This window comes from Maribacter sp. Asnod2-G09, assembly GCF_045063795.1.
Lineage (GTDB): Bacteria > Bacteroidota > Bacteroidia > Flavobacteriales > Flavobacteriaceae > Maribacter.
This window is the reverse complement of the sequence record NZ_JBEFOA010000003.1, coordinates 346,028-403,698: the sequence shown is the minus strand read 5'-3', so window position 1 is coordinate 403,698 and position 57,671 is coordinate 346,028. Positions and strand designations below refer to the sequence as shown.

The window sequence follows — 57,671 nt, the reverse complement described above, 5'->3', positions numbered from 1 at the left end:
GGAAACCTTGGCTCTACTATTTATGACTTTAACATTTTTGAGAGTAAGGTTTATTTTTTTGGTAATTATCTAAGTGTTTCGACAATTGGTGGAAATTTGAAATATGATATCTCCCAAAATTTGGAGAATCGCTTTGTTAGCGGCATTGCCTTAATAGACAATGAATTAGTTTTTAGTACGCTAGGTTATGGATTTTGGAAAGGGCCGGTGCAAGAAGTTCCTGCAGATTCAGATAATGACGGTATTAGAGATAGTGTTGATATTTGTTCAAATACACCAGTTGGTGAAACTGCTAATGAAGTTGGGTGCTCATTTTCACAAAGAGATGATGATCAAGATGGTGTTTTGAATCCTAATGATGAATGCCTTACGACACCCTTGAACCTTGAAGTTAATGATAAGGGGTGTGCACTATCGGAATTAGATTCTGATTATGATGGTATTACTGATGACATTGATCAATGTTCGTCAAATATTCGGCATAATGGTGAAGTAAACGAGGTGGGTTGTGATAGTATACCAAATGATGCCGTTACCGTGTTTGTTCGGTCAGCATCCTGTCCGGGTTCAAGCAATGGTCGTATAGAAATACACTCAACTTATTTTCAAAATTTAGAAGTTAAGGTAGATATGCCCGATGGTACTATTGAAAGCTACGAAGTTCGTTCGGCAACCAGTCCTTTGCAACTTGAAAACCTTAATGCTGGCAACTACAGCATTCATGTATCAAGGTTTTCTGCCGAGTATAACAAAACCTATTTAACTACAGTTACCGAGTTTGAAGGAATTTCTGGTAAGAAAGGAAATTTCAATAGTAAATTAAACAACATCGTGTACACAGTTAGTGGTAGTAAATCATATAGCGTGAGGGTGAATAACGTCACAACCAAGTTTAATGTTCCAAGTACAAATTCAGAGATCATAACGGTTCCACTCTCCAACGGAGAAAACCATATTTCCATTACCGGCGAAAATGCTTGTCAAGGTAAAATAATTGAGACAATTGTTACGAATAATGACCTTACTTTTTATCCGACAATTACAAATGACAAGCTCACCTTTATAAACGTAGACCAAGATGTATCAGTTCAAATTTATACTATAGTCGGAAGAAAAATTTTGGAAGAAAAATTAGATAGTAACGGTGCGATTTCTGTAGGTCATTTAGATAATGGAATGTATGTTATACAGATTAATGCTATGAACTATACTTCAAAATTCGTTAAAAATTAAGACCCTATGAGAGAGTTCATATACCGTAACAAATTGGCCTTCATTGCATTAATTTTAATCTGTTCCTGTAAAAAGGACAATAATGGAGAACAACCTACAACACCAACTACACCTATCGAACAGGAAATTCTTCAGCCTACAACGGCAACTGCCAAACTGCCAGTAAACGGGGAGATATGTACTGATTATGAAGAAATTGAGAATGACCTTTTAAATATTAATGTATTTGTTGAATGGATAGCTTCTTCAAATACTGATAATTATACCCTAAAAATACAGGAAGGTACCACTGAGATTTACGAAGAAAGTTTTACAAATACAGAAACATTGGTTCTGTTGCAAAAAGCTAAAACGTATTCATGGTATATCATTTCAACTAATGAAAATGGTTCTGTACAAAGCGATACTTTTTCTTTTACTACTCCTGGAATTTCAGAAGACAATTACGTACCCTATGCAGCAGAAATAACTATTGAATTTGATTCCAATGCTAACACGATGACCACCAGTTGGGTTGGGAATGATGAAGATGGTGACGTCCTTACCTATGATATACGTATACTTGAAGCTGATATCGAAATTATAAGTGAAAAGGACTTAACTAATACCTTCCTTGAACCCATAACAATAACAAGAGGTGTTTTTTACACTGCAGAAGTTACCAGTACAGATAGTTTTGGCAACTCATCTATTTCTTCAAAAACACGAAAATTATAGTGCTATCCATTTTTATGAACTTAAGTTGTAATACATTATCGTATAGGAATAGTTGTTCGGTAAAATTTAGATGATATGACAGTAAATTCACTTCTCGGACCGTGTGATTTTTTTGTTAGATAGCGATTGTTTCAAAAACAATAGGTTTAGTATTCATTTTTTATTGAACCTATAAAAAACGATGTAACCAAAATGACACGCGAGAAAGCATGATGAAATCAATCACCTTGCCTTATTACCTATGGTATCAACCAGAACAGCAACTAATTTTACCAAATCATCAATAGCTACCCATTCATCTGGCATATAAAAATTACCAACCAATGAACCGATTCCGTAATCTGGAACACTTAACAAACTGACTTGCTTTCTGAAGTTATTTGCAAGCAAATTTTTGAATAAAATAATTTGATAATTATGAGCAAATGCATTTAGAAAAATATTCTTTTTTGTAAAAAAATAAGGTTTATAAATGATTCATTCCACACACACACACACACACACACACACATTTCACTCCCCTCCTATCGTCGGCTCGAATAATAAGTATTCCATTATATTTTTAGAAGAAAGTTTTTAAGAAAGAAAAAAATAAAAGAAGATTTTAGAAAATAACTTCGCTTTTACCCAAGCAAAGTTACATAACGCAGGAGGTTATAGAACAAAAAGTTATTATTGCTTTTTTATGAGAGAAGTCCATTAAAAAGCAATAATTCATATGTTTTATTTCTTTTTCATTGGTGGTAAATCGAAAGCTGTTGCTTCGTGCTCAAAATGATTTCTGTGTGAACCATCGCAAAAAGGTTTGTTATTAGAAAGTCCGCAACGACATATACCTAACGCTGTTCTACCTTGTAAGTTATATGAATTACCTTGGCTATCTACAATTTCAAAATCTCCTTCTACTTTTACAGACCCATTACTATTTATGGTTAGTTTTGTTTTGCTCATACTATTAAATTCTTTTATTTGATTTTGGTAAAAATAGGAATATAGATTTAATTTTTATCGTGAATAATTAGGAGTTATGAATTTTAAAACAAGATGTAATAATAAGTGTTTATTCAATACATCTCGTCGGTTGTCAACTATTATTTTATTACGATTTTAAATTCAACCTTTTCTTTTTCATCTTCTGATAATCTCAATATATAAACGCCTCTATTAATAATATCCGATACATTTATTCTAAGCGTTCCATTTTCAAGGTATTGTGTTGTTTGCTTAACTACTTTGCCTGATACGTCTACTATTAAAATGGTAACCATGCCCTCGGCTTCAAATCCTGATACCGATAACCAATCAGTAACTGGATTTGGAAATAAACGTAATTCATTAAACTGGAAGGTAACCATCTCAATTCCTTGACAATCTGAAGTTCCTTTTATTTCAAAAGTATTCTGCCCAGTCTTTAACGGCAGTTCAATACTATTTAAACCTGTATTTAAAAATTCAAATACTAAAATTTCAGTATCGGTCTTTACTTGGTATGACTTGCTTCCGGTAACATTTACGCGGCCTAAAGCAGAACCTTGGTCTATTTTCTTGTTTGTAATACCTATAGCCTCCAATTCTGGAATTGTTACATTGAATTCAGGAGCGTTAATTTCCGCATCTGAACCTTCAAAATTAACTACAAACTGTCCGGATGGTAAGTTTGGGAAAACATACGAGCTTTTTTGTGGCACATCAATAACTATTACATCATTACCAATACCTGAGAGTGTAGCAATTAAATCATATTCGCTATCATTGGTAATAGTTATGCTTCCGTTAGAAGAACTAGGACAAGAAGGCGAGTTTAAAAGTATACTAATATCATTAGGTGCTAGTTGAACCGGCGGACTAATCAATTCATTAATGACAATGGTTCTAACTACTTCAATTGCAGCATTTTCAGCACTATCTTTTACGTTGTACGTAATGCTATAGGTACCCGCAACATTCATATTTAAATCGGTCATATCTACCATTACGAGGTCGGTTATATCACCGTCCACATCATCGGTTGCCAAATAACCTTCTTCAACAAATAGTTCACCTACATAAAGTTCTAATGGATTATTGCCATTTAAAACAATGATGGGCTTAATGGTATCCATAGGTACATCAAGTACATTAATGGTTCTACTGACTTCATCTGCAGCGTTACCGGATTCATCTGTAACATTATACGTAATTTCATACGTGCCAGCTAGACCTAGGTTTACATCTTGCATACCTACTATAACATTATCCGTTAGACTTCCGTCAACCAAATCCGTTGCAGAATAACCAGGCTCGAAGTACGTGTCTCCTTCGTTTATTTCAATGGGATCGTCGCCTTTTAATACAATAATTGGTTTTTCGGTATCAGGTATAGAGATACATGAAAAGATCTGAGCGTTATCTTGGCTATCTGCACCACCAATGGCGGCACTCCCAGAAATGGCTACCGACGAACCGAACCAATCTTCGCCGGTATTACCCTCGGCCACAAGATTATAGGATTCTTTCCATGTTCCATCAGCTTCTTTTTGAAAAATATAGGCGGAATTTTTAGCCAAACCATATACATCGTTGGTTCCTACCATGGCCACATCTCCAAATACAGCTACGGAATATCCAAAATAGTCATATCTATTGCTATTGCTAGCGGTTAACTTCTGTATTTCGTTCCAGCTACCGTCAGAACTCTTTTCGAATATATAGGCTGACCCATTGCCATCGTTCAAATAAGAATTATTTGTCCCCACTATGGCAACATTATCGAAAATGGATACGGACCTGCCGAAGTAATCTACCCGAGCATTGTTGCTAGGCGTTAACTTTTTAGTATGTATCCAATTGCCATCCACTTCTTTTTCAAATATATAAGCGGCACCATTAGCGGCGTTATTCTCATTTTCGCTGTATTTGCCCACAATGGCCTTATTTCCAGAAACGGATACGGCGTAGCCAAACATATCTAAAGTTCCACCGTCGAAAGCGGTAAGCTTTGTCGTTTCTATCCAAGAGCCATTATATTCCATTTCGAAGATATAGGCAGCCCCACTAGATAAGCCCTTTTCATTATCTCCTGTGGCACCAATGATAGCAACTTCACCAGAAATGGAAACGGAAAAACCAAAACGATAATAAGATTCATTATTGTTAGGTAAAAGTTTCTGAATTTCGACCCAAAGGCCATTTGCATCTTTTTTAAATATATAGGCAGCACCACTACCGGTACCGTTATCATCCGTGTTAGAGGCACCTATAATAGCTATATTGCCAGAAATGGCCACTGAAATACCAAAGTCATTATATGAACTGGTTTCGCTGGCCTCAAGCTTTTGAATTTCCACCCAATTGTTATTAGCGTCTTTTTCAAATATATAGGCTGCGCTGTTTCCGTTGGCTCCCACAATGGCCGTATTACCCGATATGGCAACAGACCCACCAAAATAATCCCTTATCATGGCATCGCTGGGGCTAATGCTTTGATTGTTTGTACAAACCGTTATATCGATGACAGTAATAGTAACGTTTTGAATGGCAGATAATCCTTCACTATCCGTTACCGTTACTTGAGCATTGTAAACGTTATTGCCATCATTATCCAAAGGGTTATCGATATCCGGAATTGTAATAAATGAAAACTCACCGTTTTGGTCGTTTAAATTGAAAAAGGAATTATCCGCTCCTAAGTTGTCATCCATTGTAAAACTATAGACCAAACCATTACCTTCTGAATCGTTATCATCTGTAGCATTAACCTTAAAACCTGTATTGATACCATTTACATCAAAATCAAAAGAATCCGTAGAAGATAAGACCGGGGCACGATTAGACGGTGTAACGCTAATTTCAATTTCTTGCGTTGCTGTAAGACCCACATTGTCTGTTACCGTTACTTGAACGTTATACGTATTATTTGCACTATTGTCCAAGGGTTCGCTATAATCGGGAGGGTTGATGAAAGAAAGCTCACCCGTATCGCCTATTAGCGTAAAAAAATCATTGTCCAATCCACCATTATTTAAGGTGGTAAGGCTATAGACCAAACCATTGCCCTCTGTGTCTTTATAGTGTGATGCATCGATATCCAGTACGATAGATGTCGTATTTTCGACAACGGATGCACTTGCGTTTGCTTCTAATCTAGGAGCTTGATTTGAAAGTGTGCCACCAAAAAAATAAGCAGCACCGGTATGAGCGCCGTATTCATCGTCATTTCGTGCGCCTACTACGGCCACGTCGCCAGATATGGAAACCGAACCGCCAAAACTATCATAACCTGCATTAGGTCTAGAGTCGAGTATTTGTATTTCTAACCAAGTTCCATTAGTATCTTTTTCAAATAAATAAGCGGAACCTCTACCTACTCCATTCTCATCTGAGCCTACCACTACCCTATTACCGGAAATGGATACTGATTGACCAAACCAGTTATTTGAAGCTGCATCGCTAGCCGTCAGTTTTTCTTGTTCTTCCCAATTACCATCTGTATTTTTTTCAAATATATAGGCAGACCCACTACCGTCTCCGTCATCATTATTGCCAGGGGTACCTACTATAATGGTATTTGCAGAAATAGCTACCGAAGAACCAAATCTATCGCTGAAAGAAGCATCACTGGGAACTATTTTTTGTGTTTCCGAAAAATAACCATCTGTACCTTTTTCAAAAATATACGCTGCCCCGCTATTATTACCATTACTTCCATTATGTGCGGCACCAATTACAATTTGGTCTTCTGATATGGAGACCGAGCCTCCAAAATCATCACCTAAGGCTGCATCGCTAGCGGTAAAAACTTGGAGCTGAACCCAATTACCATCCACACTTTTTTCAAATACATATGCCTTATCTATTAAATTTGCGTCCGTATGGTGTGTACCTACGACTATATAATTTTGGGATATAGCGACCGAGGTTCCAAAATTACTATTTGTAGCACCATTATCAACCAGTAATTTTTGTGATTCTAACCAAATACCATTTGCGTTTCTCTCATAAACGTAGGCAGAACCACTGCTATCTCCATTATCATCATTACCAATAGCACCTACAACAGCGGTATTTCCAGAAATGGCAACAGCACTACCAAAATAATCGTACGTATTGCTGTCGCTTGCGGTTAGTTTTTGAGCTTCAAGCCAATTGCCATTGGTATCTTTTTCATATAAATACGCAGCGCCGCTTTCTATGCCAAAATCATCATGCCCATTAGCGCCAATTATGGCAAAATTATTTGAAATGGCAACGGAATTGCCAAACCAACTACCGGATAAATAATCATTTGCCGATACCCTTTGTATATTGCCCCAGATGGTTTCATTGACATCGGTTACCTGTATGGTATAATTTGTGTACGCATAAAATCCACCACTATCTGTTACCGTTACCTGAATGTTGTATATATTATCCTTATTATGGTCAAGAGGATTTTCAAAATCAGGGCGATATTTAAATGAGAATATGCCCGTATCTTCCGTTAACATAAACAAGGCATTATCTAAACCATAGCCGTATTTTGTGGTAAAGATGTAACGGAGTCCGTTACCTTCGGTATCGGTATCATCAGTGGCATTGATATCCCTTAGAATATCATCACTGTTTTCCGCTACATTTAAAGTTCCAAAGGCAGTTTGTTGCGGTTTCTGATTTGTTGTTGGTGTATAATTAAAAAAGTATGCCGCACCACTGTTTTGACCATTTGTACTTTTAAAAGCAGAACCTATTAACGCATCATCTCCAGAAATAGCAACTGCTCCGCCAAACTTATCGCCCAAAGCAGCATTACTGGCGTTGATTTTTTGAATATTATCCCACTGACCGTTCGCTGATTTACGTAGCATATAGGCAGAGCCACTTTCTGGGGCTTCTTCATCATCTAATAAAGCACCTACTATAGCTACATTGCCCGAAACAGCTACTGCATTTCCCAGTTGACCATTTCTATAGTCGTGTAGTTTATCAACTTCAATCCAATCCGTAGTTGCTTCTTTTTCGAATATATAAACATCGCTAACGGCACCAACTATAGCAACATTTGATGAAATGGCCACAGATTTTCCAAATCTATTATATCTACTACTATTACTTGCAAAGAGTTTTTGTGTTTGAATCCATGTATTTGCATTTTTTTCATAAATATAGGCAGAGCCACTGTCTCGACCTCTTTCATCATCTGATAATGCGCCTATTATAGCCTTATCATTTGACACTGATACCGAAATCCCAAAGCCATATCCATAAATAGCATCTTCCGGAATAATTTTAACTACTTCCACCCAAGTACCATCAGTACTTTTCTCAAATATATAAGCAGCTCCCGTTGAACCATTATCCCTGGAAGCCCCTACCAAAATTGTGTTATTCGATATTGCTATGGAGTTACCAAAAATGTTACCACGGGGTGCATCACTAGCAATGAGTTTTTGTAATTCTATCCAAGAGCCATCGACCGACTTTTCAAAGACATATACAGCTGTGTTTCCTGGTGACCCTATGATTGCAATATTCCCATTTATTGCGACAGATTCACCAAAACGGTGGAATTCATCAGCATCACTAGGTAAAAGTATTTGGCTTTCATTCCAAGTACCATCGATAGTCTTTTCATAGATATAAGCAGCTCCACTACCAATTCCGTTTTTATCACTGCTTTTTGCGCCTATTATAGCATAATCTCCAGATACCGCAACGGCATCTCCAAAGAAATCACCTTCTGCATTATCGCTGGCTATTTGTCGTTGCTCGTTGCTCCATTGGGCATTTAGATTGCCTACGCCCACTAGGAGTAGAGTTATAAAAAGTAGTTTTAACTTCATAGATTTTTGCTGTATGTTCTTGAAAACAAATAGTATCTGAAAATTTTTTTGTTAAAATTTTGCTATAGTTCAACGCAAAAGAGAGGAAGATATTTTGAAATAAATAGATAAGGCGTAGTTATTAGGTGATTTTCAACAAAACACACCATAAAACCTAAGCTAAATTATTTATTGAGCCTGAGAATAAAACATTAATACAGGGCAAGAAGCTTAAAAACTTTAATGGGAAATAGTAAATATGTTAAGGAATAAAAAAGAAGTAGAAAGATTATTAAGTAAAAGACCTAGTAGAAAATTCTAGAATAATCCATTTGAATACTAAACAATACAATTTAGCACTTATGGGTTGAACTCATCCTAATCTAGTTTGATATAAATTTTTCAAATCAGCCTTTAATTTTTTAAAAGTTGATTTGAAAAACTAATGATGTATACTTTTTACCAAAAGTTAGAAGTTATGTAAATACGATGTTCAATATGAACCGCAAACCATTAAAATTTATTACTTCTTAGAAGTTTGCTCCAGATAGGTGCTTTCAAATATTTTATCAGCATTAGCAGCTTCAAAACCTTCTCGTCTATGCTCCCTTTGAATTTCACTTTTATCTAAAGACTCAAATTCTGGTAGTACAGAGCGCTCAGCAAATTCTACATAACTACCTGAAATTTTCATTTTTTCGTAATGGGCAAAGGTCGCATCTACCATTTCAGCTACCGAACTACTTTGGCGTAACAAACCGTCATTACTGGTTTTGATCTTTCCGCCAGATGAATTTAGTACAATTCCCAATCCTTCTAAAAATTCATTAAATACCTCTAGAGAATTATATGGAGAAGGCAAATTATGAACGCTGATGGTATAATGATTTAAATAATAGCGGTTATAAATTACCCAAGCTGCATATTCACTTTCTTCTGACAGTTTTTGAAAATCGGCTAGCGTTGGCAACTTCCATAACGGTTGGTAGAAAAACTCTCCAACCGCCTTAGCATCGTCTAAATCAATAGCATCTATGGGGTCGGTGTTGATGGTATTCGTGTATTCTGAAATGATACGTTGCGATTGGCTAGAAAGGTCTTGCACTCTTAACTCACTAATAAAAATTCTAGGATACTCGGGACTTGGCGGTGCATACCAGTAGGCGTCTAGTTTTTTAGCAGGAAAATAGTAAGAATCCATTTGGGAATATCCGTAGTGTAGAAATATTTTTTCAAAAGAGGAAATTCCCAAATTAGGAACACCTAAGGTACGAAACGCTATATGATCGTTAACGATTTCATTTTCGTATTCAATCATATTGACATCGATCATAGCCTTGGTAATTTTTTCTACATCGGTTACACTTTTTTTATAGGGAAGAAACAAAGCAGTTAACACTTTATCTAAAGAAGTATTTTGTTCAAAATTCATAGCACGCAGGTATTAAGAATAGATTGTAAGATTTTTTAGTTGTAATTATTTTGCAAAGTTCTTGTCTATTTTAACAATAAACAATTAACATTGTAGGTTTATTGATAAGTATGACTAATCAATTAGAATTTAGACATCTCCACTACTTTTTGGTATTGGCAGATACGTTACACTACCGAGAGGCGGCAGAGAAACTATATATATCACAATCTGCCTTAAGCCAACAGATACAGCGCTTGGAATTTATTTTAGGCAAGAATCTCTTTATACGCAACAATAGAAAGGTGAGTTTGAGTCCTGAAGGAATAATTTTTAAACAAGAGGCTACGCTTATACAGAATCAGGCTGCTTTGTCTATGGAACGGTGGAAATCTGCAGTTTCTGGAAAACAGGGATTGCTTAAAATCGGATTTGTAGGTTCTGCAATGCAAAAATACTTGCCATCTGTTATCAAGAAATTTTCTGATACGCACCCTAATATTGAATTCTACTTAAACGATCTTAGTAATACAGCACAGCTTGCTGCTTTAGAAGCGGGACAAATTGATATTGGGTTCATACGCTCTAATGTAGTTGCTCCCACAATGGAAATTAAGTCAGTATTTAAAGAGAAGTTTGCTTTGGTATTACCAAAGGACCATGCGATTTCTAAAGCCAATTTTAAAAATGTATCGCAATTGTCAGAAGAGTCCTTTATACTGTTTCCGAACAAGAATAGTCAAATGTACTATGACCAAATCGTAGCCCTTTGCAATGATCATGGCTTTGCTCCTAAAATATCGCATCGTTCAATTCACGCCCCTACGATTTTTAAACTGGTAGAAGGCGGATTAGGAATTTCTATAGTTCCGAACTCCCTTCGAGATAAGAGCAATACTAAAATTAAATTTATTGAATTAAATAATGTACCACAAGAAACCGAGCTGTTCGCGGTATGGAACAAGAAAAAGGCAAATATGGCTTTGCCTTATTTTTTAGAGGTTTTATAACCCGGTTATTTAGTGGTAAAGATTTATAGGTTCAACCAATGAGAGCCTTGTGTTGATTTCTTTATGATTAGGCAGCCCGAAAATTTAAATAGTATTTGAGCTCTTTTCTAATAATATAGCCTAAAATCTAACATTTTACAGACATTGTAATGTCTTTGGTGCAGCTCTTCTACGACTTCAAACATATCGTCATCTTCTTTAAATAAATTAAAGAAAGCTTTATCTAGGTTTGCGCTGCTTACTCCGTTATATGCATTCCCGTAGCCCGAAACTGCTTTTGCGTTAGTGATATCTAAAAAGTACTGTGCTTCTTCTTCGTCAAGGTCTAGAATTTTGGCGTTTGAAAAATGCAGGATCTTCCCTTTTAACCGTCCCTCGAAAATTTCCGCAATCTCTTGCAGCGTATAATAGTAATCGTTTAAGCAGATGCTATTGGCTTCGCCATGCATGACCAAGTAAATAATTTCATAATCTTTAAAATTATGATCATCTAAGACCAATGCGTTAAGGCTATCTTCAAGTCCTTCAATGGTGTCACATGTCTTATAGATACTAGCGATACCATATTTCATGGCTAATTGCTCGAGGCTTTGTTGAGCTTCGGTAAGGTTTTCGTTTTCTACATCATCGACACCTTCTAAACAATAGATAAAGTTCTCTGTATCAGTTACGTGTTCTTGGGGTAATTGTCTTCTTTTCTCTAGCAAGCTTCTAAATTTTTGTAGCGTATGTGAAGTACAATATTACTGCAACTGTTTTATTTTTTTAGCGTTTTAAAGTTAAATATGAGTCGTAACAAATAGTGCTTCCCTCCTACTTTCGAGTAGTACAAATACAAAACGATACTAAACCGTTAGGGGATTATTGCAAAGCGTCTAAAAACGGAAATGTAAAATAGCCCATTACGCGTTGAGGATTTAGCTATATACTCTTTAAAAAGCTCTTTACAGCGCTCCAATAACCATCATTATCATCAAACTTTTCCCATAAAGCCCGTGAACCATGATTTCCTTTGGTTGCTGGTACATACGACACTTTTGTTGTGGTAGGTATCGCTTCGTTTATGGCAGCCCAATTATCTTGCTCGTTTTGCGCAGAAGTAATAAACGTGGGTACCTTAATGTTTGCGGCACTATTTTTTATAAAATCGTCTTTACCAAAATACTCTCCAGGTGAAAAAGCCATGGCGGCATCAATATTATCAGGATAGTCACCGGCATATTTAAGAACTAAAGAAGAAGAGTAAGAACTGCCCCAGATAATTATTCTCTTTGGGGCATATGTCTTTTTAACATAAGCTACGGTTGCCTCGATATCTTGAAAAGCATTTACATATTCGGTTTCCTTATCTGCGGCTACCGCTCTTTGGTTGGTCTGGTTGACAACGGAATTTACTTCACCACCAGAGCGTTGGTCAATGGCAAGGCAACTATAACCCAATGCGTTTAATTTAGGCGCTATTTCTTTGTATTCTCCGCGGCTCCACCCTGCTTGATGAAAAAGGAGTATAAAGGTTTCGCTCCCTTTGACCTCATAATAATCTGCGGTAATCAGCAGACCATCTTTAGAGGGAAAGTCTATAGTTTTTTGTGCGAACATATATAAGCAGCTTAAGCTTAAAACAAAGGAGAAAATCGTTTTCATAAATGGCGTTGTTAGTTATGTGTATTTGAGTCCGACTTTAGTGCATTTGCTTACATAAAGTGATGAATATATATTTTTGCAATGCCCAGTTTAAGCATATTTATTTGGGATGTTTAATATACGATACTTTTGCAACTGTTTTATTCTTTTGAGGTATAATATGAGTTGTAATACATAGTGCGTCCCTCCTTTTGATAGCTGTTGGGTTATTGTTATTGGTGAAAATTTTCGCTATTAGATTTCATCCTTCGGAGACCAAGTACAATCAAAACGACTATTAAGGTCAAAAAATAAATACTGGTAGCACTACTTTTAATAACAGAAAATATACTTGTAATATTTACAGAGCTTCCTGTAACATTTGGATAGGTATTTAGCATGGAGATAATGCCTATGTTTTCTAAATAATCTGCTAATCCTGCAATTACAGGCAATAGACACAGGTATAGGAATTTCGAGTTTAATTTAGGTAGTTTTAAAAGGAAATAAGCCAGTACTGCTGCATAAGAAATACCAAAGAGTAATGGGTACATCATATCTACAGGAATTTGTTTGGTGAGATACATTTGACGACCGGTATCCCCTAGTGTATGAAAAAGGGTGTTTACATACTCTAAATCATATCCTGCGGGCATCATATCTAATAATTGCAATCCGTTAGAGAATTCCATCGTTGCCGGTATGGTAACTAGCAGCATATTCGCATATACGCTGTTGGTGAGTAAGAAAAGCACTAGAACCTTCTTGCCAGAATGTTGTTTCTCTAACTGTTTTATGAAGTTTTCCATTTTACTGTAATGTTATTTAACTGGCTTGTGACGAACTGTAAATAACCGGCATTTGTCCTTTCCATTTATTCCAAAGGTTAGTGTCATTGATAAGGCTAGCCATAAAATGGGCAACATTAATACGGCTTACTTTACCGGCATTGAATATGGCACTACGTGTGGGCGAAGGGAAAATCTCGTATGCACTTACCTGGTCTTCGTTAATTAATCCGTCTGGTCTTACGGCAACCCATTCTATGGCGCTGTTTTTCTGACCAATTTGCGTACGCAAGTAATCCGCAGCCTTTTCATTATCTACATGAGGTGGCAATAGCACACGCAAAAGACCAATGACACATTTTTGGGCAAATGAAATAGGTTCATAAAGATCACGATTTCGATTACCGGTAGTGTTCATTAAAACAAACTTGGTAGGTGTATGCAGTCGGTTTTCTTTAACGGCATTGCAAAGACGTTTGGTAGCATCGGTAACCAATTTTCTAGGTTGCCCGTACATACCTTTAAAAGTTAAGTTGTGACCAAGGCAAGAAGCCACTGCTTGGCAATCGCTTACCAAATCTTGCATTTCGTCATCGGTAAGGTCTAAAATGCTTGCGGTTATAATTTGAAGATGCTTATTGTTTTTCCATAATTCAGGGAGTTTGTCTGGAGAACGTACCACCACTTTTACCGAATGTTGTTGCAAAAGGAGTTGTGTTACCAACTGACTACCTGTGGCGCCACTTGCGCCTACTACTAAAACTGTCATACTGATTTGATTGATTGATTGATTGATTGATTGATGATTTGTATTTAAGACGATTTAATACTAAAGTTGTTACATAATATAATTACAAATATTTAATTTATAGATAGTTATGTTCTTTTATGATTATTTTGCTTTACGTAGTATTTTAACCACTCTACTATGGGTAATTTGTAGCAAATTCCATTGGTAACCTTCAAAATCTGTGGTGTTCATAAATTGAACCACTACAGCGTCTATATCTTTATGGTATTCTGCCAAACATTGGTAGCCAGCAGCCAAGCCACCGTGATTAAACTCATAAAGTGCCGTGTAGATTTCCATTTCTTCTTCGCTAAGTAAAGAGCCATCGTTTAATGCCCTTACGAATTTGCCGACATCTTCTGCAGTAGCTAGCATCATACCATTATCCTCGTTTTTAAAATCTTTATCGATTCCTACATAATAGCCACTCATTACATCATCTAAGTTTACGTCATCAAGTGAACTATATGTATTGTTGAGGTTAAGCGGAATTAAAACTTCTTTTTTGAAATAGTCATAGCGACTAGCACCTGTAACTTGCTCTATAATTCTGGAAAGCAGTAGATAATTGGTGTTAGAATAGCCATAATCTTCATCCGGTTCAAAATCCGCAGGTAAATCCAATGCATATTTAAGCACATCTACATCGGTGTTCGGTTGGTTTTTCCAATAATCGGCATTGTCGGTGAAATTAGGAATGCCACTTCTATGCTTTACCATCATTCGCAATGTAATCTTATCTGCATTTTCAATTTTACCTAAAAGTTCTGGAAAATAATCGGTAAGTGGTTTATCTAAATCGATACGATTTTCATAGGCTAATCTTGTAATGGCAACCGCTACATATAACTTGCTTATACTCGCAATTTTGAACAAAGCATTTGGATTAACAGGTATTTTCTTTTCTGTGTTATGATATCCGGCACCATATAATGCTGGTGGTTTACCCGCTTGGTCGACGTAAACTATGACTCCGTCGAATCCGTAACCTGCCGTTTGATCCACTTGCTCTTGTACCGTACTTGGTAAAGGTAGCATCCATGCTTTTACAAGGATCCACGGTACAAACCATAACGAAATGAATGTGCTAACGAGTAATACGATTCTAAAAATCTGTTTTTTCGTACTGACTTTTGGTTTGACATTTTCCATTATGTGATCCTTTAGGTTTGATTGATGATACAAACATATATGGAATCGGTATAAAAATAAATTGTGAATGACCGAATTGTAATTTTTTGGGGATGAATTGGTTCTATGTGTTAAACGCTCCAACTTTGGATAGTAGTAGAGTTCTGCTCATTTTAAAGTTTATTAATAAATTTCTTTTAAAGCTATCAAAATATGTATTCAGAGCAACCATATTTAGGTCCGTTGTGTATTTTTGAAAAATTGGCAAGCGTAAAATTTACGTAGCATCAAAGGTTTAATAGATTCTTATAATTAGCTATTTATTAATATCTTAAAGAGGTATTAATTACAGCCTGCCCTTATAAAACCAACCACTAACTACCTTATGGAAAATAAAGAAATAGAACAGGAAGACCATCAGAAAGAACTGGAAAAGAAATCTGCAGAAATTAAAGATGGCAATGAATACAGTGTTATTCTAAGCAGGGTTATTCATGAAGGAGAAGAAATTTTCAAGATAAAAAATAAAGCCATGTTTTTAAGTGCGGTTATTGCCGGCTTAGAAATTGGGTTTAGTTATTTTATGATCTGTGCACTTTATTATCTATTGAACGGTACTGTAGATACTGCTATTATTTTTAAACTTTTTGCGGTCGTATACCCAGTAGGGTTTATACTTGTTATCCTTGGTAAATCTGCCCTATTTACTGAGCAAACCTCTGTATTGGCATTGCCCATGTTAAATGGTCAGCGTAGCATTTGGGAATTATTTCGGGTATGGGGCGTAGTTATATTAGGGAATATTATAGGAGGTAATATTTTTGCTGTTTTTATCGGGTTACTTGCTCCGCATCTTCATCTTTTTACAGAAGAGACCATGGTAGAAATTGGTACTCATGTAGTCAAAGAAGGCTCTTGGGTTCTATTAGCAAGTGCGATTGTAGCCGGATGGTTAATGGGTTTATTAACCTGGTTATTGAACAGTACTATGAATTCGCTTACTCGTGTTGTACTAATAATTATGATAACTGGTGTGATAGGTTTTGGAGGATTTCATCACAGTATTGTGGGCAATATAGAGGTGTTTGGTGCTTTTTTACATTCTAATGATATAAGCTTTCTAGATTACCTATGGTTTCTATTTTTGGCTTTATTGGGTAATAGTATTGGTGGCGCTGTAGTGGTGGGTCTTTTTAAATACAGAATTTTCGAATCTAACTATAAAGAGGAGGTTTAGCTATTTTATATTGTAACTATATGTAATTAAGCTGTTTTTTGTTTTTATTCGATATGTCTTTTTTATTTTTATTCTACCGTTATTACAATGGTATCCGTGAAGCCACCTTCCTCTGTAGTTACGGTAATCGTAGCTTCACCTGCGGTAACACCGGTTACGACACCTGTGGTAGGATCTACGGTTACGGCGTTGGTGTTGTTAGACGAAAAGGTTACGTTCGTATTCATTACGGCAGCCGGCTGTACATAAAATGGAAGTTCACGGGATTCATCTTCATCTATTGTTAATGTTTGATATCCGAAGCTAACACCAGTTACAGCAACATTGTTAGGTATCACGGTCATTAAAAATGTGTCGGTATATCCACCATCTTCCGTAGTTACAGTAATCGTAGTAGTACCGGGCCAAACACCGCCGACTATCACCCATTGTTCGTACCCAGATTCTATATATGTTTGCACCGTTGCAACACTAGGGTTACTGGAGGAATAGGTGACATTGGTATTGGTGGCATTGCTAGGAGCAATTATGCGTTCAAGGTCCCAAGCTTCGCCTACTTCTATCTCAAGATTGTCCAGCCCGGTTTTATCAAAGCTAACTCCGGTCACTGGTATAGTTGTACCTTCTACCGTTATTACAATGGTATCTGTAAATCCTCCTTCTTCGGTCGTTACGGTAATCGTAGCTTCACCTGCGGCAACACCGGTTACGACACCTGTGGTAGGATCTACGGTTACGGCGTTGGTGTTGTTAGACGAAAAGGTTACGTTCGTATTCATTACGGCAGCCGGCTGTACATAAAATGGAAGTTCACGGGATTCATCTTCATCTATTGTTAATGTTTGATATCCGAAGCTAACACCAGTTACAGCAACATTGTTAGGTATCACGGTCATTAAAAATGTGTCGGTATATCCACCATCTTCCGTAGTTACAGTAATCGTAGTAGTACCGGGCCAAACACCGCCGACTATCACCCATTGTTCGTACCCAGATTCTATATATGTTTGCACCGTTGCAACACTAGGGTTACTGGAGGAATAGGTGACATTGGTATTGGTGGCATTGCTAGGAGCAATTATGCGTTCAAGGTCCCAAGCTTCGCCTACTTCTATCTCAAGATTTTCCAGCCCGGTTTTATCAAAGCTAACTCCGGTCACTGGTATAGTTGTCCCTTCTACCGTTATTACAATGGTATCCGTAAAACCTCCTTCTTCGGTCGTTACGGTAATCGTAGCTTCACCTGCGGCAACACCGGTTACGACACCTGTAGTAGGTTCTACGGTTACGGCGTTGGTATTATTAGACGAAAAGGTTACGTTCGTATTCATTACGGCAGCCGGCTGTACATTAAATGGAAGATCAAACGTTTCGTTTTCATCAATTGTAAGTGTTTGAAACCCGATGTTGACACCAGTTACGGCAACATTGTTAGGTATCACGGTCATCAAAAATGTGTCGGTATATCCACCGTCTTCCGTAGTTACGGTAATCGTGGTAGTACCGGGTGAAACTCCACCGACTATCACCCATTGTTCGTACCCAGATTCTATATATGTTTGCACCGTTGCAACAGCCGGATTGCTAGAGGAATAGGTGACATTGGTATTTGTTGCATTGCTCGGAGCAATTATGCGTTCAAGGTCCCACGCTTCCCCTACCTCTATCTCAAGATTGTCTAGACCGGTTTTATCAAAGCTTACCCCTGTTACAGCAATCGCAACTGAATTGAATTGTACTGAAACATTATTATTTGCTGTTTCACCAGAATTAGATGTTACTGTAAAATTTAGAGTATGATCACCTGAAGCCGTACCATTATAGATACCTGTAGAATTACCTGTAGAAATCACGAAGCTTGTACCTGGTGCAATCGATACCCCATTGTATACGAATATTCCCGAATTATTATTGGTGTACACAGCTGTATAAGTTTCAGAACCTGATATATCGAATTGAACGTTCACATTATTGTTCACGTTGGCACTTGCAGATGCCACGCTTAACTCAAAATTTAAAGCGATATCTACTGGAGTTACGGTGACCAAAACAGTATCTGTAAATTCCCCATCTTGGGTGGTTATAGTTATGGTAGCTTCACCCTCAGAAACACCGGTTATCTCTCCTGATGAATTTACTGTCACTATCCCTTCATTACTTGATGAATAACTAACATTGGTATTTTCAGCATTACTAGGAGAAATACTATGGGTAAGATTAGAAGAACTGCTTTCCGCAATTGATACATTTGGTTGATTGAAATTAACCTCAGTTACAGCAACTGTAACTACATTGTCTGAATATTCTATAGAAGCATTATCAGTAGCGACTACACCAGTATTTGATGTAACAGTAAAGTTTAAACTATGCGTACCTTCTAATGTGCCTGTGTAAGTTGCGGAAGTTGAACCAATTAAAATATCGAAAATTTCTCCGGGTTCGTAAATATTTTCATTGTAGAAAAGACTTCCTTCGCTTGTATTACTATATGAGGCGCTATAGCTTTCATTTCCGTTTAAATTGAAATTAATACTTACACTCGCATTAGTTTCCGCAGATGAAGAAACAGGTACCGATGAAAAAGTCAAAGAGTTGTCTATTGAGCTTAGATAATTTAATGATACATCATCTGAAGCTGAAATATCTCTACTTGATGTAACCGTAAAAACCAAATCATGCACACCTACTGCTGCCCCATTATAAATACCATTTGAATTACCAATAGCAACTACAAAATTCTGACCTGGTACTATAGTAACTCCTTCATAAACAAATGATCCTGTGTTTGTATTTGAATAGGTTGCGGTGTATGTATCATTGCCTACAAGGGTGAAATTAATATTTGTGTTTTCACCTACTAATAAATCACTAATTTCTTCCATTACAGAAAAGGTCAAATTATCATCTTCTGGCTCGGCATTAAATGTTGCATTGACTGACCCTGTTCTTGTTTCTCCTAAATTGGAAGTAACAGTAATGTCTAAAATATGTTCACTTTCAGAAAAGCCCTGATAACTTGCTACTGTATTTCCAGTAGAAATATTGAATGTAGCACCAGGGGCATAGCTGTTACCATTGTAAGTTAGCACTCCTTCATTATTATTATCATAAGTTCCGGTATAATTACCGCTGCCTATTACGCTAAAATTAATTTGCGCATTTTCATCTAAGGTATAAGTGTTCTTTTCGAAAGAAGTACTAAAATCAAAACTACTTACTATTGAAAATGAGATTAATGTCACATTCTCTTGACCAAAATTGTCTGTTACCGTAAATGTTAATTGCTGTTCACCTAAGGTTGTGGGTGTGTAATTATAAGAGAAATCACCAGGAACTACATTTATACTTGTATTAGGTGCAATTATGTTTCCTGAAACATCAGAGAGATTTCCATTGCCATCTTCCCTATTATATGTAAAAGAATATTCGAGGTTATCTCCGCCAACAGAAGAAAGAACAAAATCTATGGGAACCGATTGATTGAGGTCGACAGAACTGTTTTGTGTTGAGCCAGTAAATGTAAAAGGTGTAGTCCTATAATTAAAACTAACACTATCTCTTTTAATTTGATTATTACTATCTGATATATCGAAATATATTTTCTTACTACCTGCTACATTACTATTAAATATATAATTATATGTGCCTGGTTCTATATTATTTGGAGTAGCAGAAATAATAATCTCTTTGTTTTCGTTTCTAAGTGTTCCTGCCCCTTCACTCTCTTCAGCATAATAATGAACTATTTCATAATCTATGGAATCTTCAAGATCGGTAGTTTCTAAAGTTATAAGTATTAATAAATCTTCACCTAATGTACCCTCATTATTTTCAAGATTTGCATCTATAGAAAATGCTATATTTTCTACTAAAATTTCAAGTGTAACAACTTTGACGAGACCATCTGGAGAAGTACTCGTTACCGTAATAGTATGTGTGCCTAGGGTAGTCGGAAAGTAAATAAGTTCAGAACTTCCTTTATTAAAAGAATATTCTTTATTTACCTCTAAATCTTCTCCATTAAAGCGAATTGTACCTGTACCACCATCTATACTATAAGTTACTTTATAATCTTTCTCTAATGCTAAAGCCGGATTTTCACTTAGCATGGTAAGTTCAATCGTATTTTCTCTATTAATAATGTATCGGTTTGACACATTATTGAGTAAAACAGTAAATGGTGCGTAATCTATTATATATTCAAGTTCTACTTCTTTTTGATTTTTTTTGTAATCTAAAGCCTTAAACAAAATACGATGTTTACCTATAATAGTAGGCACATATTTATATTCAAAGTTTAATTTTTCAAGTTCTATTTCTCCGCCATCATAACGATTCCCGTCAGTATCTTCAAAATACCCTTCTCCTTCTAATATTTCATAGTCAAAGAAAAATTTGGCTCCATCAATTTGTCTGCTAAAGATGATATCAAATGTGGTTGTTAGTTCTTGATATACAAACCCTGTGTTTTCATTCGTTCCTTCAAAAGTAAAATCGAACGTATCAATAATTATATCTCCAAAATCTTTCGTACAGCCTAAAAGTAGAATACCTAAACAGGCAAATAATTGTAATTTTTGCTTCATATAGTGGGATGATAGTGTTTGCTAATATAAAAAGTAACGTAAACCGACACCGAAATAAGGATACCAATTACCTACGTCAGAATTTATATTGTAATACTCATTTGCTTTTGCTACCAAAGACCAATTATCGCTAAAAGCATAATCAAGCTCAAGACCAGCAAAACCGCCATATAGAAATTGACTTCTGGCGTTAATTAATGCTCCGTTAGGTAGCTCATTATTTCCATTATTTAATATTTCATAACCTAGCATTCCACCAGCACCTATAAATAGGCTAACAGGCTTAAAGCCTTGTGTTTCTATAATTTTATAGTAATAACCAGGTTGAATATTAAATATATTATAAGGTATTTCGTAACCAACAGTTTCTTTGTCTTTGGAGAAAGATGCAAATAGCCCTACATGAATATAGCTGCTTCGACCTTTATGATAATTGTAGTTGAACAGAGCGGCATATCCATCCTCAGTGTATCCGGCTGATAAACCAACAGATGTTGCAAATGCGCGTTGCCCATAAGACATTTGTACTAAACCAAATATTAAAATAATTAGTAATTTATTCATGTTCATATTTGAATCTAACCTAGTGATTTATTACAAAGTTTTCTGTTTTGATACTATGCTACAATTCTTCTGTTACGATTAGTGCTACTCTCTAAGTTGGTAATATAATTTATTGAAAAAAAACAATTGCTTTATATTCAACATCTTCGTTATTAGGCTTTTTTATTAAGTCATATGAACTATTTTGTCAACTGAAAAAAAATATTGAATGCAAATAATCTGTTATTTAAATTATTTAGATGTAAATAATTAAGCTAAAACTTATTTTAAAAAGAATATTTTCCAATTCCGTGATATTATCAAATATAATTTGATTTAACAAGTAAGTAATTACAAAAACAGAAGGAACTAATAAATAAAATTCTATATAAATATATTATGTTAAATATCTTGACAAATCATATTTTCCACATACATGATAGGTTTTTTATAAAAATATAGATATAAAAAATAGCGCATTACTGCGCTATTTTTCATTTTACTATTATGTAGAACTTTACAACCCTTCTAACTTGAATTGCGTTACAAATTCATCATCAATATCTTTATAGCTATTGGTGCAATAGACATGGTCAATGGTTTCTTTTAATTCATCAAATCCGTAGTTAAATTGTGCGTGAGTTACATATAGGTACACCTTTGCGGCACCTTGCTTTTTCAACGCTTCCGCTAAGAATTTGAATGTTCTACCGCCATCGGCTAAATCGTCTACAATTAAACATTCTTTACCTTTGACATCACCTTGTATACTAATTACTGGAGCACCATCTATTCTAACTTTGTTAGAAGGCACCAAATCGGCATTCAGTTTTTCGGCAATTTCATGGGTGGTTTTATACGCGCCAGCATCGGGACTCACCAATACCGGATTTCCAATTTCATTAAAGGCTTTTTCAACATAATCTACATGAGATATTTTCTCTGCATTATCAATTAATGCCAATGAAATGGGACTATGTGGGTGTAATATGGCAACGGAGTCAAACTTCATATCGTTGATGAACTTACAAATAATTTTTAAATCGAATGATTCACCTTTATTAAATCGTCTATCTGATCGTTGCCCAATTAGGCAAAATATAGTGAGTTTAGCTATGGCTGTTTTATTAGTCGCATTTTCAGCATCCCAGGCTTCTTTGATAGCAGCAGCTCTGAATAAATCTTCATAACTGTTCCCTCTAATTTTAATATGAATATCTCCGCTTTCAATTATTTTAGCAGTTACTTGTCCGTCGTTAAACTTTTTTATTTCGTATTTCATATGCTAATTCTTTCTGTTGAAATTCTCTATTTCTTGTTTCAATATATGGTTTGAGCTGCCGTAACTTACGATACTCACATCTAACGGCGAATTCTTAAATTTCTCTAATGCTTTGAACAATGATTCTAGTATCCAATCTAAATCATTACCAAATGCCCCACCCCCTACTAAGGTCAAAAATACTTTATTTGACTTGTTATTTTTAAGGTTTATCAGTGCTGTGTGTAACGTAGCTTCATAGGTTGCTTCTAAAATTATTCTTGCAAAATTCTCCCAATAATAAGATTCGATATGCGAATATGCTACGGGCAAAGCAGAACAATAAATTTGAGATACTATTTGTTTTTTATCCGTCAGGGTAACTTCTGTATTCCATTGCGTACCTACTTTTAGCTTACTCTTCAGAAATTCTCTTTGGGCATCATTAAAGCTTCCTAATTGCTTATTAATGCTGAGCAAGCCTTCTTGACTCAAAACAGCATAACCATTCGTCATTTTCCACAATTGGAGCTCCTCATTATTAAGCTCTTTACCGATCCCATCTAAACAATCGATCTGATATGCACCTGTTTGCCCGATTTGATCGTTAACCGGAGCAAAATAGTTTCTGTAAATTGTACCTGCACCGCAAGCGATGGCACAAGCGGGACCTTGGGTAAAGTCATTTTCGTAAATACCAACACCCGCATTAGGCGAAACCTCGGGACCGACCATTTCTAATAAATTGAACTGAGAAGCAGCTTGAAATAACGCGTGCTCATTTCTAGGGTCGGCATGTAAGTCTTGAATATCGGCAACCACTTCAGACACCTTTATTTTACCAGTACTGTCATTGTTGGTTTTCAGATCTCTTAATTGCTCTAAGGAAACAACCTCTAGGGATCCAAATTGATAGGATTTGTTATTGATTTTAGAAATCAAATGCTCTCCGTCAATAGTCATATGATCACGTACATTTTCGGGTGATACTTCATCAAATCCTGTCAATTCTTTAAACCACATATTCAGTTATTATTTTTAAAGATTGGTATTAATACGATCTCTTATTTCTTGTATGTTCGTTTGGTTTACAAACTGTCCATCTTCATAGATCACTTTTAGCTCTCCCGTATTTTCTTGTTCAGGCGTTACTTGATCTACCAATGCATATTCGCCGTTTTGCAATTCCACTTTTACCATTCCCTTCGCAGATTTTTTAACTCCGTCATCAGTAATAGGATCTTTGAAGATTTCTCTACGTTCACCATTCACGACAACAGAAGTAGCTTTCATGGCAAAACCAAAGGTATCTCTGGTATTAAACTGGTAGGTAAAAGAACCAATACCCAATACTACATTAGTCGTTGCAAAGCCCTTATCGCTTAAACGTTGACAAATAGCTTCAGCTCTTTCTGTAGTAATGCTATCACCATAAATAGCACCAATGTGACTATCTAAGACTTTAAAACCTTGCTCGTTGACAGTTCCTCCAAAAATATCCCAAAGAAGCTCTACAACACCTTTATCTTTCGGGGTGTTACTACCAAGAGTTCTAGTTTCGCCACAGATAATATCAACAGGATCGCCGCTATCTGGTCTAATGACCAATTTACCATCTCTTGATAAAACCTCTTCTTTAAGCTTTGGAAGATAATCTGTAAGTACTTTCCATAGATCCCAAGTGTCACTAACTACAGATAAAATTCCCGTAGGGTACGTATCCATTAAAGCCCTGAACGTACCAATTTCATCATCTTTAGTACCAGCACACATAACGGAGTGTTCGGTAGCGTTTACAGAACCGACTACAAAACCTTCAGCTTTATAATAGTGACGTAAACTGCTGATTACCGGTAAGGTATCTGACCCTAAGAATACAGATGCATGACCCATACCCGAAGAGATTGCACTTTGCAAACCGCCCATACCTCTCATAGAGAAATCGTGACCTTGAAAATCGATGAAAGCCATATTGTCTTTATCGGTTTCTAGTGTCCATTTTTTGAAAATACGTTTGTAACATAAAGCAATAGAAGCCGATGTCATCGGTTGCCATAGCATAGTAGATAGCACGGTTTCTAGAAAATTCGTAATCCAGTAGAATTTTTTATCTGTATTAACTACAGTAACCATAGGCACTCTAATAGGAACCTCTACCCCTTCTACAATCGATTTTACTTTAATAGGTAAATACTGTAGATCATGTAATTCTTCATAATGAGTTACATCATAATCGGTACCTAAATACAACGATAACTCTTCTTTCAATTCATTACAAACCTGAGCTTTTGGCTTAGAAAAGAAGTTGTCTTGAAAATAATCGTGCAACCATTGAAAAACATATTGTTGCCCAAATGAAACTACTTTATCGCACCCTTTCGGAGCATATTTATTGCTTCTTGGGGTCCAGTTAGAATATACCTCTTCTGTTCCTTTAGGGTATTGTTGGTGGTGTCCTGTTTTGTATCCGTCTGTCAGAAATAATCCGTTCATAATGTTATAATTAAAGGCTGTTTTTCAACAGTGTTTTAGCTTCTTTGATATTGTTAAAAATAGGTGTGCTATACTTTTCGCATAAGGTGTGTACATAACTGCTTTTGTAAAATTCTTTCGGACAAATGACGATGAGCTTTTTCGAGTTCACGTATAATCCTAATTCTACTAAAGAAATTGGAGAAAGCGCATTGGGTAGAAAATTAAGCAAAATCATATCTGATAGCTGTAACGCATCTAACTCCCATTCGATATGACGCTTCATTTCTTTTGTATTAAGGTGGTCGTGTTTTGTATTGGTTGGGTCAAAAATGGAATACGTACCGAATTCGGTGATAATATCTTCTCTCCAACTCCCCTCCTGTTTATGATCCATACTACCTGCTAGAAAAATAGAACGTTGGTTCCGTTTATTTATTGGTAGTATATCGTTAGATGTGTATATCATAAAAATTAATTTGCGTAATTATAACGCAAATATAGAATATAATTTAAGTTCGCAAAGTGTTATTTGTGTTTATTTTACGCAAACTATAAAATTAGCATTTATATTTCGAAGATGATACCCTCTTTTTTAAGCTTGAAGTACCTGTTTTTATTGAACATAAAGAGATTTGCAGGTCTGCCAGAACCTTTAGAAACTTTTTCGTCTAATTCGTCTAGAATATTTAATCCGAGCATTTTCTTTCTAAAATTACGCCTATCAATGTCCCTTCCTAAAACGGAACTATACAGTTTTTCTAAGTCTGAAAAAGGGAATTTTGTGTCCAACAATTCAAACCCTATGGGTTCATAAGTAATTTTAGCTTGTAAGCGTGTAATGGCAAGTTTTAAAATCTCTGCATGGTCAAAAGAAAGTTCAGGTAAATTATTGATAGTAAACCACTGTGCCTCTTCCGCATCGGTCGAAGCCGATAATTTGAAAGCGCTTGGTTTTATCAATCCGAAATACGCCACGGATACTACTCTATTTCTAGGGTCTCTTTCCGGATTGCCAAACGTGTATAATTGCTCAAGGTAATTAATTTTAATTCCCGTTTCCTCCTTTAGCTCCCGCTCTACTGCTTCTTCTAGAGATTCTGAGTCCAAAACGAATCCACCGGGAATAGCCCATTTACCCTTAAAAGGCTCATATTTTCGTTTGATGAGCAGTACCGATATCGTTTCAGATTCATACCCAAAAACCACGGCGTCTACAGAAAGCTTGATAGATTGTTGCATACTATGCGTATATTTTACGCTAAAATAGGAAAGATTATAGAGATGGAACGTTTTACTACCATATTAGCACCTTTCCATAGTATCTATTCTAATAAAGGCATATCTATTTTTAAGTCAAACGGAAACTTCTAGAATAGTCCAATTGAGAAACAAAACCCCTTTTATGAATCATATCTGCCGTCTAATTCTTAAATTAGCAATGTAAACTTTAGGAGTAGCTATTTCATAGTTTGAGAAATATCCTTAGAACCTGATTTGATTAATATCAACGTAGGAAAAAGTTATCAGGATTAATACCCTGTACTTTCCATTTTTACTTCGTTTTTTAATTCTTTCTGTTTACATATTATTTGAATTCAATACGGCGTTATGCGCCTTGATAAAGTAAAACAGCAGATGATAAATATTAAAGTAAATAACACCTCTCACCTATTCAAACCCAATACCACGCTAGAAGAAATTATTAGTGAACTAGGTATTTCGGTTAAGGGAATTGCCGTTGCAGTTAATGAAAATATTATTTCGAAAACAGAATGGAATATCAAAACGCTGAACGAGAACGACGAAGTATTGGTCATTAGAGCCACACAAGGCGGATAGAAACGAGGTTGTCATTCTAACACTTAACTTGAACAAATGGTTGTAGTAATAGCACCAGAAAAAAACATTCCCAATGAAATTGAAATACTACATCAGTTATTTCAAGAGGGCTTGGCATATTATCATTTGAGAAAGCCATTTAAAAACTATCAAGAACATTGCGATTATTTAGATGCAATCGATAAAAAATACCACAACAGAATTGTGGTGCATTTATGTCATGAACTGGTCAATACATATGGTTTAAAGGGAGTTCATTTTCAGGAACAAATGAGAATAGACCATATAGATAACCCTGGTCAGTACTTTAAAAAGTTGGATATGTACGGTAAAACAATCAGTTCTTCTTTTCATGACCCAGAAGTATTGAAACAGTGCGATTTTGAATTCGATTACCATTTACTGAGTCCTGTTTTTTCATCCATTTCAAAAAAGGGATATGAGGGTAAAGGTTTTGATGTCAACCACATCGACAAATTGATTGTAGGTATGGGCGGTATTAATGAAGAAACAGTAGAAGCCACGCTGAAGCTTGGTTTTAAGGGCATCGGAGTGTTAGGCGGAGTTTGGAATATGGAAAACCCGGTAGAAAGCTTTGTTGCATTGAAAAAGCAATACGAAACAGCCGTTCAAGAACAGAAGAAAGCATCCGTCAGAAAAAAGAATTTTTAGTATTTACGATAAGAAAGAATATGATACCAACATTACATTATATATCGCAGGGCAAGACTCCCCAAGAACATTTAGAGAACATACAAAAAGCTTGTACCTCTGGTGTAGAATTGGTACAGTTGCGATTAAAAAATCAGCCTAAAAAAGTAGTGTTAGAGACTGCCAAACAAGCAAGGGAAATAACAGGAAAATTTCAAACCCGATTAATCATTAATGATTACTACAAAATAGCGGCTGCGGTAAAAGCAGACGGAGTGCATTTAGGTAAAACCGACACCTCCCCAACTGTAGCAAGAAAAGCAATGGCATCGTGGCAAATTATTGGTGGTACCGCCAATACACTTGAGGACTGTGAAGCGCTAATCGCTAAAAAAGTAGATTATATAGGTATGGGACCATTCCGATTCACGGAAACTAAAGAAAATTTGAGTCCCGTTTTAGGGCTAAACGGCTATCTGACCATAATTGAGGAGCTGAAAACAAGTATTCCGATTATTGCCATAGGCGGCATTGTTACCGATGATATTGCCGCAATAATGAAAACAGGTGTTCATGGCATCGCTATTTCGGGTGAAATTACACGCAACTTCAATAGCATACCAGAATTGAAGAAATTAATCAACGGAGGTCCGGTACAAGAAGAACGTTGGATATCTGAAGAAAAAAGAAAATAATATGTTACAAATGGCGGATAAAAAGTTCACCTCAAGACTGTTTACAGGAACAGGAAAATTCAGCTCGTCTCAAGTAATGAAAGAAGCATTGCTGGCATCGGAAAGTGAGTTGGTAACTGTGGCGTTAAAGCGAGTGGATATTGAAGATGCCCAAGATGATATTCTTCAGCATTTAAACCATGCGCACATTAACCTGCTGCCCAATACATCTGGCGTGCGTACGGCAAAAGAAGCGGTTTTTGCAGCGCAATTATCTCGTGAAGCTTTGGAGACTAATTGGGTGAAACTAGAAATACATCCTGATCCAAAATATTTGTTGCCCGACCCAATAGAGACATTAAAAGCAGCCGAAGAATTGGTGAAGTTGGGATTCGTGGTCATGCCATACATACATGCCGATCCTGTATTGTGCAAACGATTAGAAGAAGTAGGTGTGCAATGCGTAATGCCTTTGGGCGCACCAATAGGAAGTAACAAGGGATTAAAGACACAAGATTTTTTAGAGATTATTATTGATCAAAGTAACGTACCCGTTATTGTAGATGCCGGTATCGGTGCGCCATCGCATGCTGCCTATGCGATGGAATTAGGTGCAGATGCCGTGTTGGTAAATACAGCGATTGCGGTCTCCCAAAATCCCGTAGAAATGGCAAAAGCATTTAAAATGTCGGTCGCTGCAGGAAGAATGGCTTTTGAAGCAAAATTGGCACCCGTAGTACATAAAAAAGCAGCAGCCAGTAGTCCGCTAACCAGTTTTTTAAATTAGAACATGAGCAGTTTTAAAGACGTATTCGACACCTATAATTGGGATGAAACCTTACAAAGCATATTTTCTAAAACAGAGAACGATGTGTTACGTGCTTTAAGTAATACCAAACGTGATTTAGAAGATTTTAAAGCATTGATTTCGCCCGCGGCCAAGCCGTATTTGGAAGAAATGGCGCAGTTAAGTCGTCAATTGACAAAAAAACGTTTTGGGAATACGATACAGATGTATTCGCCTATGTATTTGAGTAACGAATGTCAGAATATTTGTACCTATTGCGGATTTAGTATGACGAATAAGATTCCCCGTCGTACCCTGACCGATACTGAGATATTAAAGGAAGTGACGTACATAAAATCGAAGGGATATGACCATATTTTATTAGTGACAGGTGAAGCCAATAAAATAGTGGGTGTAGATTATATCAATAGCGCCTTGCAACTGATTCGTTCCCAATTTTCTAATATCACCATAGAGGTACAACCTTTACTGCAAGATGAATATGAGCTATTGATTGAAAATGGTTTGTATGCCGTGTTGGTTTATCAAGAAACCTATCATAGGGAAGAGTATAAAAAACACCACCCGAAAGGTAAAAAATCGAACTTTGATTTTAGATTGGATACTCCCGATCGCTTGGGCAAAGCCGGAATTCATAAAATAGGATTAGGCGCTTTATTCGGATTGGAAGATTGGCGTGCCGATAGTTTTTTTACAGCCTTACATTTAAAGTATTTACAAAAGACCTATTGGAAGACGAAGTACTCCATATCCTTTCCAAGGTTACGCCCTCACTCAGGCGGATTGGAGCCTAAAGTAGAAATGACCGATCCAGATTTGGTTCAATTAATTTGCGCTTTTAGATTATTAGACGAAGACGTAGAGTTATCTATGTCTACCCGAGAAAGCGAAGTATTTAGAAATAATATTGTCAATTTAGGAATAACCTCCATAAGTGCGGAGTCCAAAACCAACCCTGGTGGATATGCTGTAGCCCCAGAATCTTTAGAGCAATTTGAAATATCTGATGAAAGACCAACAGAAGTCATTACAGAAATGCTGAAAAGTAACGGACTTGATGTCGTATGGAAAGACTGGACCAATAATTGGGAATAATTTTATTTAAAAATACCCTGTAAATTTTCAAGAACCCCAAGTGCCGCTTTTTCACCCGCAATCATAGCTGCATTTAAAGAACCGTTTAGTTGAATGTCTCCAGCTAAATAAATAGTTTCTGTCAATCGTGTTTCTGAAGGCGAAATCTCATAATGTAGTTCACTCAACTTTGGTAACGACTTAGGTATGGTATAGTGTTTTATAAACGTAGTAGAAGTAATTCCGCAAAGTTCTCTTAATTCCTTTTGAACTTGGTCTAAAAGGGCTTTATCAGATAAACCTAGATTGTCTACAACAGTAACAGATAGCAATTCTTTACCTGCGTTTATGGCGGTTTTAAGACTTGTATGGTAGAAGATGTTATTGATTACAGCATTTTGATCAGGAATTAATCCGATTAAAGGTTTTTGAATCGTTCTGCTTTCCGTTTCAAAATACAAGGTATCACAGCTTTGCCATTCTATGGCTTGATTCTTTAGATTTGGAATTAAGCTACTCGCTTCTGTTGCGATAATTATAAAATCACTCTCTAGTTCTTGTCCGTCAGCAAGAAGAATTTTGTTATCGCTAATAGAAGATACAGCGGTGTTGTATTTTATAGTCGTGCCTTTTAACTGATGTAGTAGTTGTTTCGGAATCTCTTCAATTCCGCCTTTTGGTAATGCAGCACTACCCTCACCGAACATTTTATAGACAAATTCGAACATTCTGCTAGAAGTTTCTAGTTTGTTTTCAAGAAAGATTCCACTGAAAAAAGGGGTAAAGAAATCGTTTATCATACTAGATGAGAAATCTAATTCTGTCAAATATGAAAGTGTCGTTTGTTCTTTATCTGAAAATATTTCCTCGATGGTTTTTTTCTTAAGTCTAGTATTCAATTTTAGAATTTTCAACTTATCGGTAACAGTACCAACACTGGCGAAAAGCGTTGAAAATAATAAAGATGCATCTCTAAGCGGATCACCTATTATTTCTTGTTTTCCATTTTTAAAAATCGATGCACCAGGTAAGAAATCTTGCAGTTCTAATGATTTGTAATCAAGATATTTTTGAGCTGCCGGGTATTCGGTTAACAAAACTTGAAATCCGTGGTCCAATTGATAACCGTTTATAATATCTGTTTTGACTCTGCCGCCTACCCTATCTGAGGCTTCAATAAGTACAAGAGAATATCCATGCTGTTCTAGTACCGTTGCGGCAACTAAACCACTAATTCCGGCACCAACGATATGTATTTTATAATCCTGTTTATTCATTTTAATATTTTGTTTAACTAATTTTATATAAATATAAACAAAATTAGTATTTTTGATATTGACTAATGTAAGTAATTGGTTTAAAAATATATCTTAATCATGAATTATTTAATAATAACATTTCAAATTATTGTCGGTTTAAGCATTTTAAATGTGTGGTTAATCCAAAATAAGAAACCGACCAAATGGCGTGGTGGAAAGGCAACAACTATAATAGAAGAGTTTGAGGCGTATGGCCTATCTAAACAGCTATGCTATATTGTTGGATTTTTTAAAGTAACATTGGCTATTTTATTACTTGTTGCTATTTGGTTTCCTGTAGTAAAACAACCTGCAGCTTTAGGTTTAGCAGCTTTCTTATTAGGTTCAATAGCGATGCATTTTAAAATAAAGGATCCTTTATTTAAATCTTTTCCGGCAGCTTTGTTTTTAGTGCTGTGTTTATGTATTGCTTTTCTGTAAAATTTATAACGCAGTAAGTTGTTGGTAATAGCTTACTGCTATAAATAAATTTACTAGAGCTAAAACTAATGATGGTATAGATTCTGCTGCGCTGTCTTTAATTTTTATTCTAACGGCAAATCCTAAAAGCATTAAAAGTGTTAGTCCTGCAGCAGCTACGAATAGTAGAACAGGTGAAAAGAAATATCCAATAATTAATCCCAACCCCCCTGCTAATTGCAAGTATGCGGTAAGAATTCGTTGCTTTTTTAAACCAAATCTAGCGAACTCATCTTTCATTTTTTGTGATAATAGGCACTCTATGCCATAATACAAAAACGCACTGCTTGATAAGAATATAGCTATGTGTAGCATCTTCATTTTATTTTATACCAGAATGTTTGTATGAATGTGAAATGAATTAAGATAACTGCTCAATCTTTTTCATGATCTCATCTGCTTCAAAAGCTTTTTGATCACTCATTTTTCTATTTGTTGTTGAAAGTGTGTGTGCTTCCTTCAATAGCTTCTCATACTGAGAACGTAATTTATCTTTCTCTGATTTCTTTTTAAATAATCCGAACATAGTTTTAGTATTTCTGAAGAATGTATCTAGTAATTTACTAGAATATAAAGATACATAATGTTTAAATATTTATTATTAATATTAAACAAAATTTCAATATGGAATAGTTATAAATACAAAAAAGAGTGCTAATGATATCAGCGAGGAATTGTTAGCGCAAACTAGGGAGTTAAAAATTTAATTAGATTTTGCTTTTCTTACATCTGCTAATTTCTCTTTTAGCAGTTCAACATCTAAAGATTCTAATAAGGTAATTAGATTAGGAAATCGTGTTCTATGATAACCGAAGCGTTTATTTGTAAATTCTGCAATAGCTTTCTCTTTGCTCCAATTATCAAATACCATTCTAGAGGCAGCAATAATAACTCCTGTCCTATCAGAACCATGCCAGCAATGAATTAGAACAGGTTTTTTTGCCTGTTGTATGCTGTTCAAGGCATTAAAAACATCATCAAAATCTATAGCTGACGCTTTTAATGGAATACGTTCTAAATCGACATTTAAACCCTTTAATTTTTTTTCATCCGTTGCTTGGCGTCTGAGATTTACGATAGATTGTATTCCCATAGCTTGTAGCTCTCTCATTCCCTTTTTTGTAGGTTGCTCAGAACGATATAAGCTATCATTCAGTTGATAAAGATTATGAAAATTATTTGATGCTATTTTCTTAACATTAGATTCTTGATAATCATCTAAAGGCACAGAAAAAGCAAACGATAAAAATGAAAAGAAAATGATGTAATAGCGTTTTTGAGATGTTAGCATATTTCGAGTTCTAAATATGTGTTTGATTTAGGTAAAATGGCTGAGCATTTTAGCAAGAGGTGTCTTACTTTTTAAATAACAGTGCCATTGTCTAGCCAGCGTAGTAACAACCCATCATTATGAGAAATTGCTACAAGATGAAATTTAGTAAAACGTTTAAAAACGCGCGATTCTTTAAGGGTTTCCATGCATACCGAAACCGGATTAAGATAATTGGAATGAATTAAGAATAATTCGCCTTCTCGTTTTAATAGATAGCCAACATGTCCCTCGTCAAATCCTATAAAGTAAAGACCTTCTTGGGTTAGCGTATCAATTTCGTCAAAAGCTTTTTGATGTGTATCGTGTTCTATCTGGTTGATTACCGAGCCACAACTAATCATTTTAGCCTCATCAATTGGTGATTTTTGAGCTAATTTATATCGGTTGATATTAACGCCCATATCTCGTAGTGTGGTCGAAATAAAATAGCCGCATGCAATTTTACCTTCATTAGGCGTAGCTGTATGTCCGCCAAAACTCCAAGGAGTACCATACCAATGTGGTATGATTTTATCAACTAACTGATTAGCAAATTCCGTTTTAACATGGTCTAAAGAAATGGTGCCTAATCTAAGATCTTCTTTTAATCGAAGACGCAGTTGTCCGGCATTTTCTTTAGTACTGGCATATGAGTCGACGATGGAATCTGATGAAGTATTAAGCAAAAGTGTTTTTTCACTAAAACTTTTAGCTTTTGCTACCCTTGAAAATCTTTGACTGGTAATGTTAGTTTCTTTCACCTTGTCATTTTTAGGTGATATATCGTTCGAAAATCCTAAAGAAAGTAGAAGGGAAAAAAGAAACATAGGCTAGTATAGATTTTGGGATTGGGCGCTATTATTAGAACGGGTTAGTTATGAGTAAATTACATATAAAAAGTTAAAGTTTTACGAAGGTTCTGGTATCGGTTAAATACTTAAGTTGACCGCCCACCATACGTCATAATCTCTTGGCACAAGAGGTCTGTAACTTTGAAACCCTTGGTCAGCTATTTTAAGTCCGTGTATCTTACCATTGTCATCGCGCACATAGCTGATGAAAATGAACGAATGTCCGTACGGATCTAGTTTATTAACGTCAGCACCTAGAGTAACCTCATTGTAATCCTCTTTATATCTCCATACTTGCATAAGAGCCCCGGGTTTTAATTTGCCGGACCAAATTCCTGTAGCGTCAACCAAAGTACCCATACCGGCATATGCAATAGCGCCAGCATTACCTTTACCCCTATACCTTTCAGGTAGACTTTGCCAACTTTCATCTGGTTTTGAAGCGGTAACATAAAGCAGATTGAACACTTGTTTAGGGGTATATATGTTGGTAGCCATACTATCTGGTAAATCTTCGTACGGTAAATGGCCATGTACCTCTTTATAGGCCTTTTCAAAACGACCTTTACTAACGGCTAAACAATGTCCACCAGGTTCTTTAATTTCACTGTTAAGATAATTTTGAACAATTTTATTGGCTACGGGACTATTAAGTTCAAGATCTGACGCAATGGAAATGTCGTTTTCTTCAAAATTCACTTCCTCTTGTTTTAATGAATCCTTAGCGATAAGTTCACCTGTAATAATATCTGGCTTTATACTGATATATGAATGATCATCAAATCCATACTTTTCAATGTTTGGGATATCTTTAGCTGAATTGCCTTGTACTTGAGCGGCACTATTATCGATCCTTGGAATATCCTCATGCTGACTACTATTTTTGGACGTAGTACAGCCCCAAGCGATTAAACCGATAAAAGCATAGTAAATAAATAAGTTTATTGGAAAAATTTTTAAACTGAAGTGCCTCATCTTACAAATTTGTAAACACCTTATTCTAAATAAAATTAATTAAACAGTTTTTGTTCTTTTTCTATTTATACAAGGAATTATACAGTATTAAAGATAAGAAAAGAACTAGCTTAATTTAGGTTAAATAATGTATAAAACTTCCCGAAGTACGCGTAATATTACAAGATTCTCCGTTTAAAAAACACCTTAAAAATATGCTACTTACTTAAGATTCAATAAATGTTCCATGAAATTTGAGTTTACGAGCAGCTGTAATTATACAGGAGAATGGGCGAAATAGAATTTCTTCAGTGTACAAATTAATCTATAATCATTATCTAATTATTTATCATGATTTAAGAATTATTAAGGAGTATCTTTTGGTATTGTATTTAAATCATATATCAATGCTAATTTATAGGCACTATCTCTAAAACCGGAAAAGCGACCAGACCCACCACTGTGTCCGTTAGAAAAATCTGTTTTTAATAACAGTACATTGTCATCGGTTTTGGTAGCCCTTAGTTTTGCAACCATTTTAGCAGGTTCCCAATACCCGACTCTTGTATCATTTAATCCTGTAAAGAACAACATATTAGGATAATTTTGAGCTTTAACATTATCATAAGGACTATAAGATTTAATGTTTTCAAACTCTTTTTTATTTTTAGGATTGCCCCATTCATCAAACTCCCCAACGGTTAATGGTAATTTCTCATCTAACATTGTATTGATAACATCTACAAAAGGCACATTCAAAATAACGGTATTAAATAATTCAGGTCGCTCATTTACTACGCCACCCATTAATAAGCCGCCTGCGCTAGCACCATCAGCGACAATATGACCTTCTTGGGCATAGTCTTCCTCAATTAAATATTCTGCACAGGCGATAAAATCTGAAAATGAATTCTTTTTATTAAATAGTTTACCATCATCATACCATTCTCTACCTAAATCATCTCCGCCTCTAACGTGTGCTATTGCATATAGGTAATCATTGTTGACCATATGATGTGCCGTTGGGCCACCAACGAGTTCTTGACCCATACCGTACGCCCCGTATGAGGTTAAATAGACTTTATGTTTAGCATTATTACGTCTAGCTCGCCAGTTATTACTGATTAGCGTTAAGGGAATTTTTTTACCGTCTTTGGCAGTTACCCATTTTCGCTCAATTTTATATTTAAAGAAAGGATGTGTTATGGGTTTACTATGTTGCTTGACCAAACTTTTTTCTTTGGTCTTCATATTATAATTATAGGTGGTGTAAGGCGTTTCAAAAGAGCTATAACTGAATTGCAAACTATCAGTCTTAACATTAGGATTGTAACCAATACCAATGTTGTAAAACTCTTCATCAAATTTCATGAAGTGATTTTGTTGCGTATTTCGGTCAATAATTTTTATACGTGATTGTGCATTTTCTTTTTCACTAATTACCATATAATCATCAAATAATTCTAAATTCTGAATAAGAACACCAGCTTGATGCGGAATTAAAACCTTCCATTTATTTTTTGATGTATCATCTACTTCTGTTGTTACCACTTTATAATTCAAAGCGTTTTCATTAGTAAGAATATAGAATTTGTTATTATAATCTGTAGTGTGGTAAACATGATTCTTTTCACGAGGATGAATGACCTTAAATTGACCATTTGGATTATCGGTTTTTAGATACCAGTTTTCAGAAGAAGTACTACTACCGGTATTTAAGAAAATATAGTCTTTAGATTTAGATTTTTCAATACTAACGTTAAAGCTAGGGTCACTTTCTTCGTAAACGATTAAATCATTTGTAGAATCAGTACCTAAAAAATGACGAAGTATTTTTGAGGAACGATAAGTACCATCTTCAACATTTGCATATAAAAAACTGGCATTATCTAACCAGACCATATTAACTACTCGGTTAATAGAATCTGCTAAAAAAGTTTGAAGAGTTAAATCTTTCACTTTCAGTACATATTCATCTTTACCAGTGGTGTTCTCATACACCGCAATTAGTTTGTTATTTGGGCTCACAGAACCAACGCCTGCATTGTAATACCCTTTGTCTTTGGCTAATTCGTTTACATTTAATAATTCTTCTTCTATCGAATCATTTTCAACTGACTTTCTATAGTATACAGGGTATTCATCATCTTCGCTATACTTACTATAATAGAAATAACCATTTTTTTTAGTTCTTAGAGAAGTACTATTTTCTTCAATACTTTTTACTAAATCTAGGTAAATACTACGCTGCGATTTTTTAAGCGGAATGTTATAATTTTCGGTGTATTTATTTTCTTTACGCAAATAATCCATAACAGGTTTATTGCTTATAGGAGCTTTAGTATCTTTTAACCAGGCATAATTGTCAGTGTAATTTTCGCCGTGTATTTTGAAAGTAGAAGGCTCAATCTTAGCAATTGGCTCAGGCATAGAATCGTTTCTAACATGCTTGTCATGAAATTGTCTTTCAAGACTTTTATCTAACTCCATATCTTCTCTAATTGTCGATTTTATAGTAGATATAGGATTTTTAACTGTATATTCTTTCCAGAAAATGGAATCGTATTCTAATGGAAATTCATATAATTGATTCGCTACGGTATTCGCAAAATTATCTTCTTTCGATATTTTTGTAGTGTTCTTTTCATTGATATCAGATACGTTAAATTCTGAAATCGCAGAATAATACGTTGTGGTAATATCTGTGGTGTCTTTATAGATAAACTCATCTTCATGACGCATTTTATCTAAATAATATTGATTTCCTTTTTTCTTGTAACTAACATCTAATTTGTAATCAAAATGCTTGACTGCCATTTCTTCATAACTACAGAAGTATTGTTTTAATGAGTTGGGTACCGCACATTCGTATCGTACAACTGCAAAATCATCTTGATCAATATAAATACGTCCTTTTAATAACTTGTTCTTGTTGGCTAAGCGCCATTGACGATTATTAGATGGGCTTGCAACAGCGTCTAATGCTTGCTTTGTCGTTTTAGTTTCAAAGTCAAGCACATATAACCATGTGCCATTTTCATCTTCTTCTTCAGATACTTTAAATGTAAAATCGCGATTAGCTTTGTTTCCTAAAAAACTTTGCTGGTACTTAACTCTATTTCTGGCGAAAAGGCCTAATGGTCCGCCTTCGATATTAGCTTCAAAATCTCTGTTACTTAAATTACTACTTGAGCGCGAATTGATAATAGCTACTTGTTCATTTTTTAAAGTTCGATGATGAAAATGGACACGATGTAATGAATTGGAATAAAAACTAAAAGAACCGTTACTGAATGAATAATCATTAGGGTTTTGGTACTCTTTCCATTTATAATTTTTGTTACTGTACGGCTCTTCATAATAATCGCAAACGGCATCTGAATATTTAATGTATACTCCGTTTTCTTTCAATGTTTCTCGATAATAACCAGTTATTTTAGTAGGAGATTCTGCATAATTGGCAGGTATGTTCTTAATTACCTTTTTTAATAAAGCCTTGGCACTAGGCATTTTTTTAGGGGTTACAACAACTTCCATTAACTCAAGGTTAGTAGATTCCATCGCAAAAACACCACCGTCTTTAGCTATAAAATCTTTGATTGTAAGGTGTAGATCTTTATAACCAACATAACCCAAAGTGATATTGTAATTAGTATACTTCTCAGGAATAATTATTCTGAATCTGCCGTCTCCATCAGTCACGGTACCTAAAGCAATATCATCAATTTTTAAATAGGCATATGGCAGCGCAGTAGCATCTTTTTTATCTACAACGGTACCCATTACGGTTGTTTGCGAAAAAGATGTAATAGTTAGAAATAGAAATACAATAAGAAGAAAGTTTCTGTAAAGGTTGGCTATCATTTTTTTTAATTGAATCGTAGTAAGTTTTACAAGTAATACATCTTTTCTTTATGTACAAAGTGCCATTGATCGCACTAAAGACATTATAAATAAATCAGATTAATTAAGCGTATTTTTCTTACTACTTTAAGTGTTTAGGTTTACAAATAAAAATAACGCTTAAAGTAAATGCAATCTTATTTTCATAAACTTCTGGTAAAGTTTGATGGTGCAGAAAATGATAAATATGCTTTTTTTGAAGCGGAAATGGTTTAGTTAAATATAGTAGTATTTTGTTTTACAGGTAGTTATGTGGTAATGAATTATTGCCGCATAAAAATAGTAGTTTACTTCTCTCGCAACCTAGAAATTACTGTACCCACATTTTTTTCTTCAAACTTGCCCATAAACTTTAGAGCGTACATCACTATTTTTGATTTAGGTGTTTTTATAAATTCGCCAAGACTTAAAACAGTTATGTCCATTTGCTGTAAAGCTGCATTTTGCTGTTCGGTACCTAAGCCCCAAAGCAGATTGGCATTATACCACGAGAGTTCTCTTGCTTTGCGCAAACTAAAATTGATAATTTCTTCGTCGGTATTTTTTCCGGCAAGATCAAGTAGAAATAATAAAGGAGAAACACGGCTAAGGCGGTCTTGCATTTCATTAACGATGTTGCCAAGTATGGCGTTAACGGTATTGAAATCTCTTTCAATATGAGATATTTCTAACCCGTTCATAGCAGTACTTGCGGCTAAACCCAAATCAAGATTAATATGAGTATTTATACCCAACATGATATGCTGTAAAATGGTTAGGGTGTCATTTTTGGTGTCAAAGGCAAATTGCCATGATGCACTAATGGGTTGATTGTTAATATAACCATTATAGGCATCTAAATAGTAATTGGCGAAGGTAACATCGAAGGATTCCATTCTGGCATTATCTTCAAAATTACCTAATTGCACCTCATTCAGTATTTCAGCAGTAACTCTTCGATATAAGAAAGCGAAGTAGCCTATGCGGTCATTATTAATTATAGCATTATCAATAATGCTGTCTAATTGATTTAAGACTTCTTGTATGGTGGTTGGTCGGCTGATGATATTTGTTTTAAATATGAAGTTAACTATTTATAGAATTTTAAATGTACTCATTTCTAATAGTTTAGATACTCTGTAGTATCTAGCATATATATATTGGAAATGTTTCTTGTATTTAAAATCTACTAAGATTATTACTCTTACAATTCCCTAATTTTCACATTACGAAACCAAGACTCAAAATACCAATTTTGAAAAGCAATTTTACCTTGTGTAGCTTTAGCGAAACCAGGTACATCTTTAAATTTTGAGTTAGCAACCTTATTTTTCCAAGTGGCGGAGTTTATTTCTTCTTCGGCAGTTAGAATGCCATTGAGGTAAAACTGAATTTTACCATCTTGTTGAATAATTCGTGTGGTATTCCATTGTCCAACTGGGTTTGCTTCAACGGTATTTAGTTGTGGTGACAATCCCCAAATGGAACCAGGTCTTTTTAAAGGAGTTTTCGTATCCATATGTTCTGGTTCCAATAATTGGTATTCTACACCAGTGTTGTAAGTAGCTTTATATTCTGGTGTTTCCTGTACATTTATAAAAGCGCCTCCATTTCCGCGAAGCGCCATTTGCCAATCGAATTGCAGCTCATAATTTTCATAAGCTTTATCTGTTACTAAATCTCCAAATACTTTACTTTCATCCGTTGCATTGCAAAATATCATTCCTTCCCTAACTTCCCATGCAGAAAATTGCGTAGAATCTGGTTTATTAAAAAGATGCCATCCATCTAAAGTTTCACCATTAAAAAGTAAGCTCCAACCCTGCTCTTTTTCAATATCTAATAATTTATTGTGAATCTTGTTCTTAGCTGCTATTTCTTTAGAACGCGAAATCTCAAAGTCCTTTTTTTTCTCGGTTTTACAAGAGGTGACAATTAAAACGAATACTATTGAAGCGCAAAAGGAAATTCTAGTCATTGGTAAAATTTGTTGAAGTATGTTAAGTAACACTACAAGTTGAATACTAGGACTAAAATAACGATTTCAAGTAAATGATATGTATTCTACTATATTTTAAATGACTCACTATTAATTACTACAACTTCTAAGAAATTGAACACTTTATTTACTCCACAATTTTAATATCAATCGATGTTCTACTTTGCCAACCTGTTGCATCTATTACGAATTATGTAAAATCGATATTATTAGAACTAATTTAAAATTATTCTCTACCGTATTTTTTACTTACCCGTTACTCTTCATTTACACAACATTTATCGATACTACATGTACAGTATTTTCGATTATAAATATGCAATGCCACTAACGCCACAGCAGGAATATAAATAGCAGCTTCAGGTATGGATAGAAGCGCTACTTTTTCATTTAAAATTATTCCAGCTAAAACAGACCAACTTAACCATAGCATGGGTGTCATCCATTTGATTGTGGTTGTTTTTGTTGTCCAATAAATGGCTAAAAATGAAATAGTTAAGAAAAAGTAATCCATAAATTTCCACCACGTTGGCGGACCGTCACAACAAGTTACAGCACTAGCTTGCGCTAGAAATAAAAATGGAGTGGCAACGCAATGAGCAAGACATAATGAACTGGCAAAAGTTCCTAAAATGTCTGATTTCTGATTAATTAATATCATTGAAGTTTTTGTTAATACAACTGAGTTGCAAATGTAGATATAATATTTGTTAATGCAACAAGGTTGCGTTATATTTGTTGTATGGGAGTAATTAGAAAAACTAAGGCCGTAGAAGTTTTGCTTAATGAGTTCAATACTAGTTCAGTAGCTATTTCTGCAAAAGCATTAATTGAGCAGTTGGGCGATACATTTAATAAAACTACCATTTATCGTGTATTAGATAAGTTAGAAGATGATGGGGTTCTACATTCCTTTTTAGGAAAAGAAGGCTTAAAGTGGTATGCTAAATGTAATGGCTGTACTTCAACAGAACATAAAGATGTTCATCCTCATTTTCAATGCCTTAGTTGTGGCAGGGTAGATTGTTTGACCTTTACTGTACCGCTCCCGAAAATACCGAATCGAAAAATTGAAGTAACTCAGTTATTGATTCAAGGCAAGTGTGAAGAGTGTTTTGTGTAAAGCAAAATGTGAGCTTCAGTACTTTAAATTAAAATAATCTTCAATCATAGTAATACGTATCAAGACGGTTTCTTTGACTCCCTTAAAAAAGGATTTTCGAAATAAATTCTCAATTAAATCATAAAAGTTTTTATTTTTACCGCTTGCAAATGAAAAACGCTAAGCATCTTATTGCCTTGTTTTATATTACCTTGATATTGTTATTCAAGGTAGCGGGCTTGCATGCACTTTCTCATCATTCAGATGAAACAGACGTTCAACATTGCGAGGTTTGTCATATTACCACTGCGGTGAACTTCACTCCGCTTTTAGAAACACAACCGCTAGTAGTAGCACCAACAGAATTTTACAATTGGGAGCAAACGATTACTATAGCAGTCCCTGTTGTCGCCTTAAACGAAAGGCATTTATCTAGTTATCTCTTTACTAGACCTCCACCACAATTTATCTAGTCCGTATGTATGCTGTAATATCCTAATTTTTTAGGGTGAACGCACATTTTTTCTATTGTTATTTTAATTTGAAAGTCCCCATTTTTTTGGAGGTTATCATTTTATAATAACAATAATATCTCATACGGCTGCTGTCTTAATTTCTAGGCAGATCTTCAATAATATTCAATACCCGTTTACTGTATTTATTACGGTTAGACGAAGTTTTGCTACAAGTACTACCAATTTTTAATACACAATACTTATATGCTAAAGGCAGTAAATATTACCAAGTCCTATAACGGAAAAATGGCATTGAAAGATGTTTCTTTTGAAGTATCTAAAGGAGAAATTTTTTGTTTGTTAGGGCAAAATGGTGCAGGAAAAACCACCACTATAAATATATTTTTAGGTTTTATAAAAAAGGATGGCGGACAAGCGTTCGTTGCCGATAAAGAAGTGGGTAAAGATGATACCAATCAACTTACCGCCTATATACCAGAAACGGTACAGCTTTACGGAAATCTTACAGGGATTGAGAATCTTAATTTCTTTAGCAAATTAGCTGGCTTCACGTATTCCACATCAGAATTAGAAGCGTTCTTAACAAAAACAGGATTACAAGCAGATGCTCAACATAATAGGCTATCGGGTTATTCTAAAGGAATGCGTCAAAAAGTTGGAATTGCCGTTGCGCTTGCCAAAAATGCAGAAGTAATTTTTATGGATGAACCTACTTCTGGTTTAGATCCTAAGGCAACAGCAGAATTCACTAAAATTTGCAAAGAACTCGCCCAAATGGGTAAGGTCATTTTTATGGCTACGCACGACATTTTTAATGCCGTAGAATTGGGTACCACCATCGGTATCATGAAAGAAGGTGTTTTAGCACAGCAGCTAAAAGCCAGCGAGATCAACGCAAATGAATTAAATCAACTTTACCTAGAAACTATTTAGAACAGATGAACAACTATATAAAAATTATAATAGCAGTATTACTATGCAACGTAACGTTTGCCCAGAATTCAGTAACGGGTAAAATTACCGATAATGAAGGTCAACCTATTTTTGGAGCCACTATTTCATATACATATGACGATGCTTCTAAAAAAGCCGGTACCACTTCTCAAGAAAACGGAAATTTTAGTTTTGAACTTAAAGAAACCGGTAATTATCAAATTACGGTAAGCTACATAGGCATGAAATCGCTTAGTTTTCAAAAAGCTTTCAATCAAGCACAAGACTATGATTTAGGAAGTTTAAAATTACAGATGAATGTGGAACAACTACAATCGGTAGAGGTTGTTGGTAGAGCTAGAACAGATTACAATAGTGACTACTCGTTCTCTGCAACAAAGGTGGCGATTGCCAATAAAGAATTACCCCAGGCGATTACATCTGTAACTAAAGAATTAATTGCAGACCGACTTGCTTTTCAAGTGCCAGATGCCGTAAAAACGGTAAGTAATGTTTCGGTAACGGGCTTATACAATCACTATAATATTCGAGGTATTACACAAGCGGATGACGGGCAGGTGTTAAACGGTATGCGTACACGCCAATACTATTTTTTACAACCAATTACCTCACATCTAGAGCGTGTTGAAGTTATAAAAGGTCCATCATCAGTTACATTTTCAAGTGCCGATCCAGGGGGTACAGTAAATATGGTTACCAAAAAGCCTTTGGCTGAAAAACGTAGTGAAGTTTCTTTGACCACAGGCAGTTTTGGAACCTTAAGAGCTACAGCAGATTTTACCGGTCCTTTAAACGAATCTAAAACCTTATTATATCGTTTCAATGCTGCAATTCAAGAAGCAGATTCATTTAGAGATGTGGTAAACAACAATGCCATTTTGTTTTCGCCTTCTTTAAGTTATATACCCAATGAAACAACGTCGTTAAATGTAGAAATGATTTATAGTGATGCCGTAGGTAATTTAGATAGGGGTCAGCCAATTTTCGGAGCTATTAATGGCGAGTATGATTTAGATAGTACGCCTATTACAATGAACGTAGGCGCTTCAAGCGACCACTACAAAAACAAGGAGTTTATTTTCATGGCTAACTTTAGTAAAAAGTTGACCGATAACTTAGGTTTCAATGCCCAGTTCATGAAACAAACTTGGGATGAAGATTTAGCTGAACATAGAGTTGATGGTACTGCCGTAGATATTGGCGGAAATGTGATACCTACCCTGGCGAGAATGCGATATGATGAAAGGCAACAATATTGGGAAACCGATAATTTCAGCACCTACTTTACGTACGACATCAAAACAGAGAAGATAACCAACAAGATATTAGTTGGTTATGATGCTACTCGTTGGGAAAGAAAAATTGGTGCCGGATTTCTTCGTGCCAGAAGGTACTTGACAGTCGATGGTGGTCAGTCTAACTATGACCCTGCAAATGCTGCTAACTTTCAGCAAATGGTGGTAGATGGTGTAACCATGCCAGTGCCTGCTGTTCCTCATTTTAATTTAGATGATCCTTTTAACGGAGCTAGAAATACAAATGCGTATAATCTGGCAGAATTGAGTATTCCTGCAAACTTGAATACTTCAAATGGGTTCTATATTCAAAATCAGTTTAAAGTAGGTAAGTTCTCTGCTTTATTAAACTTACGATATGAGCGTTTCACTGATATTTTTGATTATGAAGGCGATGAGCAAGAGTTTACAAATGATGCCATTGTACCTAGAATTGGTTTAACCTATGAAGTTACCAATACCGTTAGTGCATATGCCACTTATTTAGAAGGTTTTCAGCCACACACCAATACAGTTTCATTATCGCCAACGGCAGAAGGTTTCTTTTGGTCTACATCACCAAGTAGATTTGATCCTTTAGAAAGTAGCTTGACTGAATTTGGGGCAAAAGGAGAATTTTTGAACGGAAAAATATTTGCAAACTTTGCTATTTTCAACATTACTCAAAAAAATATCTTATTAGGTGATACCTATGATTTGGATAACCTAACTACAAGAGGTGAACAAAGAAGTAGAGGTTTTGAGATGGATGTGTCCGGTTACATATCGTCTAATTTTCAATTGACCGCATCTTACGGTTTTGCCGATGCTGAAATAGTAGAAGATGCCATAGAAGAGTTTATTGGCGAACCTATCGGAGGAGCTCCTAAGCACAATGCCAACATTTGGGGACGCTATGATTTTACAAACGAAACTTTAAAAGGAATCGGCTTTGGTTTAGGTGCTCAGTTTATGGATGAGCGATATACCTGGTATAACCCTACGTACGACACCGATAGACTTTTATTACCATCATATACTGTATTTGATGCAGCAGTGTATTACAAACCAAACAATACAGGAATACAATTAACCTTAAAGTTGAATAATTTGTTTGACGAAACGTATTGGTTAGGTGGTCTTAACCCTTCTAGACTAGGTCCTGGAGCACCAAGAAACGTCTTGCTAAATGCTACCTATAAATTCTAAAAATGAGGAAAAACGTAATCAAATTGCTAGCACGCCAATTATGGCAAGATGCCTTTAGATCCAAGGTCATGCTGATAGCATCTACTCTGATGTTGTTCTTGCTTCTTTTTTCTGCATATAGTGGATGGGAGAATTACCATGACCAGAATTTCACACGTGATGAAATTCAAGAGGAAGTGCAAGAAAGCTGGGAAAATAACCCAGATAAGCATCCGCATAGAATGTCCCACTACGGTTCTTTTGCGCTTAGACTAAAACATGTTTTAAGCGTGTTTGACATAGGGATGGAGAATTTTGTTGGCAATGCCATTTTCTTGGAAGCGCACAAACAGAATACTGTAAATTTTTCTGAAGCTAGTATGTCTACGGGACTTTTACGTTTTGGTGAGGTGAGTCTGGCAATGTTGTTAAAAGTAATCGTTCCGTTATTAATTTTTTATTTGGGCTTTGCGACGATAGCTCAAGAAAGAGAAAACGGAACGCTGAAACTGTTAATAGGACAAGGCATTAGCAGAAAAGAGATCGTGTTTGGTAAATGGTTGGGTTTATGGAGTCTGTCGCTCATTTTTCTAACTTCCATTTTTCTAGTATTGTTGTTTTTCGTTTTATTAGAATCGCACGATAGCATGCATACGGATAGTTTATTAAGATACTTGGTTTTATTAACATCTTATTTTTTGTTCTTCGGAATTTTAAGCGCTATTACCATTTTAGTTTCCGCTTTTAGTGCAACCGCCAAGGGTGCCTTGGTAAAGTTACTGGGTATTTGGTTGCTGTTTGTTATCATCGTGCCGAAGTCATTACAGGCAATGGGGTTCTACTTATACCCTACTCCTTCTAAAATAGAAATGGAAACAGCGGTAGAACATGATTTGGTTTTATTGGGAGATAGTCACAATCCAGACGATCCACATTTTAAGGCATTGAAAGACTCTGTTTTATTAGCGAATAAGGTTACCGAAGTTGCAGATCTTCCATTTAATTATGGAGGATTTGTAATGTCTAAAGGAGAAGAGTTGAGTGCAGAGGTTTATCTAAAACACCAAGAAGAGCTTTATCAAGTATATCATAAGCAAAATAATTTGGAGCGATTTTCCGCATTCGTGAATCCGTATTCTGCCATTAAAAATTTATCTATGGCATTCTCAGGGACAGATTTTCAATCCTTCCTTCATTTTAAAGATGAAGCAGAAACATATCGTTTCAATTTAGCCCAAGAAATGAACCAATTGCAGATGGATTTAATTCCGAATAAAGGTAAAGAAGGTCCTAATTCGATTTCTAGTGACTACTGGAAAAACTTCCCTCCTTTTGAATATCATTTTTTAAGTATTACTGATGTGTTTAAAAATGAGTTGACTTCGTTAGTAGCACTATTATTATGGAGTGTATTATCCATTTTCGGGCTATTGAAATTATCAACTAACCTAAAAGCCTTATAGATGTATAGACTATTATTTAAATCGTTTTTCAGAACGAAAATATTCTTAGTTAGTCTTGTTTTATTAATGACTGTAGGTGTTATCAGTATTTTGATAGGAAAGCAATACTTGGTTAAACAAGAGAAAACGATAGCAGCAGCCCAAGTATTTCAAGAAGAAAGTATTAAAAAGAACATAGAATACCATAGTGATGATTTAGGATTGCTATTGTATTATCTGCGATTTACGTTGGCGAAGAAGCCTGAGAATATAAGTGCCATCTCAATAGGTCAAAGCGATGTTAATCCGCTATTGCAAGCTGTAACTATTCGTGGTTTGGAAGCGCAAAAATATGATACCGATTTTGAGAATCCGTCATTACTCATGTCGGGTAATTTAGATTTAGGTTTTGTAATTATTTATTTGTTTCCGCTAGTGTTAATAGCGATGACGTTTAATTTGTATTCAGAAGAAAAAGAATTGGGCACCTGGCGCATATTAGCAGTACAAACATCAGGGAAAGCAAGTTTTTTACTCAAAAAAATGGCAGTGAGAATACTCTTTGTGTTCGGAGTATTAATTGTTTTGATGTTTTTGGCAAGTGTTATTTTACAGATTTCGATGAATGCCAATTTCTGGGCTATTTTTCTGCAAAGCATCCTGTATTTGATGTTTTGGAGTGCCTTGTGTTTATGGATGGTGTCTTTATTAAAAAGCTCAAGCTTTAATGCATTGGCGCTAATTTCTATTTGGGTGGTATTGACGATATTAATTCCGGCATTAGTGAATAACTATGTAATTAATACCTACCAAGTACCAGAAGCCTTAGATGCCATGGTAGAACAACGAGATGGCTACCACGAAAAATGGGATATGGAAAAGGATGTTACCATGAATGGATTTATAGGTGCATATCCGCAGTACATAAACTATGAAGTACCACAAGATAAATTCAGTTGGATCTGGTATTACGGTATGCAACATATGGGCGATTTGGCAGCCAAAGAAACCAGTGAAGAAATGACAGAGAAGATTATGTTGCGTAACACGGTAAGTGAAAATGTAGCACTTTTTATACCTACAATGCATGCACAATTAAGTCTAAATAATCTTGCAGGTACAGATATGAAGAGTCATTTGAGCTTCTTAGATGCATTAACCGAATTTCATGAAAATTTAAGACTAGGTTTTTATGATAAAATCTTTAATGAAAAATCAGAAAGTTCGGTAGACTGGACAAAGCATGATATTAAATTCTACCAAGCAGAACATACTTTTAGTTGGTTAGAGTTATTACTACCAACTTTATTTATTACACTTATTATTGGTGCAATAGGCAGTTTTAATCTTAGAAAATTATAATTAATAAAACGGGTTAATTCAGAGTTAGCCCGTTTTTAAATTTTCAAAACTTACTACTTTAAGTTTATACCCTAAATCAGGTAACAATCTAAGATGAATTTAGGTTATATTATAACGACGAATATTAAATGAATTGGAAATCGATCCATTTCTAATTATTAGTATTTTGGTTATTTGAAGCTTATAATAAAAGCAATCATGAAATAGTGAATTTATACAGTAGGCTTAAAAATTGCTTTCCATTTAAAAGCCAAATAGATAACAGCTCCCAATAGAAATGAATCTAGAAAATATGCGCCTGTAATTTGAAATAATTCAAAGTAAGTTAGCATACTGATCAGTGAACTCAACACCCAACTAATTAAAGCTGCAGGTTCCCATTCAACAATATCTTCAAGGTTGTACTGTTGTCTTTTTATCCAAAAGAAATGAATAAAATAGATAGAAGAAATTGCTGGGGCTAGAATACCTAAAAATTCTAAGAATTCAAAAAGGTAGGTAGCGAAACCTAGTAGAGCCAATAGGGTTCCGAAAATACTTGAAACGATAACTACATTTTTAAAAGTCCATTTTTTATTAATTGTGGTAAACGTTAAGCTTGCAGAATAGAGGTTGGTAGCGTTGGTGCTCCATGTAGATATAAACAACAATAGAAAAGCAGGAATCACCAAGTTATACTCCCCCATGATTTTGATGATATCAACTTCACCAGTTTGTATAGAAGGTACGGCACTTAAAATATAGGCAAGCGGAGTACCAATCGTTAATCCTAAAACAGAGGCTAGGCTTTGTTTGTCGGTTTTTACGAATCTAGAAAAATCTGCCATTAATACAGGAAATAAAACCGCAGCGCCTACTAAAATTGAAGTTGCCTTAAAAAGTGTCATTGAACTTTCTTCTGGCACATAGTCGAACAGTGCTGCTGGACTTTCTAATTTTTCAAGAGACAGGTAAAAAACATAACCTAGAAAAGCGGTTAAAACGGGAATAGAGATATTCGCGACTTTTTCAATACTTCTAATTCCATATACCGTGGTAATCGTAATAAACAGACTAGTTGCGATAATAATCAGTTCTTTTGAAATTGTAAAGCTAAAGGTACTTTCGGTAGTGTCAAAAATAGCAATGCCCAACAATTCTAATGCTACGGCAAACCACCCGACCAAGGTTACTCCAAAAATAAAATTGACAATCTTTGCTCCGTGTTCTCCAAAACTAAAATGGAGAATCATATAGGTAGATAATCGTGAACGATTACCGATTAGGGTAGTCGCCATACACATAATGGTCAATACCAAGGTAGAGAAGCCAAATGCGATAAGAGCATCTTTAAAACCAAGACCAAGTGCAATTTCAGAGCCTAAAAACAAGGTAGAAACAGATAACCCGGTACTTGCAATAATCAACGCCACCACCCAACCAGAAACGAAGTCTTTGGGTTGAACTTTGGTAGTTGCGTATTGATCTGCTTGGTTAGACATTTGTGGCGCTTAGTAAGCTCTCTGCTAAAGGTCTTAATTCTTCATGACAAACTTCGCCATTATCGGTAATTTGTATTTCGTCAAAATAAATGCTGGTTTTAGCTACCACTCCGTCAAAATGCGATTTTGCCATTTGTCCGAATGGCGGCATGTCCATAGCGCTTGTGTGTCCAAATCCGAAATCTACACCGCCCCAAATACGTTCGTCTTCAACAAGTTCACCTGTAATGGCGTGAACTTTCGGATTAAGCCCTATCATATTATGAGAAATCTTATACATGTTCTCGTCTTCAAAAGAAGTAAGGTATTCTTTGAACTGAGCAGCGCCCTCCCCTTTTACGTCAACAATTTTACCATCTTTCATTACAAACGAAACTTTATCAGTGAGTTTTGCATGCTGTAAATAATCGAAAACAATACGCCCGTTCATACTATCTAGTTTCGGAACCACATTTACAAAACCTGGTGCTGTACCAAACTTAGGCATGGAAAAATCACCATCATCATAATCGAACGTGTAATTGGTATCGATATCGTAAGATACATCTGTTCCGTTTTCGCTGGTAATGCGTACAGTATTTGCCGTTTTGACCATATTGGTTACTTTAGACAGAAGTTTCTTTAAAACGGGAATTTCATAACCCGTAAATACGCGATCTAGCGAATCTATAGAGCTTTCTGCAATTATTAAGTAGCGCAGTTTTTTATTATCTCTCATAGCTGTTTCCCAGATGTCTGAATATAACAGCACTACCGCATTAGCTTCAATCCATACATCAGCTTTTAATAAGGCTGCGGTTAATGCTTCAGAAGGCCAATCTTTCATTCCGGCTTGACTGTCTTTTTCAGCTTGAGGAATGTACATGACCAATGGCAATGCACCTGCATTTTGTGCAGCTTGCGCCATAGCATCGATAGTAGCTCTATCCGTACCTAAATCTGATGTAATGGCAATGGTTTCTCCAGGTTGTACCTGAAACATATCTTCAATTAATATTCTTGAAAAACGTTCTCTTTTAGTTTCCATATGTATTTGAAAAAAGTATGATAAGGGCATCCTAAGACAATGCCCATGAATATCAGTTAATGGTTGACGTGTACTTAGAATTTAACAGAAATCGCAGTACCTACGGTTAAAGGTTGTCCTCTCCAGGCAACATCATCAGGACTACCAACAAATTCACCTGGTGAGAATTCTTGGTAATATTCTTTATCTGTCAAGTTCTTGCCCCAAAGTTCAAGTTTCCAGTTTTTGTAGGATAGTCCCAAACGAGCATCTAATAAAGAATAAGCATCTGTAGTAAAAGCATCTCTATTACTTTCATGCCAGTAGGTTTTTCCTGTAGTATCTAGGTTTAAGAATCCGTTGAATTTTAAATCATCGGTAATATTGAATGAAGATTCTAAACCAACAGCGAAAGTACTTACAGGTACAAACGGTGTTTTTTGACCATCGTAAGCAGAATTGTTTGTAAAAGTACCATCGTCACCACCTGTAGTACCACCTTCTACAATTTTAGCATCTGTTACACCTACATTGGCAAATACATCTAAGAAGTTTGAAAGTCTAGCACGAGATTCCAATTCAAAACCGAATACATCACTCTTATCATAATTATAAACACCTGCAATAAAAGTGGTTAGGTCTAAAATATATTGTTGTTGGTTATTTAAAGTAGAATAGAATACAGAACCGTTAAGTATAAAGCGATCGTTCCATGAAGTAGTTTTAAAGCCTAATTCATAATTGTCTGATGTTTCATCGTCAAACTCTCTATTGAACAGATCAGTTGGCTGTGCATTAAATCCGCCATTTCTATAACCACGACCGTAGTTTGCATACACCAAAACATTTTTATTCGCTTGATATGATAAAGAGACTTTAGGTTGAAACTCGCTATTATCTCTTTCAGAATTGGTAACAAACAATACATCATCTTGTGTAAAGTTGTCCATATCTAAACGGAATCCTGCAGAAAGCGTTAATTTATCTGTTAGTTTGTAATCTCCGAATCCGAATAAAGCGATAGTCTGGGTTTCGTTAATATAGTCTGCTGTATCGTAAGCATCTGGACCGCCAAAATCAACACCAGTAGTCCCGTTTTGGTAAAAGTCTTTTTCTATTTTTTGATAGAATCCGCCTAAACTCCAATCAAACTTAGTGTCCGATTTTGAATTATTGATTCTAATTTCTTGGTTGAATGTTTTGGTAGTGATTTCTTCACCTTGTGTTAAGCCGTCCAACTCAAGAAAATCTAAATCTCCATTAGTAGAACGTTCTACTTTATTGATTGAAGTGATACTCTGTAATTTAACACCGGTAAGGTTATAATCCATTTTTAAGGTACCGTAGTTATTCGTCATATCTGATCTTCCCAGCACATCAGAAAATATTACATTATTACCATCAGACGGATTAGGGTCTAAAATACCACCCGTAAATTCACCATCTGTACCAGTTGGGTTAACCGAGTAATAAGTTGCGCCACCTTCAATATTAAAATACTGATAAGAACCCGTAACTGAGAAGTTAGAAGATAATTTCGCTTTCAATTGACCCCTTACATTAATGTCTTCTCTAAAATCAACTTTTTCATTAAGAAATTCGTTGGTAAGTAAACCATCAAAATCTTTATACTGTGTAGAAAAACGATAGAACAACTTGTCTTTTGCTATAGCCCCAGATGATACGAACTGTGCTTGTTTAAATCCGCCATTACCAACACCTAATTTAATTTGGTTGTTCATTTTATTAGTAGGGTCTTTTGTGTAAATATTTACAGCACCACCAATGGCATTTTTACCATATAAGGCACCTTGCGGACCTTTAACCACTTCAACCAAAGCCAAGTCATACAAATCTTGACTTAATAAACTTGGGTCTGGTATGGTAACACCATCAATAACGAAAGCCAATGGAGCATCGCCACCTCTAACTTGCGGAATACCACGAACCGTAATAAAGTTTAATCCAATAGATTGCGAAGAATTGAATTTTAAGTTTGGTACTAAAGTTGAAAATGAACTTACATCTGTAATACCGGCACTTTCAATGCCTTCCGCATTCAAAGCGGTAACAGATTCTGGTGTAGTCTGTATAGATTCTGTTCGCTTACGAGATTTACCCATAACACCAGAGAACCCTTGTACGGTAACACCAGTTAATGAAACAGCAGTTTCTACCAGTTCAATATCAATTTGAGATTGCCCTGAAACTGTTATTTCTTGAGTTTCAAACCCAATAAAAGCGACAGATAGTATTGCTTCGGTAGATGTAATGCTAATATCAAAATTTCCGTTGAAATCTGAAATTACACCATTAGATGTACCTTTTTCGCTAACACTGGCTCCGGGTAACGGTTCGCCATTTTGATCTGTAATTTTACCAGTCACCAAAGTTTGTGAAAAACCTAAGGTAGAAACCAGAAAACAAATAAGTAAGAATTGTTTTTTCATGATCTGTTTAGATTAGTTTGTTTGCTAAATGTAGAAACACATCTATTAATTCTTATTAATTCTTAATACTAAAAATATTTTTAATAATTTTATTCTTAAAATAGGAATTTATGATAACAGGTTCAGGGTCATTGGTTTTTACTTCAGAGTACTTTAAAATTTTAATAGATAAGATACATGATGAGTTTATAAAAAAACATAATCTTACCCAATTACCAAAAACGTTTCAATTGTATGGTTATGGTGCTTTTGATGAAAACAAGCCTAGTCTTAAAAACGATTTTGAAGCTTTGGGCTCAGAGTTTATAAATGGAAAGTACTTATATGATAAGTTTCGAGAATTTGAAAAAGGAAAACCACTTATAAAACTGAATCATTATTATAAAACCATCATCTTACTTTTCTTAGGATATCAAGACTACGAAGTATTTCTTGCAGAGCACAAACCCTCTGAAGATGAGCTTGAAAAACAGTTAACCCTTATTAAAAGTAATGATGAAGACATTACTTATTATTATATCAATTACTATTTCGGGGAAGACAATACTATTTTAAAAGGACAGAGTATTATCTCTAAAAACTGGAAGAAGATTCAGCATATATTCATGTACCCGTTAGAGGACGGTAGCATGCGTGAATATTATAGCCACGGCAATATAAAACGCCAAGGAGATACCTTGACTATTAAGACAAATACCCTATCTGGGGACAGATATATTGATGGGGCTAGTGAAATCTATTATTTAGGACACCGAGCGCCATCTAACATTAAATACTTGATCGGTACCTATTGCACATTCGATCTATTTACAAATACCGTTGCCGGGCGTTCTATTTTAGAAAAATGTGAGAGTAAGCAAGAAATGGAACAAAAATCTATAGACCCTAGCATACCACCTTATATAGCTATGGAAATTCGAAACAAACGTATTGTAAACCCAAGTGTTGTTCCAAAACACGCACTAGAACTATCAAGCAATAGTCCGTACGCATCACTTTATGGCAAACTACCAGGCACCTATAATGTAACTTTTGACTTTGTTGATGGATTTCAGGAAAAATTGAAATTCAAAATTTTGAAGTCCAATTTTGAAATAGTAACACTTACCGATAATGTCTATATAGAAAAGGACCGAATAGAACTATTGAACAAAGGATCTGTAATTAATTTCAGATTTAACTTCTCTGGCATTATAGCTTTGGAGCGCGTAAATATCTACTTTAAAAGTTACTATTTAAAAAATAATAGTAGAAACCAAGAAGGTGTATTTAGTGGTATAGATAATGAAAATAGATTGGTGAATGGTTCATTAAATGTTGATTTTATTGAAGCATAATTTGTAAAAAAGAAATTATATTAGGAAGCGTTATACGCACCAGAAATGTCATTTTTAAAGTGTAATATTAACATATAAAGATACTTTCAAGCCGTTCATCTGAATTAATTTCTCATAATGAGACAATGGGGTACATTTCGTCTCTCAAACCTCAAACTCAGATTAATGAAACTCGAATTAGTAATTGTAGATGACTCCCATCTTTGGTTGTCACTAGCAGAAAAGCTTGCCAAAACTCACCCGTTGGTACGTAGTGTATTAACTTTTGAAGATTCTTATGATGCTTGGGTACATATACAAATAGCGAAACCACAAGTGGTCATGTCAGATATTGAAATGCCAGGTATGAACGGACTCTCTTTTCTAGAAATGTTCGCAGATCGTTTGCCATTTATATCAAGTTCTACCAAGCAAGAATTTGAAGTTGTTGCTAGAGAACTTGGCTGTGTTGATTTTGTAAGTAAACCATTTACAAAAAGTGAACTTCATAGGGCTTTAGACCTTGTTTATTATAAGATTTATGGCAAGAAAGTAAGTGCATAAAACTACATTATAACTGAATTATATTTTAAAAGAAACTGCACCCCAAACATCTTAAGATTTGGGTAAATTATATACATAAACATCAGATTGGTTATATTTACTTTTTTAGGTAAATAATTGTACTTCATAACAAACACATAACCATGACCCCCGATAAAGATATTTTTAGTAGCCGAGAAGGCAGATGGGATTTTGTAATCGCCATTGTCGTAATCGCAATATTCTCTGCATTTATTTACATGTATATGTTTAATAAAGAGGAAGATAGTTCAGTATCTGTCACAGATGTTGAAACTTTAGATGAAACACCACTACCCGCTTCTTTTCATTCTGAAGGTCGCGAATATGTATACTCTAATTCAGATGTTTATGAACCTATAACTATCCCGGCAAAAGATGCATACGACCATAATAAAAGTACAGCAGTTGTAATTTCTGATACTACACTTACTGTTTCTGATTTTAAAGAAGAAATAAATGTTGATTTAGAAGAAGAGATCACAACTGAAGTTCAAAGTATATCTAAAGGGGCATCCGACGAAAGTACATCCGAAGAAATTATAGCAGACATTGAAACTCCTATTATTGAAAAAAAAGAAACTAAAACTCCAGTAGCTAAAAAAGTCGAGCAGCTACAGGAAACTACCAAAACGGCACCAGTAGCTACTACGAATTCTTCTTTAAATTGTATTGCGATGGTAGGTATTTTTAAAGACCCTAATAATAAAAATACAATAATAGAAAAGCTTAAAACATTGGGCTATACCCATGATGAAGGCGCCTATCCAAAAGGTCTCATCTATGTTGGGGTACCAGTTGACTGTGGTAATGAAGCCAAAAGAAAGCAACTTATACTAGAATTAAACGAAGCATTCGGTATTGATTCTTGGGTGAAAAAACGGTAGTTCATCTCATCTACATTATGGCAAATCATAATCTAGACCAGAGTAAATACTCAATATCCCTATTAAAACATCATTTGGTACCATTACAATGCCATTGCTAACATAGGTAACGGTGACATTATCTGATCGGAAGTATACGGTTGATGATCCAAACCCGTCAATACTACCAGCATGACCAAATCCTTTTTTATTATAAAATGCAGGAGAGTTCAGTCCAAATCCATAACCATCGACCATAGTTGTCATAAGAATCAATGAGTCTTCAGAAATTAGCTTACCATCGAATAAAGCTTGATAAAAGATATTTACACCTTTAGCAGAAGATATAATTGAACCAGTGCCTTGAAGTATGGTGTAATGTGTTTCTAAGATAGATGTCCAATTGTCATTCTCAAGATAATATGAAAAAGCTTCATTGTTTTCAGAATTGGTAACCCCACCATTATAAGTATCAATTAGATTTAAAGGAACGGCTATTCTATCATTTAAAGATTGGTCATACGTTTTGGTATCTAAATCTTCGATTATAAAGGATAATAAAACATAATTGGTATTTGAATACTCGTACTTATCATTTGGTTCAAAAATGATCCCATTACTTATAAAATAATCTATAAGTTCAGAGCGTGTGGCAGATTCATAATTTCTCCCTGCCTCAAATTCACCACTTGTGTAATTAAAAAGCCCGCTTCTATGTCTTAGTAAATGCTCAATAGTAATAATTGCGGCATTGGGTATTTCTGGAAAG

General features: G+C 35.3%; 49 protein-coding genes and 1 riboswitch (2 of these 50 running past the window's edge). Of the genes, 19 read left to right on the top strand and 30 right to left on the bottom strand.

Annotated elements, in window-relative coordinates; genetic code table 11:
• A protein-coding gene (locus ACJJVT_RS05685; protein ID WP_405397151.1) for a T9SS type A sorting domain-containing protein crosses the window boundary here: on the top strand, nucleotides 1-1,233 show its 3' portion. It extends 1,566 nt beyond the left edge of the window; only the last 1,233 of its 2,799 coding nucleotides appear in the window; the start codon falls outside the window, past its left edge; the stop codon is at nucleotides 1,231-1,233.
• 6 nt (nucleotides 1,234-1,239) lie between these two features.
• On the top strand, nucleotides 1,240-1,950 hold the full coding sequence (locus ACJJVT_RS05680; protein ID WP_405397150.1) for a hypothetical protein: 711 nt from the start codon (nucleotides 1,240-1,242) through the stop codon (nucleotides 1,948-1,950).
• Nucleotides 1,951-2,172: 222 nt separating this feature from the next.
• On the opposite strand, the gene ACJJVT_RS05675 is transcribed toward ACJJVT_RS05680, so the two are convergent.
• From ACJJVT_RS05675 to ACJJVT_RS05660, 4 genes are all read right to left on the bottom strand, one after another.
• The gene (locus ACJJVT_RS05675; protein WP_405397148.1) at nucleotides 2,173-2,340 is read right to left on the bottom strand and encodes a hypothetical protein; all 168 of its coding nucleotides are present in this window, start codon (nucleotides 2,338-2,340) and stop codon (nucleotides 2,173-2,175) included.
• Between the two features lie 333 nt (nucleotides 2,341-2,673).
• The gene (locus ACJJVT_RS05670) at nucleotides 2,674-2,901 is read right to left on the bottom strand and encodes a CDGSH iron-sulfur domain-containing protein (protein ID WP_027067135.1); all 228 of its coding nucleotides are present in this window, start codon (nucleotides 2,899-2,901) and stop codon (nucleotides 2,674-2,676) included.
• Between the two features lie 140 nt (nucleotides 2,902-3,041).
• Nucleotides 3,042-8,747 carry an immunoglobulin-like domain-containing protein gene (locus ACJJVT_RS05665; protein WP_405397147.1) on the bottom strand — a complete coding sequence of 1,902 codons (5,706 nt, stop codon included), beginning with the start codon at nucleotides 8,745-8,747 and terminating at the stop codon, nucleotides 3,042-3,044.
• Nucleotides 8,748-9,249: 502 nt separating this feature from the next.
• Nucleotides 9,250-10,158, bottom strand: a complete 909-nt coding sequence (locus ACJJVT_RS05660) for a DUF1338 domain-containing protein (RefSeq protein ID WP_405397145.1) — start codon at nucleotides 10,156-10,158, stop codon at nucleotides 9,250-9,252.
• A 110-nt stretch (nucleotides 10,159-10,268) separates the two neighbouring features.
• On the opposite strand from ACJJVT_RS05660, the gene ACJJVT_RS05655 reads away from it, so the two are divergent.
• Nucleotides 10,269-11,147: a LysR family transcriptional regulator gene (locus tag ACJJVT_RS05655; RefSeq protein ID WP_405397143.1), complete on the top strand. Its 879-nt coding sequence runs from the start codon at nucleotides 10,269-10,271 to the stop codon at nucleotides 11,145-11,147.
• A gap of 107 nt (nucleotides 11,148-11,254) precedes the next feature.
• Here the strand turns inward: ACJJVT_RS05655 and ACJJVT_RS05650 are convergent, their stop codons facing one another.
• The 5 genes from ACJJVT_RS05650 to ACJJVT_RS05630 all read right to left on the bottom strand — a co-directional run bounded on the left by ACJJVT_RS05650 (nucleotide 11,255) and on the right by ACJJVT_RS05630 (nucleotide 15,500).
• Nucleotides 11,255-11,854: a DUF6642 family protein gene (locus ACJJVT_RS05650; protein ID WP_405397141.1), complete on the bottom strand. Its 600-nt coding sequence runs from the start codon at nucleotides 11,852-11,854 to the stop codon at nucleotides 11,255-11,257.
• Between the two features lie 214 nt (nucleotides 11,855-12,068).
• Nucleotides 12,069-12,746, bottom strand: coding sequence for an alpha/beta hydrolase (locus tag ACJJVT_RS05645; protein WP_405397140.1), 678 nt, complete (start codon nucleotides 12,744-12,746; stop codon nucleotides 12,069-12,071).
• Between the two features lie 257 nt (nucleotides 12,747-13,003).
• On the bottom strand, nucleotides 13,004-13,579 hold the full coding sequence (locus ACJJVT_RS05640) for a hypothetical protein (RefSeq protein ID WP_405397138.1): 576 nt from the start codon (nucleotides 13,577-13,579) through the stop codon (nucleotides 13,004-13,006).
• A gap of 16 nt (nucleotides 13,580-13,595) precedes the next feature.
• Complete coding sequence (locus ACJJVT_RS05635) at nucleotides 13,596-14,327, bottom strand: NAD(P)-dependent oxidoreductase (RefSeq protein WP_405397137.1); 732 nt, start codon at nucleotides 14,325-14,327, stop codon at nucleotides 13,596-13,598.
• A 123-nt stretch (nucleotides 14,328-14,450) separates the two neighbouring features.
• Nucleotides 14,451-15,500, bottom strand: a complete 1,050-nt coding sequence (locus tag ACJJVT_RS05630; protein WP_405397135.1) for a serine hydrolase domain-containing protein — start codon at nucleotides 15,498-15,500, stop codon at nucleotides 14,451-14,453.
• Nucleotides 15,501-15,864: 364 nt separating this feature from the next.
• Between ACJJVT_RS05630 and ACJJVT_RS05625 the strand changes: the two genes are divergently transcribed.
• Nucleotides 15,865-16,716 carry a formate/nitrite transporter family protein gene (locus ACJJVT_RS05625; RefSeq protein WP_405397134.1) on the top strand — a complete coding sequence of 284 codons (852 nt, stop codon included), beginning with the start codon at nucleotides 15,865-15,867 and terminating at the stop codon, nucleotides 16,714-16,716.
• A gap of 68 nt (nucleotides 16,717-16,784) precedes the next feature.
• On the opposite strand, the gene ACJJVT_RS05620 is transcribed toward ACJJVT_RS05625, so the two are convergent.
• From ACJJVT_RS05620 to ACJJVT_RS05590, 7 genes are all read right to left on the bottom strand, one after another.
• Complete coding sequence (locus ACJJVT_RS05620) at nucleotides 16,785-21,302, bottom strand: Ig-like domain-containing protein (RefSeq protein WP_405397132.1); 4,518 nt, start codon at nucleotides 21,300-21,302, stop codon at nucleotides 16,785-16,787.
• 21 nt (nucleotides 21,303-21,323) lie between these two features.
• The gene (locus tag ACJJVT_RS05615) at nucleotides 21,324-21,866 is read right to left on the bottom strand and encodes a conjugal transfer protein TraO (protein ID WP_405397131.1); all 543 of its coding nucleotides are present in this window, start codon (nucleotides 21,864-21,866) and stop codon (nucleotides 21,324-21,326) included.
• 496 nt (nucleotides 21,867-22,362) lie between these two features.
• A complete protein-coding gene (locus ACJJVT_RS05610) occupies nucleotides 22,363-23,127 on the bottom strand; it encodes a phosphoribosyltransferase family protein (protein WP_405397130.1) in 765 nt (254 codons plus the stop codon).
• Between the two features lie 3 nt (nucleotides 23,128-23,130).
• Nucleotides 23,131-24,129: a hypothetical protein gene (locus ACJJVT_RS05605; protein ID WP_405397129.1), complete on the bottom strand. Its 999-nt coding sequence runs from the start codon at nucleotides 24,127-24,129 to the stop codon at nucleotides 23,131-23,133.
• A gap of 15 nt (nucleotides 24,130-24,144) precedes the next feature.
• Nucleotides 24,145-25,599 carry a nicotinate phosphoribosyltransferase gene (locus tag ACJJVT_RS05600; RefSeq protein ID WP_405397127.1) on the bottom strand — a complete coding sequence of 485 codons (1,455 nt, stop codon included), beginning with the start codon at nucleotides 25,597-25,599 and terminating at the stop codon, nucleotides 24,145-24,147.
• A gap of 10 nt (nucleotides 25,600-25,609) precedes the next feature.
• Complete coding sequence (locus ACJJVT_RS05595; protein ID WP_405397125.1) at nucleotides 25,610-26,047, bottom strand: nucleoside 2-deoxyribosyltransferase domain-containing protein; 438 nt, start codon at nucleotides 26,045-26,047, stop codon at nucleotides 25,610-25,612.
• Nucleotides 26,048-26,145: 98 nt separating this feature from the next.
• On the bottom strand, nucleotides 26,146-26,820 hold the full coding sequence (locus tag ACJJVT_RS05590; RefSeq protein ID WP_405397124.1) for an NUDIX hydrolase: 675 nt from the start codon (nucleotides 26,818-26,820) through the stop codon (nucleotides 26,146-26,148).
• Nucleotides 26,821-27,020: 200 nt separating this feature from the next.
• Nucleotides 27,021-27,114: riboswitch (TPP riboswitch) on the top strand.
• 75 nt (nucleotides 27,115-27,189) lie between these two features.
• On the opposite strand from ACJJVT_RS05590, the gene thiS reads away from it, so the two are divergent.
• The 5 genes from thiS to thiH are packed head-to-tail and all read left to right on the top strand — an operon-like array spanning nucleotide 27,190 to nucleotide 30,648.
• Complete coding sequence (thiS, locus tag ACJJVT_RS05585; protein ID WP_405397122.1) at nucleotides 27,190-27,420, top strand: sulfur carrier protein ThiS; 231 nt, start codon at nucleotides 27,190-27,192, stop codon at nucleotides 27,418-27,420.
• Between the two features lie 36 nt (nucleotides 27,421-27,456).
• Nucleotides 27,457-28,092 carry a thiamine phosphate synthase gene (locus ACJJVT_RS05580; protein ID WP_405397121.1) on the top strand — a complete coding sequence of 212 codons (636 nt, stop codon included), beginning with the start codon at nucleotides 27,457-27,459 and terminating at the stop codon, nucleotides 28,090-28,092.
• A gap of 20 nt (nucleotides 28,093-28,112) precedes the next feature.
• The gene (gene thiE, locus ACJJVT_RS05575; protein ID WP_405397119.1) at nucleotides 28,113-28,766 is read left to right on the top strand and encodes a thiamine phosphate synthase; all 654 of its coding nucleotides are present in this window, start codon (nucleotides 28,113-28,115) and stop codon (nucleotides 28,764-28,766) included.
• A 1-nt stretch (nucleotide 28,767) separates the two neighbouring features.
• Entirely contained in the window at nucleotides 28,768-29,532 is a 765-nt protein-coding gene (locus ACJJVT_RS05570) for a thiazole synthase (protein ID WP_405397118.1), read from the top strand.
• Between the two features lie 3 nt (nucleotides 29,533-29,535).
• Nucleotides 29,536-30,648, top strand: a complete 1,113-nt coding sequence (gene thiH / locus ACJJVT_RS05565) for a 2-iminoacetate synthase ThiH (protein ID WP_405397117.1) — start codon at nucleotides 29,536-29,538, stop codon at nucleotides 30,646-30,648.
• A gap of 2 nt (nucleotides 30,649-30,650) precedes the next feature.
• Here thiH and ACJJVT_RS05560 read toward each other — a convergent pair whose 3' ends face one another.
• Nucleotides 30,651-31,904, bottom strand: a complete 1,254-nt coding sequence (locus ACJJVT_RS05560) for an NAD(P)/FAD-dependent oxidoreductase (protein ID WP_405397116.1) — start codon at nucleotides 31,902-31,904, stop codon at nucleotides 30,651-30,653.
• A gap of 99 nt (nucleotides 31,905-32,003) precedes the next feature.
• Between ACJJVT_RS05560 and ACJJVT_RS05555 the strand changes: the two genes are divergently transcribed.
• Nucleotides 32,004-32,366 (top strand): DoxX family protein, encoded by a 363-nt coding sequence (locus ACJJVT_RS05555; RefSeq protein ID WP_299317238.1) that lies wholly within the window; start codon nucleotides 32,004-32,006, stop codon nucleotides 32,364-32,366.
• A 3-nt stretch (nucleotides 32,367-32,369) separates the two neighbouring features.
• Here ACJJVT_RS05555 and ACJJVT_RS05550 read toward each other — a convergent pair whose 3' ends face one another.
• The 9 genes from ACJJVT_RS05550 to ACJJVT_RS05510 all read right to left on the bottom strand — a co-directional run bounded on the left by ACJJVT_RS05550 (nucleotide 32,370) and on the right by ACJJVT_RS05510 (nucleotide 42,064).
• Nucleotides 32,370-32,720, bottom strand: coding sequence for a DoxX family protein (locus ACJJVT_RS05550; protein ID WP_405397114.1), 351 nt, complete (start codon nucleotides 32,718-32,720; stop codon nucleotides 32,370-32,372).
• A gap of 46 nt (nucleotides 32,721-32,766) precedes the next feature.
• Nucleotides 32,767-32,931 carry a Lacal_2735 family protein gene (locus tag ACJJVT_RS05545; protein ID WP_348326626.1) on the bottom strand — a complete coding sequence of 55 codons (165 nt, stop codon included), beginning with the start codon at nucleotides 32,929-32,931 and terminating at the stop codon, nucleotides 32,767-32,769.
• A 177-nt stretch (nucleotides 32,932-33,108) separates the two neighbouring features.
• Nucleotides 33,109-33,696, bottom strand: coding sequence for a dual specificity protein phosphatase family protein (locus ACJJVT_RS05540; RefSeq protein WP_405397113.1), 588 nt, complete (start codon nucleotides 33,694-33,696; stop codon nucleotides 33,109-33,111).
• A 71-nt stretch (nucleotides 33,697-33,767) separates the two neighbouring features.
• Complete coding sequence (locus ACJJVT_RS05535) at nucleotides 33,768-34,544, bottom strand: hypothetical protein (protein WP_405397111.1); 777 nt, start codon at nucleotides 34,542-34,544, stop codon at nucleotides 33,768-33,770.
• Nucleotides 34,545-34,646: 102 nt separating this feature from the next.
• Complete coding sequence (locus tag ACJJVT_RS05530; protein ID WP_405397109.1) at nucleotides 34,647-35,543, bottom strand: hypothetical protein; 897 nt, start codon at nucleotides 35,541-35,543, stop codon at nucleotides 34,647-34,649.
• 345 nt (nucleotides 35,544-35,888) lie between these two features.
• On the bottom strand, nucleotides 35,889-39,386 hold the full coding sequence (locus tag ACJJVT_RS05525; protein WP_405397108.1) for a prolyl oligopeptidase family serine peptidase: 3,498 nt from the start codon (nucleotides 39,384-39,386) through the stop codon (nucleotides 35,889-35,891).
• A 326-nt stretch (nucleotides 39,387-39,712) separates the two neighbouring features.
• Nucleotides 39,713-40,450, bottom strand: a complete 738-nt coding sequence (locus tag ACJJVT_RS05520; protein ID WP_405397532.1) for a DUF5995 family protein — start codon at nucleotides 40,448-40,450, stop codon at nucleotides 39,713-39,715.
• A 158-nt stretch (nucleotides 40,451-40,608) separates the two neighbouring features.
• Nucleotides 40,609-41,382, bottom strand: a complete 774-nt coding sequence (locus tag ACJJVT_RS05515) for a DUF1080 domain-containing protein (RefSeq protein WP_405397107.1) — start codon at nucleotides 41,380-41,382, stop codon at nucleotides 40,609-40,611.
• A gap of 277 nt (nucleotides 41,383-41,659) precedes the next feature.
• Nucleotides 41,660-42,064 (bottom strand): MerC domain-containing protein, encoded by a 405-nt coding sequence (locus tag ACJJVT_RS05510; protein ID WP_405397106.1) that lies wholly within the window; start codon nucleotides 42,062-42,064, stop codon nucleotides 41,660-41,662.
• An 81-nt stretch (nucleotides 42,065-42,145) separates the two neighbouring features.
• Here ACJJVT_RS05510 and ACJJVT_RS05505 point away from each other — a divergent pair, with 81 nt between their 5' ends.
• From ACJJVT_RS05505 to ACJJVT_RS05480, 6 genes are all read left to right on the top strand, one after another.
• Entirely contained in the window at nucleotides 42,146-42,526 is a 381-nt protein-coding gene (locus tag ACJJVT_RS05505; RefSeq protein ID WP_405397104.1) for a Fur family transcriptional regulator, read from the top strand.
• 149 nt (nucleotides 42,527-42,675) lie between these two features.
• On the top strand, nucleotides 42,676-42,978 hold the full coding sequence (locus ACJJVT_RS05500) for a hypothetical protein (protein ID WP_405397102.1): 303 nt from the start codon (nucleotides 42,676-42,678) through the stop codon (nucleotides 42,976-42,978).
• A 246-nt stretch (nucleotides 42,979-43,224) separates the two neighbouring features.
• On the top strand, nucleotides 43,225-43,914 hold the full coding sequence (locus ACJJVT_RS05495; protein WP_405397100.1) for an ABC transporter ATP-binding protein: 690 nt from the start codon (nucleotides 43,225-43,227) through the stop codon (nucleotides 43,912-43,914).
• Nucleotides 43,915-43,919: 5 nt separating this feature from the next.
• Nucleotides 43,920-46,418: a TonB-dependent receptor domain-containing protein gene (locus ACJJVT_RS05490; protein WP_405397098.1), complete on the top strand. Its 2,499-nt coding sequence runs from the start codon at nucleotides 43,920-43,922 to the stop codon at nucleotides 46,416-46,418.
• A 2-nt stretch (nucleotides 46,419-46,420) separates the two neighbouring features.
• The gene (locus ACJJVT_RS05485; RefSeq protein ID WP_405397097.1) at nucleotides 46,421-47,860 is read left to right on the top strand and encodes an ABC transporter permease; all 1,440 of its coding nucleotides are present in this window, start codon (nucleotides 46,421-46,423) and stop codon (nucleotides 47,858-47,860) included.
• On the top strand, nucleotides 47,861-49,201 hold the full coding sequence (locus tag ACJJVT_RS05480; protein WP_405397095.1) for a DUF3526 domain-containing protein: 1,341 nt from the start codon (nucleotides 47,861-47,863) through the stop codon (nucleotides 49,199-49,201).
• 212 nt (nucleotides 49,202-49,413) lie between these two features.
• On the opposite strand, the gene ACJJVT_RS05475 is transcribed toward ACJJVT_RS05480, so the two are convergent.
• The 3 genes from ACJJVT_RS05475 to ACJJVT_RS05465 all read right to left on the bottom strand — a co-directional run bounded on the left by ACJJVT_RS05475 (nucleotide 49,414) and on the right by ACJJVT_RS05465 (nucleotide 54,138).
• A complete protein-coding gene (locus ACJJVT_RS05475) occupies nucleotides 49,414-50,682 on the bottom strand; it encodes a purine-cytosine permease family protein (protein WP_405397094.1) in 1,269 nt (422 codons plus the stop codon).
• Nucleotides 50,675-51,709, bottom strand: a complete 1,035-nt coding sequence (locus ACJJVT_RS05470; RefSeq protein ID WP_405397093.1) for a hypothetical protein — start codon at nucleotides 51,707-51,709, stop codon at nucleotides 50,675-50,677. Before ACJJVT_RS05470 ends, ACJJVT_RS05475 begins: the two co-directional genes overlap by 8 nt.
• Before the next feature lie 74 nt (nucleotides 51,710-51,783).
• Entirely contained in the window at nucleotides 51,784-54,138 is a 2,355-nt protein-coding gene (locus tag ACJJVT_RS05465) for a TonB-dependent receptor (protein ID WP_405397092.1), read from the bottom strand.
• A gap of 110 nt (nucleotides 54,139-54,248) precedes the next feature.
• Here ACJJVT_RS05465 and ACJJVT_RS05460 point away from each other — a divergent pair, with 110 nt between their 5' ends.
• The 3 genes from ACJJVT_RS05460 (at nucleotide 54,249) to ACJJVT_RS05450 (ending at nucleotide 56,923) form a co-directional block, all read left to right on the top strand.
• Nucleotides 54,249-55,475, top strand: a complete 1,227-nt coding sequence (locus ACJJVT_RS05460; protein WP_405397090.1) for a hypothetical protein — start codon at nucleotides 54,249-54,251, stop codon at nucleotides 55,473-55,475.
• Nucleotides 55,476-55,640: 165 nt separating this feature from the next.
• Nucleotides 55,641-56,018, top strand: a complete 378-nt coding sequence (locus ACJJVT_RS05455) for a PleD family two-component system response regulator (RefSeq protein WP_073244466.1) — start codon at nucleotides 55,641-55,643, stop codon at nucleotides 56,016-56,018.
• Nucleotides 56,019-56,161: 143 nt separating this feature from the next.
• Entirely contained in the window at nucleotides 56,162-56,923 is a 762-nt protein-coding gene (locus ACJJVT_RS05450; protein WP_405397089.1) for an SPOR domain-containing protein, read from the top strand.
• Between the two features lie 15 nt (nucleotides 56,924-56,938).
• Here the strand turns inward: ACJJVT_RS05450 and ACJJVT_RS05445 are convergent, their stop codons facing one another.
• On the bottom strand, nucleotides 56,939-57,671 hold the 3' portion of the coding sequence (locus ACJJVT_RS05445; protein WP_405397087.1) for a serine hydrolase domain-containing protein. 350 nt of this gene lie beyond the right edge of the window; 733 of the gene's 1,083 nt are visible here — the last part of the coding sequence; its start codon lies off the right edge, out of view; its stop codon occupies nucleotides 56,939-56,941.

Excerpts from the sequence above, each read along its gene's own strand:
- ACJJVT_RS05535 (WP_405397111.1), bottom strand. The coding sequence starts at position 34,544 with ATGTTTCTTTTTTCCCTTCTACTTTCTTTAGGATTTTCGAACGATATA.
- ACJJVT_RS05615 (WP_405397131.1), bottom strand. The coding sequence starts at position 21,866 with ATGAATAAATTACTAATTATTTTAATATTTGGTTTAGTACAAATGTCT.
- ACJJVT_RS05465 (WP_405397092.1), bottom strand. The coding sequence starts at position 54,138 with ATGAAAAAACAATTCTTACTTATTTGTTTTCTGGTTTCTACCTTAGGT.
- ACJJVT_RS05500 (WP_405397102.1), top strand. The coding sequence starts at position 42,676 with ATGAAAAACGCTAAGCATCTTATTGCCTTGTTTTATATTACCTTGATA.
- ACJJVT_RS05515 (WP_405397107.1), bottom strand. The coding sequence starts at position 41,382 with ATGACTAGAATTTCCTTTTGCGCTTCAATAGTATTCGTTTTAATTGTC.
- ACJJVT_RS05660 (WP_405397145.1), bottom strand. The coding sequence starts at position 10,158 with ATGAATTTTGAACAAAATACTTCTTTAGATAAAGTGTTAACTGCTTTG.
- ACJJVT_RS05630 (WP_405397135.1), bottom strand. The coding sequence starts at position 15,500 with ATGGAAAATGTCAAACCAAAAGTCAGTACGAAAAAACAGATTTTTAGA.
- ACJJVT_RS05640 (WP_405397138.1), bottom strand. The coding sequence starts at position 13,579 with ATGGAAAACTTCATAAAACAGTTAGAGAAACAACATTCTGGCAAGAAG.
- ACJJVT_RS05605 (WP_405397129.1), bottom strand. The coding sequence starts at position 24,129 with ATGTGGTTTAAAGAATTGACAGGATTTGATGAAGTATCACCCGAAAAT.
- ACJJVT_RS05530 (WP_405397109.1), bottom strand. The coding sequence starts at position 35,543 with ATGAGGCACTTCAGTTTAAAAATTTTTCCAATAAACTTATTTATTTAC.
- ACJJVT_RS05545 (WP_348326626.1), bottom strand. The coding sequence starts at position 32,931 with ATGTTCGGATTATTTAAAAAGAAATCAGAGAAAGATAAATTACGTTCT.
- ACJJVT_RS05590 (WP_405397124.1), bottom strand. The coding sequence starts at position 26,820 with ATGCAACAATCTATCAAGCTTTCTGTAGACGCCGTGGTTTTTGGGTAT.
- ACJJVT_RS05625 (WP_405397134.1), top strand. The coding sequence starts at position 15,865 with ATGGAAAATAAAGAAATAGAACAGGAAGACCATCAGAAAGAACTGGAA.
- ACJJVT_RS05525 (WP_405397108.1), bottom strand. The coding sequence starts at position 39,386 with ATGATAGCCAACCTTTACAGAAACTTTCTTCTTATTGTATTTCTATTT.
- ACJJVT_RS05610 (WP_405397130.1), bottom strand. The coding sequence starts at position 23,127 with ATGAAATACGAAATAAAAAAGTTTAACGACGGACAAGTAACTGCTAAA.
- ACJJVT_RS05510 (WP_405397106.1), bottom strand. The coding sequence starts at position 42,064 with ATGATATTAATTAATCAGAAATCAGACATTTTAGGAACTTTTGCCAGT.
- ACJJVT_RS05475 (WP_405397094.1), bottom strand. The coding sequence starts at position 50,682 with ATGTCTAACCAAGCAGATCAATACGCAACTACCAAAGTTCAACCCAAA.
- ACJJVT_RS05470 (WP_405397093.1), bottom strand. The coding sequence starts at position 51,709 with ATGGAAACTAAAAGAGAACGTTTTTCAAGAATATTAATTGAAGATATG.
- ACJJVT_RS05620 (WP_405397132.1), bottom strand. The coding sequence starts at position 21,302 with ATGAAGCAAAAATTACAATTATTTGCCTGTTTAGGTATTCTACTTTTA.
- ACJJVT_RS05480 (WP_405397095.1), top strand. The coding sequence starts at position 47,861 with ATGTATAGACTATTATTTAAATCGTTTTTCAGAACGAAAATATTCTTA.
- ACJJVT_RS05455 (WP_073244466.1), top strand. The coding sequence starts at position 55,641 with ATGAAACTCGAATTAGTAATTGTAGATGACTCCCATCTTTGGTTGTCA.
- thiS (WP_405397122.1), top strand. The coding sequence starts at position 27,190 with ATGCGCCTTGATAAAGTAAAACAGCAGATGATAAATATTAAAGTAAAT.
- ACJJVT_RS05495 (WP_405397100.1), top strand. The coding sequence starts at position 43,225 with ATGCTAAAGGCAGTAAATATTACCAAGTCCTATAACGGAAAAATGGCA.
- ACJJVT_RS05635 (WP_405397137.1), bottom strand. The coding sequence starts at position 14,327 with ATGACAGTTTTAGTAGTAGGCGCAAGTGGCGCCACAGGTAGTCAGTTG.
- ACJJVT_RS05460 (WP_405397090.1), top strand. The coding sequence starts at position 54,249 with ATGATAACAGGTTCAGGGTCATTGGTTTTTACTTCAGAGTACTTTAAA.
- ACJJVT_RS05665 (WP_405397147.1), bottom strand. The coding sequence starts at position 8,747 with ATGAAGTTAAAACTACTTTTTATAACTCTACTCCTAGTGGGCGTAGGC.
- ACJJVT_RS05580 (WP_405397121.1), top strand. The coding sequence starts at position 27,457 with ATGGTTGTAGTAATAGCACCAGAAAAAAACATTCCCAATGAAATTGAA.
- thiH (WP_405397117.1), top strand. The coding sequence starts at position 29,536 with ATGAGCAGTTTTAAAGACGTATTCGACACCTATAATTGGGATGAAACC.
- ACJJVT_RS05570 (WP_405397118.1), top strand. The coding sequence starts at position 28,768 with ATGTTACAAATGGCGGATAAAAAGTTCACCTCAAGACTGTTTACAGGA.
- ACJJVT_RS05680 (WP_405397150.1), top strand. The coding sequence starts at position 1,240 with ATGAGAGAGTTCATATACCGTAACAAATTGGCCTTCATTGCATTAATT.
- ACJJVT_RS05670 (WP_027067135.1), bottom strand. The coding sequence starts at position 2,901 with ATGAGCAAAACAAAACTAACCATAAATAGTAATGGGTCTGTAAAAGTA.
- ACJJVT_RS05485 (WP_405397097.1), top strand. The coding sequence starts at position 46,421 with ATGAGGAAAAACGTAATCAAATTGCTAGCACGCCAATTATGGCAAGAT.
- ACJJVT_RS05490 (WP_405397098.1), top strand. The coding sequence starts at position 43,920 with ATGAACAACTATATAAAAATTATAATAGCAGTATTACTATGCAACGTA.
- ACJJVT_RS05550 (WP_405397114.1), bottom strand. The coding sequence starts at position 32,720 with ATGCTACACATAGCTATATTCTTATCAAGCAGTGCGTTTTTGTATTAT.
- thiE (WP_405397119.1), top strand. The coding sequence starts at position 28,113 with ATGATACCAACATTACATTATATATCGCAGGGCAAGACTCCCCAAGAA.
- ACJJVT_RS05645 (WP_405397140.1), bottom strand. The coding sequence starts at position 12,746 with ATGTTCGCACAAAAAACTATAGACTTTCCCTCTAAAGATGGTCTGCTG.
- ACJJVT_RS05600 (WP_405397127.1), bottom strand. The coding sequence starts at position 25,599 with ATGAACGGATTATTTCTGACAGACGGATACAAAACAGGACACCACCAA.
- ACJJVT_RS05655 (WP_405397143.1), top strand. The coding sequence starts at position 10,269 with ATGACTAATCAATTAGAATTTAGACATCTCCACTACTTTTTGGTATTG.
- ACJJVT_RS05560 (WP_405397116.1), bottom strand. The coding sequence starts at position 31,904 with ATGAATAAACAGGATTATAAAATACATATCGTTGGTGCCGGAATTAGT.
- ACJJVT_RS05540 (WP_405397113.1), bottom strand. The coding sequence starts at position 33,696 with ATGCTAACATCTCAAAAACGCTATTACATCATTTTCTTTTCATTTTTA.
- ACJJVT_RS05555 (WP_299317238.1), top strand. The coding sequence starts at position 32,004 with ATGAATTATTTAATAATAACATTTCAAATTATTGTCGGTTTAAGCATT.
- ACJJVT_RS05450 (WP_405397089.1), top strand. The coding sequence starts at position 56,162 with ATGACCCCCGATAAAGATATTTTTAGTAGCCGAGAAGGCAGATGGGAT.
- ACJJVT_RS05595 (WP_405397125.1), bottom strand. The coding sequence starts at position 26,047 with ATGATATACACATCTAACGATATACTACCAATAAATAAACGGAACCAA.
- ACJJVT_RS05505 (WP_405397104.1), top strand. The coding sequence starts at position 42,146 with ATGGGAGTAATTAGAAAAACTAAGGCCGTAGAAGTTTTGCTTAATGAG.